The sequence below is a fragment of the Candidatus Eisenbacteria bacterium genome (genome assembly GCA_035577985.1).
Lineage (GTDB): Bacteria > Desulfobacterota > Binatia > DP-6 > DP-6 > DATJZY01.
In genome coordinates this window covers 1-48500 of the sequence record DATJZY010000189.1, presented here as the reverse complement: position 1 = coordinate 48500, position 48500 = coordinate 1, and the positions used below count along the sequence as shown (strand labels likewise).

The following is a 48500-nucleotide window of genomic DNA, read 5'->3' as shown; positions in this document are numbered from 1 at the left end:
GCCGTGAGGCGGGGCCGTCTCGGACAGGCGGCCAGCGGAGAAGGGGCTGGCGGGCCGGCCGTGGTGGTGCTAGCCGCCACCCATGACGGTGAACGACCTCTGCAGGCGGGACGTGGATACCGTGACCTACGACCAGAGCGCGCTCGACGCGGCGCGCTGCATGCGCGACCGGCAGGTGGGCAGCGTCGTCGTCGTGGACGCCCACCGGCCGGTCGGCATCCTGACCGATCGCGATCTCACCGTGCGCGTCCTCGCCGCCGGCCTCGATCCCGGCACGACGCGCGTGAGCGAGGTCATGACGCCGTCGCCGACGACGGTGCGCGAGGATGTGACGATCGTCGACGCCGTCGGCGCCATGCGGGCGGGGCGGTTCCGGCGCTTGCCCGTCATCCGGTCCAACGGTCACCTCGTCGGCATCCTCGCGCTCGATGACGTGCTCGCGATGGCTGCGGACGAGCTCGCGCAGGTCGGTCCGCTGCTCCGGCGCGAGTCGCCGCACCGTTGGATCGGCCGGCAGACCTGAGCCACCGGTCAGGCGCTTCGCGGCGATTCCGAGAGCCCCGAAGCCCGTGTGTCGACATCGACGCGTCGACGCGCCCGCCTGACGACCCGAGCGGTGGCCGGGTCTTGCAACGATCATGGCATGGACACGCGCCGCCACCGGAGTCGACTCGGGCGCGCCATGGCGCCGATCTCGGGCACGCGTGCGCGCTCGCGTTCCCCGGCTGCACGATCGGCCGTCCGTCGGATCGAAGCAATGGGCGATCTGGCCGCGGGATCACGCGACGTCTCGGGACGCTTGACGAGCGGCGCTGTCGCGTCGTTAGTGCCGTTCGATGGTGACGGCTTCGAAACGAGCGCGCACCGCCCTCGTGCTCTCGGGCGGCGGAGCGCGTGGCGCGTATCAGGTGGGAGTCCTGCGCGGGCTCTTCGAACAGGGATTTCTCGGCCGCGAGCGTTCCGGCATCGATGTGTTCGTCGGATCGAGCGCGGGCTCCATCAACAGCGCGGCGCTCGCCGCCCATGCCGACGACTTCGAGGCCGGTATCACTCGGCTCGAGCGAGTCTGGCGTGGGATGCATCCGTCGCACGTCTATCGGACCGATGCGGCGTCACTGGGACGCATCGGATTGCGATGGGCGTGGGATCTGTCGTTCGGCGGCGCGACGCGCGACGTTCAGCCGAAAGCGCTTCTCGACACGTCGCCGCTGCGCGCGCTCCTCACGCAACACCTCCCGCTCTCGCGCATCGGTGAGCACGTCGCCGCCGGCCGCCTGGACGCGCTCGCAATCGTCGCGACGGATCTCCATACCTCGAGTGGGGTGATCTTCCTCGACGGGTCGGCGGATCTGCCCTCATGGACCCGTCGTCGGTGGCGCATCGAGCGAACGGCCATCGCCGTCGACCACCTGCTCGCGTCGAGCGCGATCCCGATCTTCTTTCCGTCCGTGGCGATCGACGGCCGCCACTACGGCGATGGCTCGATCCGGAACACGGCGCCGCTCAGCCCGGCGATCAATCTCGGCGCCCAGCGGATCATTGCGATCGGTGTCAGCGGTCCGCCGCCGCCGAGTCTGGCGCCCGGCCCCGTCGAGGTGCCGACCGTGGCGCAGATCGCGGGCGTCCTGCTCGATGCGGTCATGCTCGACGCGATCGAGGTCGACGTCGAGCACAGCGAGCGCGTGAACGCGAGCGTCGTCACGTACCCCGTGATCGGGACTGGCGACGGGTTTCGTCGCATCGATGTGCTCTGGCTTCGTCCCTCCGTGCTGGTCCGCGAGCTCGCCTCCGAGCTGGCCGATCGCATCCCTCCCGCCGTGCGCTACCTGCTGCGAGGGCTCGGGTCCGAAGCCCAAATCACCGAGCTCGCGAGCTACCTCCTGTTCGACGAGGCCTTCTGCGGCCGCTTGCTCGACCTCGGTCGCGAGGACGTGGCCGCGGATCGTGATCGGATCGCGCGCTTCTTCGCGCCCTGACCGGTTTGCCGGTGGATGTCGCGAGGTGGAGGTCCGCCGCCGGCCGGCGTATGTGGATGGCATGGCCGACGCCGGCACCGCACGCGCTCTGACCTCGCTTCGAGCCCACACGGACATTCCGCGGGCCGGCCGGTGGGCGACCCTGCGCGCGCTGCTCGGCGGGAAGCGGGAGCGCATCGACATGCTCTCGCGCCTGCAGTGGATGTACGCCGAGCGCGGCCCGGTGGTGGCGCTGAACGCCGGGCCGTTCAAGATGGTCAATCTCTTCGGCCCCGACGCCAACCGCCTGGTGCTCCTCGACCGCGATCACATCTTCTCGGCGCGGCAGCCGTGGACGATGATCATGGGCAGGATCTTCCCCAACGGCTTGCTCCTGCGCGACGGCGACGAGCACAGGGAGCATCGCAAGATCATGCACGAGGCGTTCACGCGCCCGGCGCTCCGCCAGTACCTCGAGCGCATGAACCCCATGGTCGAGCGTGGCCAGGCCGCATGGCGCGGGCAGGCGGCGCCGTTCCATGCGTTCCGGGCGTTCAAGGTGCTGACGCTCGACATCGCGGCGTCGATCTTCGTCGGCGTCGAGCTCGGGCCGGAAACGACGAAGATGAATCACGTCTTCGAGGATCTGGTGGCGGCATCGATGTCGCGCATCCGCCTGCGCATCCCCGGGCTCGAGTTCTACCGCGGCCTCGTCGGCCGTGAGTTCATGGTCGACTACTTCTCGCGCCGGATTCCGGAACGACGCGCCGGTGAGGGCGGCGACATGTTCAGTCGGCTCTGCCGTGCCGTCAGCGACGAGGGCGCCCGCTTCACCGACGCCGACGTCGTCGATCACATGATCTTCCTGATGATGGCGGCGCACGACACCACCACCAGCACGCTCACCTCGATGACGTACGAGCTCGCGCGCCATCCCGAGTGGCAGCAGCGGGTGCGCGAGGAGAGCATCACACTCGGCACGGACCGGCTCGAGTTCGACGATCTCGACAAGCTCGAAGCGCTCGGCTGGGTGATGAAGGAGACCATCCGCCGCTATCCGCCGCTACCGGTCATCCCACGCGTGGCCACCGAGAGCTTCGAGTGGTGCGGCTATGAGATTCCCAAGGGCGTGATGGTCGTGGTGTCGCCGATCCACACCCATCACATGGAAGAGTGGTGGCCCGATCCCTTCCGCTGGGATCCCGAGCGCTTCACCCCGGCGCGCGCCGAAGACGAGCGCCACACGCACTCATGGGTGCCCTTCGGTGGCGGTCCGCACCTCTGCATCGGGCTCCGCTTCGCCGAGGTGCAGGTGAAGGCGATCATGCACCAGATGTTGCGTCGCTACCGGTGGAGCGTCCCGGCCGACTATCGGATGCCGGTGCAGCAGGCGCCGATCTCGAAGCCGCTCGATGGTCTGCCGATCGAGCTCCGGGCTCTCTAGTCGTTGCAGCGGTCGCGTTCGCCGGACTTCGCCCCGGCATTTTGAGATTGCTCCTCCGCTCGCATTGCTGCGCGATGGCTCGCGCGGCTTTCGACCGGCCGCTGGAGTGCCTGGTTGGGGAGGCATCGACTTTGCGTGCGTCTTGTGCGCAACTCTGCCCGTCCCGCACTCACGGCTGTAACTCGGGCTGGGCGACCTCGCTGGCCGAGCCTGAACAGACTGCACCGGAACGCAGGACGAGAAGGCGGTTTTCTTACCGTCGGCCCGATGAAGGTATTCTGTGCGCGCGTCGAAAGGAGACTGCCATGAGGGCGAAGCTGGCTGCGGAATTCATCGGAACGTTCTGGCTTGTTCTCGGAGGCTGCGGTAGCGCTGTGCTTGCGGCGGCGTTTCCCGACGTGGGCATCGGGTTACTCGGGGTGTCCCTCGCGTTCGGTCTCACGGTGGTGAGCGGTGCGTACGCCTTCGGGCCGGTCTCCGGCGGGCACTTCAACCCGGCGGTTTCGGCGGGCCTGTGGGCGGGAGGCCGCTTCTCGACCAGCGAGCTGGTCCCGTACGTCGTCGCGCAGGTGCTCGGTGCCGTCGCCGGCGCGGCCACGCTCGCGCTCATAGCCACCGGGAAGCCCGGGTTCGATCTGGTGGCATCGGGTTTCGCTGCGAACGGCTTCGGCGAGCACTCGCCTGGCAAGTACGGGTTCGTCGCCGGCTTGGTCACGGAAGTGGTCATGACGTTCATGTTCCTCCTCGTCATCCTCGGGGCGACGCACCGCAAGGCGCCCACGGGCTTCGCGGGCCTCGCCATTGGTCTCGTCCTCACGCTCATCCACCTGATTAGCATTCCGGTCACCAACACCTCGGTGAACCCGGCGCGTAGCACGAGTCAGGCGCTGTTCGTGGGTGGCTGGGCACTCCAGCAGCTGTGGCTGTTCTGGGTGGCGCCCATCGCCGGCGCCGTGCTGGGCGGCGTGGTCCATCGGACGCTCCTTCAGCTGGAGGAAGAGCCGGACGTGGGTGGACGCTGAATCCCGTGACCACGGTATGCACGAGCCAGACGGCGTCCGCCGCCAACGTCCCTCCACCCACCGACGCAAATCGGGGCCGGCTCCGCATACCGACCCGGCTGGCATTCCCATCCCGCGATCGCTCGCGCGATGTGCCCGCTCCGGCGGCATTTCATCGTCCGTCACACCGAATCATCGCGCGCGACTCACATTCGGCGGCGGCACGCCGCCCGCGATCGGTGGGCAGACCGTCGTCGCGCCAGGCATCTGGCGCTCGGGGCGACTTCGAGAACGGCGACGGATGAGATCGCCGCCCGTCAAAGCCCGCCCGACTGCTCGAGCCGGCGCACGATCTCGAGCGTGCGCAGGTCGATCGCGCGGAGGCCGGCGAGCAGCTTCTCGATCTCCTCCTCGGCGCGGCGGTTGACGTCGTAGTCTGCATCGGCGCGTGCGTCGGCGTGCGTCGTCTGGAGGTTCTGACCGACCATGATGAGGGGCATGAGGAGCAGCTGCACGATGTTGCCGAGGAAGAGCAGGAAGGCGAAGGGATAGGGATCGAAGGGCTTTTGCGACTCCGTCTGCCAGAACATCCACGCTGCCATGAAGAACGCGAAGAAGTAGAAGGCGCCCATGGTACCGACGGCCGCCGTGACCGCTTGGCCGATCCGCGCGTTGACCCCGGTGCCCTGGACGTCCTGGCTCCGCACCCGACGTGCTCGCCGCGGGAGGGGGATGTGCCACCCCGATTCCGTCTTCGTCGTCGGGTGGCTCGGTTCCGTGGCGGTTGGTGTCATGTGACCTCCATTCGTGGCTAGAATCACGGGGACCGAGCGGGATGGGCCACGTCACGAGAAGCTGTGCCAGGTCCTGCGGCCCCACGCCCGCGGCAGCTCCCACGTTCGGCTGCTCGGAGAGGGTGATCTGACGGATTCCGCTGAGCGGATTCGCTCGTTGCGTCGCGAGGTCGTGCAGCGCATCGGGCTCCTGCGCGTGGGCCGTTCCCAGCGCGAGCAGGCAGACGGCCGTCACGATCCGCGCACGGTGCCTTGCGGGGCCCGACGCTACTGGTACTGGACGCAGAGTCGTACGGTGCGTGTCGGTCCGCCGGTGGCGTTCTTCACCTGGAAGCCGATCAGCTGCATGCCGTCGCCGGGATCGAAGATCGTAACGTTGGTCGCCGTCGCGATCCCGGCATGCGCGGCAGGAGTGCAGGCGCCGAAGGGGGCCGTGGTCGGACACGGACCCCACGGGTCGACGGGCTTCGACTCGCGCGTGTCGCGGGCAGTGAGCTGGGGCTGAACCTTCTGAGCAGTGTCGGGAAGCAGCACCGAAACCGTCGCCGTGCTGCCGGCGGCGACGTCGATCTGGTTGCAGCTCTGGGCGGCGTACACCGATCGCGCGCACGACAGGATGGCGAACACCGCAGGAAGAATCAGGAAGCGCAGTCGCGTCCGCTGCATCGATGACCTCCTTGGGTCCGTAGTCGTGCTGCGGCATACAACGCAGAGACGGGTGTCGTCCAGGTCTTCCAGGCTCGCCGGGAAGGCTTCGACGGCGTGGACCCTGGCGGTCGCGCAGATCCGGACCGCCCGCGGTGCCGCATGGGCGATTCCCACGTCCGGGAACGAAGCGGCCGGCCGATTCCGTTCGGCGCCGATTCCGAGCGGTGACGCCTGCGTCCAATCGCGACCGGGCGACTGCCGGAAGCGGGCAGGCGAATTGCATGGTGGATCCTCAGGGGGACCTTCAGATGGCGGGACCTGCGATTGCGCTGGTCGTACAGCCCGACACGTCGATCCGGCGGGAGATCGCGACGTGTCTACGCGACCTCGGCTTCTCGGTGTCCGAGTTCGACGACGAGTGCCGCTTCTACGCGCAGGCGATCCGTCTCATGTCCAATCCCGGCTGCGATCGCGAATCGATGGTCATCCTGGCCGAGCCGACCGAGTGTGCCATGCGGGACTTGAAGACCCTCCGCAGTTGCTCGCTACACACGGGTATCGTGCTCGTGGACGGCCCGGAACACGTGACGGGCGAAGGTAAGCTCAGGGCCGCGCGTCTGCGGGGCGATCGGCCCAGCCGCGACGACGTCGAACGTGCCGTCGAGGCCGCCTTCGCGGCGTCGAGGGCGGCGACACAGTAGCCTCCCTGGAGCACCGGTGCATGGCGTACCTTGACGCCGTGCCGGCAGAGGCCTACGAGCCGCACACACAGGGACGCACGTCGTGCTCGCCAGCCTACCCGGGGCCGAAGATCTGCGTCGGGCCGCGGACCAGCTCGCGGCTCGCCTACCCTACAGGCTCGCGCCGCTCGCGCGTCTCGCCTACAACTACCGGTGGTCGTGGCTCGCAGATGGCGAGGCGCATTTCTCGGGTATCGACCCCCATCGCTGGGAGGTGTGCGGCCACAATCCCGTCCGCCTGCTCCAGGAAGCATCGATGGGCGCACTCGAGCGCGCTGCGAGCGATGCCGACTTCTGCCGGCGCGCCTACGCGGCCGAAGAATGCGTGCTCGCCGAGACGCGCTTGGCGCCCGTGTGCCAGGCGGTCCCGGGCGACCGGCCGATCGCGTTCTTCTGCGCGGAGTACGGCGTGCACGGCTCGCTCCCCATCTACGCGGGCGGGCTCGGCGTGTTGGCGGGCGACCTGCTGAAGGCGGCTTCCGATGCGGGCGTCCCGCTGGTGGCCGTGGGGCTCCTGTACCGGCACGGCTACTTTCGCCAGCGGATCGACACGAGCGGCTGGCAGCAAGAGTACTGGGTGGACGTCGATCCCGAGCGGCTACCGGCGGCGCTCGTCACGGTCGACGGACGAACGCCGCGCACGGTGCGCGTCGCCATCCGCGGCCGCGACGTCGTGGCACAGATCTGGCGGGTCGACGTCGGACGCGTACCCCTCTATCTGCTCGACACGGCTCGCCCGGAGAACGGTCCCGTCGACCGCTGGATCACCAGCCGCCTCTACGCGGGCGATCGGGACACGCGCCTGGCGCAGTACGCGCTGCTGGGTGTCGGCGGCATGCGGGCGCTCCGGGCCCTCGGTATCGAGCCGGCCGTGGTCCACTTGAACGAGGGCCATGCGAGCATGGCCACGGTCGAACTCGCAGCCGAGGACGTGGCAGTGGGCCGGCCGTTCGCGGAGGCCCTCGAATCCGCACGGCGACGAACGGTCTTCACCACCCACACCCCGGTGCCGGCGGGAAACGAGACGTATTCATCCGACGAGGTGCTGCGCACGTACACGGGTCTCGCAGAGCGGCTCCGGATCGATTGGGACGAGCTCCTGCGACTCGGGCGTGTCGACCCGCGCAATCCCGCAGAGCCGTTCGGCATCACCCCGTTCGGCCTGCGGATCAGCCGCGCCGCGAACGGCGTCAGCGCTCGGCACGGTGAGGTCGCGCGCGTCATGTGGCGCGCGATCTATCCGGACCGGGCGGCGACGGAGATCCCGATCGGCCACGTCACCAACGGCGTCCACGTCGCGAGCTGGATGGCGGGGCCGATGCGCGAGCTGCTCGATCAGCATCTCGGCCCCGGATGGACTGAGCGGATGCGCGATCCGAAGACGTGGGCGGCCGTCGACGCGATTCCCGACTACGCCCTGTGGGCGACGCGACGCGCCCTGCGCGCCCGGCTCGTCGAGTACGTCCGCGAGCGGGCGACGACCGATCGGCTCGCCCGAGGCGAGAGCGCGGACTACGTGCAGCTCGCGGCACACGCCTTCGATCCCGATCGGCTGACCGTCGGCTTCGCGCGCCGGCTCGCCACCTACAAGCGCATGTACCTGCTCACCGGCAACCTTCCGCGCGCGCTGCGCCTGCTCGACGGCGATCGCGCGATACAGATCCTGCTCGCCGGCAAAGCCCATCCGCAGGACGACGGCGCCAAGCGGGTCGTGCAGCAGCTGTTCCAGGCGAAGGGCGCTCCGCGCGTGGGGGAGCGGATCGCCTATCTGCACGACTACGACATCGAGATGGCGCGCCATCTCGTGGCAGGCTGCGACGTCTGGTTGAACCTCCCGCGCCCGCCGCTCGAGGCGAGCGGGACGAGCGGCATGAAAGCCGCCATGAACGGCGGACTCAACCTGAGCGTCCTCGACGGGTGGTGGGTCGAAGGTCACGACGGGGAGAACGGGTGGGCGATCGGCGGCGATCCGGCGACCGACACCGAGCTGCAGGACAAGCAGGACGCCGACGCGACGCTCGACCTGATCGAGCGCGAGGTCGTGCCCCGCTTCTACGAGCGCGACGGCGAGGACGTGCCGCGAGCGTGGATGAAGATGGTGAAGGCCGCCATCAAGACCGCGGGCCTGCGTTTCGGGGCGCAGCGGATGCTCGCGGACTACGTCGAGCGGGTCTACCAGCCGACCCTCGCCGAGCGCCGGTAGACGTCCCACGGCCGGGCCCGAGGGACGCGCGCTACTGTCCGGGGCGCTGGGCCCTGATGCCTGCTTCCTCGTCGAGCGCCTTCCCGAGCTTCAGGAGGTCGCGACTGTCGTGCAGCACCTTGTCCATCGCGAAGGTGTGCCACTCGATTTCGATCGCGCCGTACGTGCGCTCGAGATCGTGGAAGCGCTCGAGGCCGCGCGGGTACCATTCGGCATTGGCGCTCTTCATCCCGTCGAGCGTGCGCAACGTGCGGCGGAGCTGCGTCTTCGCCGCTGCGAGGTAGCTGAGCGCCGCCTGCGCCGGCACGGGGCGCTTGTGGCACACGGCGCAGCGCGCGCCGAGCTCGCTCGGCGACGGCAGGCTCGTCGCCATCGCACCGTGACACGTGTAGCAGGTGGCGCCGGTACCTTCGCTGGCGAGCTTGCGCGCGTGGATCGTCTTGCCGAAGGCCGTGAACTCCTTCTGGTGGCACGCGCCGCAGGTGGCGGGGAGCCGGGTCGGATGGACGAGGCTCTTTGCGTCCGAGACGGGAAGGACGTCCTTGTGGGCGAGCGTCTGATCGGTCGCATTCGGGTCGCCGCCGTGGCACTTCTCGCAGGTCACCCCGCCGCGTCCGTGCGCGGAGCCTCGCCAGTCCTCGAAGCTGTGGCCGAGCGAGATGCCGAGTCGCTCGGTCTCGTGGCAGGACACGCACTGGCTGGTTTCGGCGGCCGCGGCCGCAGCCGCGAGACCGAGGATCGCGGAAAACACCATCGCGGCGACGGGGCCATGAGATCGCCGACCCCGAGCCGCGCCACTACCCCACTGGTGTCGTTTCATGCGACCTCCCTTCGACGGACGGTCCCTACTGCCGCTTGCAGGCGGCGAGAGCAAATCGCGCGCGCCATCCAGTGCACGCATTCGTCGAGCGTCCACGGCTGCGTTGACAGTCCCGGGGGTCGGGTCGTACCTCTGTCGCCACGTTCGTGGGCGGCATGCGACCGATGCGGGTGGGGCGGGCCGCCGCTCGTGCACACGGGTGTCGCCTGGGCGCGTTCGCGACGTTGCTCGGCGTCGTCGTCCTCGGTGCCGGCGTTGCGGCCGGTGCCGACGAACCCTCGGCGGAGGACTGTCTCGCCTGTCACGGCGACGAGGGAGTGACTACCGAGGCCGGGCGCCCGGTCGCGGTGATCGATCCCAAGGACTTCTCGGCGTCCGCGCACGGCGACATGTCGTGCGCCACCTGCCACGACGATGCGACCGACCTGCCGCACGAGAAGCCGCCTGCTCGGGTCGGCCTCGGTCCGTGTAGCACGTGTCACGCGGACGAGGTGGACGAGTTCCACGCCAGCGTGCACGGGATGCCAAAGGGCGCGAACCTTCCCGATCGTGCCACGTGCCGGGACTGTCACGGCGATGTGCACACGGTGCGGCCGCACGATGACCCGAAGTCGCTCGCACACCGGAGCCGGATCGCGCAACAGTGCGCACGATGCCACGCCGATCGGGCACTGGTGGAGCGGTTCGGCATTCCGGTCGTACGGCCGGTCGAGGCGTATTCCCAGAGCGCCCACGCACGCGCCGTCGCTGCCGGCAAGCACGGGGCGGTCTGCTCGGACTGCCATGGCGCGCATGCGATCCGGCGCAGCGACGATCCGCTGTCGTCGATCTCGCGCGCGAAGGTGTCGACGACGTGTGGCACGTGCCACGCGGACGTGTTCGCGGCGTATCGTGACAGCGTCCACGGCATCGCGGCGGCACGCGGCGTCGGGGAAGCACCCATCTGCACGGACTGCCACGGGGAGCACCGGATTCTCGGCCCGTCCGAGCCGACCTCGCCGGTATTCACGGCCAACGTCGCCGGCGAGACCTGCGGCCGATGTCACCGGGACGCGCGCCTCGGCGAGAAGTACGGCATACCGGTGGCGAACGTCGAAGCGTTCGAGGACAGCTTCCACGGGCTGGCCCTGCGCGGCGGCAAGCTGACGGTCGCGAACTGTGCGAGCTGTCACGGCGTTCACGACATCCGCCCGTCGAGCGACCCGCGTTCGCACGTCCATCCGACGAACCTGGCGGAGACGTGCGGCAAGTGCCATCCCGGCGCCGGCACGAACCTGCAGCTCGGTCCCGTGCATGCGGCGACGACCTCCGTCGGCGGCGGCGTCGCGTGGGTGCGGTTTCTCTACCTGTGGCTGATCGGCGTCACGATCGGCGGCATGGTGGCCCACAACGTCGTCGATCTCGCGCGCAAGGCGACGACGCCCCTCGCGCCGCCGGCACCGCTCCCCGTCGTGCCCGAGCGTCTCCCGCGCGCACTGCGCTGGCAGCACGGCCTCGTCATGCTGAGCTTCCCGGTGCTCGTCTACACGGGCTTCGCCCTCACGTATCCCGCGTCGTGGTGGGCGGTGCCGCTCGTTCACTGGGAGACGAAGCTCGGTCTGCGCGGCCTTCTCCATCGGACGGCCGCCGTCGTGCTCGTCGTCGCGCTCGCGTGGCATGCGGTCCACATCGCCGTGAGCGCCCGGCTGCGCGCGTGCCTGCGCGGAGCGCTGCCCTCACGCCGGGACGTACGGCTGTTCGGCGAGATGCTCGCCTATTGGAGCGGTCGCCGCCCGAACCCACCGCACGTCGGGACGTGGCACTACGCGGAGAAGGCCGAGTACTGGGCGTTCCTGTGGGGCTCCGTGCTCATGGTCGTCACGGGATGCCTCCTCTGGTTCGAGAACCTGACGCTGCGCTGGCTTCCGAGCTGGGTGGCGGACGTCGCAACCGCCATCCACTTCTACGAGGCCGTCCTCGCGACGCTCGCGATCCTCGTCTGGCATCTCTACTGGGTGGTGTTCGATCCCGCCGTGTACCCGATGGACTGGGCCTGGTGGAGCGGGCAGTCGCCACCGCACCGCGTGCACGAGCGTCTTCCCGGCACGGGTGAGCCGACCGACGGCAACGAAACCGACGGCGAGGACCGATGAGCGAGTGGGGACGCCCGTCCCCTACGACTTCCATCGTTTGATGGAACGTGCGAAGGGTCGTGCGCTGCTCCGAGCTCGGACAGGCCATCGTCACCCACCTGTAGGGTCCATAGAGGGAGGTCGAATGACTCGCTATCTGCGTTACGTCGTCATCGGGGTGGTGCTCGCCACCGGGCTCGCTGGATCCGCCGCTGCCAAGCCCTGCACGCGGGAGGCCTGCAGCAAGGTCATCAAGTCGTGCCGGAAAACGACCTGCGCCGGCTACAAGGGGGCGATGCGGGCAAACTGCCGGAGGGCCTGCAGCAGGACCATCCTCCACAACGTCTGCCCCAACCACCCGGAGATCTGCGCATAGGTAGCAACGCTCGTGTGACGATGGCGTCGATGATCAGCCCTTGATGAACGCGAGCAGGTCGGCGTTGATCGTCTCCGCATGCGTCGTGGGCATGCCGTGCGGGAAGCCCTTGTAGCCCCCCCACTCTCCCGGCCGGACGAGCGTGTGGCGGCTAGCGCCGATCGCGGACCTGCCTACGCACCGCCGACGGCCGCGACGTCGGGAACGCTCCCGTGAGCCACGTGCCGGCGAGCGGGTCCTCGCCGGCGAGGAACATCTCCAACTGGGGAAAGTCGTCGTAGCCCCAGAAGAGCTCCTCGCCGACCTCCATCGACGGTACGCCGAACACGCCGCGCGCGATCGCCTCGTCGGTCTGGCGGCGGAGGCGGTCCTTGACCTCGGGCTCGGCGGCCTTGGAGACGAGCGCGGCGCCGTCGAGCCCGATCTCGTCGACGACCTGCCTCACGACCGCCGGCTCGCTCACGTGGAGGCTTCGCACCCAGACCGCCTGGAAGAGGGCGTCGACGAGCGCGTGCCGCGACGTCGAGTCGAGCGCGAGCGAGGACACGCGCAGCGCGAGCAGCGGATTGAACGGATGGAAGGCCGGCGCGTTCATGGGTACGCCGAGCCGCATCGCCTTGCGGACGATGTTCTTCACCATCCAACGGCTCTTGGCGGGGATCTCGGCGGGACCGAGCTGGCCGTGGGCCCCGAGGAGCCCCGCGAACAGCACGGGAACGGGCTCGATCGTGCATCCGAACTTGGCCGCCAGGGCGGGAAGCTGCGTCCAGGCGAGGTACGCGTTGTTGGAGATGTAATCGAACGAGAACCGGATGACGCGGCCCGACATGCGTGCGATTCCCCGCTACCACACGGACCGAGCCCATCGAAGCCCTCGCCCCTCTTGGGAGGCGATGCGAAGGAGGCCGACGCGCGCGTGGCGGGTGCCGTGGAAGCGATCGATCCGCCCGGATCGTCACGTTATCCTCGTGGAGCACGCTCGCCCACGCGTGGTCCCGGAGCTGCTCGACGATCCGCCGCTGGCCACACGTTGACGGGCCGATCGCCGGGTGTCGCTCGTCAGTTCGCAGGCATCGGGCACGCCGACTTGGCGGAGTGCTCGAGGAGGATGCGCCGCACTTCCTCGATGGTCTGTGGCGCATCCTGCATGCCCGAGTGGGGGCTTCGCACGATCAGCTCGGAGGCGACGCCGTCGACGTGCGCGCTCTCGTACTTCACGACTCCATCGCCGGCCCGGTCGAGAGGCGAATCGTCGTCGACGGAGATGATCGAGTGCGCGGTGACCGTCGGCGTCACCGGAATGCTCGCGAGCTTCTTGATGAACGGGTGTCCGGGCGACATGTTGTCGATGCTGGTCGGGATCTGGATCCCGCTCGCGCCCGCCGCTGCGAGCGTCGTGAGAGTCGTACCGACGCGAGCGACGTCGCTGGGGAGGCGGATCAGATACGCCGCGAGCCGCCGCACGATTTGAGGACCGGCGAGGTAGCTCCCGCGGTGCGGTGTGGCCATGAAGACGACCTCCGTCACGAAGGGGAGGGGCGTTACGAACATCACGTCGTGGACGAGCTCCTTGTCATCGGGCTTGAAGGCGACCTGGTCGAAGGGTGTGTCGGTGACGTTCCTCCAGAAGGCGTCGCCCGAATCGACCACGGTGAGCTTGGTGAGGAGCCCGCCCTGACTGTGGCCCATCACGACCATGTCGCGCGCGCACGGATCCACGCCGCTCGGATCGGCACGATCGACCGCTTTGGTGAGGGCATCGCGAAGCTGGTAGCCGGAGAACACGATGGGATTCCCCGAGTCGTACGTGAAGAACCAGAAGGTGTACCGCGTGCGGAGCCGGGGATCGGCGAGCAGATCATTGACCATGTTGGCCCAGCGCGCGGAGCTCGAGGCCGTGCCGTGCACGAACACCACCGGGATGCGGCCCTTCTTGTAGGGGCGTAGCGCGACGAGCGCGCTCTGGCCCTGGAGGCCGAGCGCGTGGCCCAGGAAGACCTGCACCTCCTGCTTCCAGAACTGTGACTCCGCCAGCGAGGCCGCGAGCGCGGCGGTCGGTTCCGCTTCGAGGGGCACCGCGCGGCCGTCGACCTCGACTGTCCTGGTGTCCAGGCCCGCGAGCAGCTCCATCCGGCCGCTGAGATCTCCCGTGCGGAGGCCCGCGAGCGGGGAATCGATGATCAGCACCCCGGTCAACGGTATGCGCACCAGGGGGCCGACCGGGACCACCGGCACCACACCCGGCAGCGGACGGGTCTTCGCCGCGAGCGGGGCGCCGATGCCCGGACGCCGGTATCGGTTCCGGAGCCCCCTCACCTCGATCTCGGTGACCGGCTGAAGGTCGTAGAGCTGGGCGCCGTCCATCTCCAGGATGTCGGGCGGAACGGACACGCTGATGCGCCCGAACGGCAGCTCGACCACGCGATCCCCACCACTCACGGGGATCGTGCCCTTCTTCGTCCGTACGAAGGACAAGGTGAGCGCGCGGTTGTACAGATCGGCGGCGATGCGCTCGCGCGGGTCGAGGGGGTCGGGCCGAGCCCGCCCGCCCTCCGGGAAGAGGAATGCGTAGGCGTAGACGACCGTCGCCGCGTACTGCCCCTGCTGTTTGGTCTCCTCGGCTCGCAGGAACGAGAGCTCGGCCAACGCGAAGAGCGCGTTCGGGGGCAATCCTTCTGCGAGCGCATATGCGTGCAGGTTCGCGAGGGCGGCGTCCGGATGGTACCTGTACGCCTGCAGCAGGTCGTAGCGGCGGAGCTCGATCAGCGAGGCGTCGCTCGGCTCGTCGTCGGTGAGGGCGCTGCGGGTCAGGTAGAGCTGGACCTCGCGAGGATCGGCGATCCGGATGCCGATCGGGGCCGTACAGCCGCCCAGGAGGATCATCAGCGCGACGACCCGGATTGCATTTCGGTGTCGGAGCGTGCGTTCCATGGTCGAGCAGGCTGGCGTCAATCGCCTTCCCTCGTCCAACGCCTGCGGCGGTCGCGCGGTATGGCGGTAGTGGGTCTCACCTTTCTGGTACCGCGTGCAAGTTGCTTGCCGATCCCCCGGTCCCGTCGCGCATTCCGACGACGTTCGCCTTGTCGCCCATGCGAAGAACGGCGCGCGGCTCTTCGCGAGGCTCGGAATGGGCGCCGGTTGACTCGTGCCGCTGACTGGTCTCTGTCGGAGAGGCGCATGCTCTTTTCACCCCACGAGCACTTCGACAACGCGGCGGCGGCCAACCGCCACATCGACGTGCGCCCGCTCGCTGCCGCCATGGGGGCGGAGATCGCGGGGGTCGATTGCGCGAACGTCGGTGACGCCGCCTTTGCCGAGATCGAGGCGGCGCTGTTCCGGCACAAGATGATCTACTTTCGCGGCCAGCAACACATGGCGCATGCCGATCAGTCCGCGTTCAGCCGCCGCTTCGGCGCGTTTGCAGAGGATGCGTACACCCGAGGCGTCCCCGGGTTTCCCGAGGTGCAGCCGCTGATCAAGGAGGCCGATGAACGCACCGGCCTTCTGTTCGGGTCGGGCTGGCATACCGATTCGGCCTTCTTGCCCGAGCCGCCGGCGATCAGCTTGCTGCGCTCGATCGAGGTCCCGCCCTTCGGCGGCGACACCATGTGGGCGAACTGCGCGCTCGCGTATCGGTCGTTGAGCCCGACGATGCAGGGCCTCGTGAAGGGTCTCAAGGTGCACATGTCGATGGGCAACGTCCTCGAGTCCGCGCGTGTCCATGCGGCGCCGGCCGACAACGCCATCGGGAGGCTCGCGCAGACGAAGGGGATGGCGACGCTTCCCGACGATGTCACGCGCAAGGTGCGGGGCTCCTTCCATCCGCTCGTGCGCACCCACCCACGCACCGGCGAGCAGGCACTCTATTGCGACCAGACCTATGCCGCGGGGATCGAGGGGCTGGCACCGCAAGAGGCGGGGCCGATTCTCAAGTTCCTCGTCGAGCACATCACCCAGCCCGCCTTCACCTGCCGCCTGCGCTGGGAGGCCGGCATGTTCGTCATGTGGGACAACCGGCTGTGCCTGCATCAAGCGTTCAACGACTACGACGGCTACAGGCGAGAGCTCTACCGCAGCACGGTCGCGGGTGAGCGCCCGGTCTAGCGCCCTACGTCGCGCAGCGGATCGCCGAGCCGGAAGGCTTGCCGCGAGCAGTGGACGTCGCGGGTTGCCGATGGGGCAGTGGCGGCGGGCCACCACTCTCGGGGTATTCTATCCCCATGACTGACCCCGACGTCCGCGGACCCGATACGATCCGCACCCGCAAGCGCGGCATCTGGCTGCTCAAGAATCCCGCCACGAACAAGGGCCTCGCGTTCACGCCTGACGAGCGCGATCGTTTCGGGCTGCACGGTCTGCTGCCTCCGGCGACGCTGTCGATCGAGCAGCAGGCGGAGCTCGAGGTCGAGCACGTGCGCGCGAAGTCCGAAAGCCTCGAGAAGTACATCGGTCTCGCAGCGCTCCTGCACCGCAATGAGGTGCTCTTCTACCGGGTCCTCGTCGAGAACCTCCAGGAGCTCATGCCCATCGTCTACACACCGACGGTCGGCGAGGCGTGCCAGCGCTATAGCCACATCGTGCGCGACATGCGCGGCATCTGGCTCACGCCCGAAGACGTCGGGCGGATCCCTGATCGCCTGCGCAACTACCCGTATCGGGACATCCGGCTGATCGTGGTCACGGACAACGAGCGCATCCTGGGCCTTGGCGATCAGGGCGCCGGGGGCATGGGGATTCCGGTCGGCAAGATCGCTCTGTACGTCGCGGGGGCGGGGATCCACCCCTCGAAGGTCCTGCCGGTCAGCCTGGACGTCGGTACGAACAACCCGGCGCTCCTCGACGATCCGCTCTACATCGGCCATCGCGAGCGACGGCTCGGCAGGGAGGCATACGACGACTTCATCGAGGCTTTCGTGGAGGGTGTGCGCACGGTCTTCCCGCGCGCGGTCGTGCAGTGGGAGGACTTCCACAAGCGCAATGCCTTCCGCATCCTCGACAAGTACCGCCGGCGCATCCCCTCGTTCAACGACGACATCCAGGGAACGGCGGCCGTCGCCGTCGCGGCCATGCTGGCGGCGCTACGCATCACGAAGCAGCCGATCGTCGAGCAGCGCGTGCTCTTCATGGGAGCAGGCGAGGCCTGCAGCGGCATCGCGCGCTTGGTCGAGGCGGCGATGCTGGAGGGCGGGGCTTCCCCCGGGACGGTTCGTGCCTCGCGGTTCGTCTTCGACAGGCGAGGGCTCCTGCGGGAAGGCGCCGAGATCGACGACCCCCACAAGCGCACGCTCGCCGTCCCGCGTGACGTGCTGGTGCACTTCGGGCTGGACGTGCTCGAGGCACCCACGCCCGAGGATGTGATCCGCCGGGTGAAGCCCACCATCCTGATCGGCGCCACGGCCGCGCCCGGAAGCTTCCGGAGAACGATGATCGAGGAGATGGCACGCCACGTGGCGCGGCCGATAGTGATGCCGCTGTCGAACCCCACCAGCAAGGCGGAGTGCTCGGCGCAAGAAGCGATCGCGTGGAGTGACGGGCGCGCCCTAGTCGCGACCGGGAGCCCCTTCGCCGACGTCGTGCACGACGGCGTCCGGCACGTGATCGGCCAGGCGAACAACGTCTTCGTCTTCCCGGGCGTTGGCTTGGGTACCGTGCTGTCGGAGATCCGCGAGGTCGACGAGTCGATCTTCCTGGTCGCGGCTCGCGAGCTGGCCGGCTGTGTGAGCGAGGCGCGCCTCGGCCAGGGTGCGCTCGTCCCCCAGACGTCCGAGCTCCGGGCCGTCAGCGCCCGGGTGGCGGCGGCGGTCGTGCGCCACGCGAGCGAGCGTGGGGTCGGCCGCCGTTTCGCGGACGACGAGGTGGAGCGCTGCGTGGCGGCGGCCTCCTGGTATCCGGACTACGTCCCGGTCGTGCCCGCGTGAGACCCTGGGGCGCTCGACTGCCGTAGCGCACCACCGTCGCCGGCGAGCGTCCGGTCTAGCGCTTCCCGAGCGCCTTCACGTCGCTCTTCAACAGCGCCACGCGATCGAGGAGCGCGCTCCGGACGGCGCGGTCGATCGCCTTCGCGGCGCGGGAGCGCAGGCGCTTTCCGCAGGCAGCGAAGGCCCGGATCGCCGGACGAAGGGCGCGGCGGCGGTCCTTTGGTGTGGCCGCCGTGCTGCCCGCCTGGACGGACGCGTCCGCGGTCGCGAGGGCGGCGAGGACCTTGTCGCGGAGCGTGCCCGCGGGAAGCTGCACGCCGACGTCGGCGGCGAGCTGCGCGATCCGGCACGTGACCGAAACGAAGGTCGCCTCGGACGCGCACGGGGGGAGCGTCGTCGTGGTCGTGCTCGTCGAGGTCGTCGTGGGCGGTCCGGAGCCGAACTCGAACGCGCCGAGGTCGACGACGCCGGATGCGATCCGCACGTTCCCGTCGGCGTCGGTCGCCGGCAGCCCCGCGGGTGGCGCATTCGTGCCGGCGTTCACGAGCGAGGAAGCCGGCTTCAGGTGATAGTCGGCGCCGGTCGCGTCGACGAAGAGGGGATCGACGGCGAAGAGGGGCGCGCCGAGGCTCGCGCCGTTCAGCTCGTCCGGGACCCCGTTGCCGAAGAGATCGTTGAACCCCGCGACGAAGCTGAGCTGCGCGGACGCCGGCAGGTCGACGCCCGCGCTCGTCGCCCTCGACAGGATGTTGTTGAACACGTTGAGGGTGAGCGTGCTCGCCGGCGATACCGACTTGACCGAGAGCGCATCGTCGCCCGCGTGGTCGACCGTGTTGTTGAGCACGTTCACCGTCGCGTGCACGGAGTCGAGCGTGTACGCGGTGATCCCGTCGACCGTGACGTCGTGCACGACGTTGCTGAGGACGTTCACCGTGATCTGCCCGCCGCCGCGCATGTCGAGGTTGATGCCGTCGTATCCCGACGTGGCCGCCGTGATGCGGTTGCCGAGGAGGGTCAGCGTCGTCGATCCGCTGGGTGCCGCCATGAGCGAGTCGACCACGTACCCACCCGAGGCGAGGATGGAGTTCTGGATCACGACGTCGACCGGCACGTCGGGATCGACGAGCACCGTCGACCCGCCGGACGTGCTGCTGATGGAGCAACGGTCGATCGTGACGCGGTCGCCGCCCGCCCCCAGGAACTGGTTCACCCGGATGCCCGCGTTGCTGAGGGTGAGTCCCTGGAGGAGAACCGTGCTCGGCCCGCTCGCGTTCGCGACGATCATGACGCCGTGGGGCGTGACGGTTCCGCCGATCACCGGCGTCACGCCGGTAGCGCCGGTGAGAGTCACGCTGCGGTCGATCATCAGGGTCTCGCCGATGGGCGCCGTCGTGACGATCTCGATGCGGTCGCCGTCGCCGGCGCCGTCGAGGCACGCCTGCAGCGTCGTCCCGCACGGAGGCGCGCCGGGATACGTGCGCGTCTCGGCGAGGGCCGCCGGCGCCGCTGCCAGCGCGAGGACGATGACGAGCGACGGGATTCGCCGGAGGTCGGACATGCGCGGGTGATAGCAAGGGGCGTCGCGCAGCAGCAAACCCGCCAGGAACGGTGCCGACGATTGCGCCACGCCACTGGCGATGGTGAGGGTGCGTGCGGCTTCCGGTGGCAAACGGGCGCGCCAGGTGGTAGCAGGGGGCCGCAGGAGGAGGCGGTGATGGGTGGAGGTTCCGTTCGACTGCTCGCCATCGTAGCGTCGGTCGCGGCAGCGCTGATACCGGGAGATGCTTCGGCACGAACGATTCGCCGATCGTGTCGCGACGGCCTCATCGCGCATCGCGCCGACGACGCCGGGCGAACGAACGTGGCGTGCGACGTCGACGGACAGTGCGACAACGTGTGCGCCTTCGAAGTGCCGCTATGCGGGGCGTCGGCGTGCGAGGCCACGACGCTCACCGTCCCGGTGGGGAGCACGCGGCGCGAGCGCGCCGCCTTGTCGCCCGGCGCGGCGCCGACGCAGCTCGTGCTGCGTTGCCGTCCGACGCCGCGCATCGTCCACTGCGTCACGGTCACGACGACGACCAGCGCGTCGAGCACCACGAGGCCCGCACACTTGCCCGGCCCCGGCGCAACGACGACCACGAGCCTGCCCCTGGGGGTGCCTGCTGCGCCGACCTCGACGAGCACGACGCGCACCATCCCGACCATCACTACCACGACCACGTTGGCGGTCCCGTGCCGGAAGGACGCCGACTGCAACGGACTGGACACCACGTGTGTCGTCGGCTCCTGCAGTCGCGACTTCACCTGCGTGCAGACGTGCGTGTGCGTCTCACCGAGGGGCGACCGAACGTGCGTGCTGGACTTCGCCACGCCGTGCCTCGTGCCCGACGACTGCCCGGACCTGGGCGGTTCGGCCTGTCGCCTGTGCTACCTGAACAGCTGCGTGACGGCGCCGGCTCCAGCCTGCTTCTGACGGGTCACGCTCCTAGCAGGCTGCTGAAAAACCCCGCCTACTGCGGCGAGCGATCGCTGCGCGAGACGGGCGGCCTCGTCGCTTCGCTGCTCAACGTAGCGCAGAGGCTACGTTTCCGCTGCTCGCTCCTCGGGCGCCCGTCTCGCTTTGCGCTCGCTCGCCTCGCTACGGCGCGGTTTTTCAGCAGCCTGCTAGGGACCGACACCTCAGCTTCGCGCCGCGACTTCGAGGAACGCGGTCTTGAAGCGCGCCATGTCGCCGGAGCTGCCGATGGAGATGCGGACGTGCGTCGGCCACACCGGCCAGGGCCGGCCGACGTAGACGCTGCGCTGCTTCAGTCCCTCGATCACCTGCGCCGTCGGCATGCGCGCGTCGACCATGAGGTGGTTCGCCACCGACGGGGTGTAGCGGAAGCCGTGGTCGTCGAAGAAGCGCATCACGTCGCTCCGGCGCTCGGCGTTGGCGCGTTTGCGCGCGGCGATGAGGTCGGTCTCGCCGAGCGCGGCACGGGCCGCGGCCGTCGCGGTGGCGGGCATCGCGCCCGCGTTCCAGGCCGTCATGCGCGCGAGGAGGTCCTTGCGCGCGATCGCGAAGCCGGCGCGCAGGCCCGCCATGCCGAAGATCTTCGAGAACGTGCGCAGCAGGACGACGTTCTTCCCGGCGCGGATCAGGTCGGTGCCGCGCGGCTCGTCGCAGAGATGGACGTACGCCTCGTCGAGCAGGATCACCGCATCCGGCGGCGCGGACGCCACCAGCGCGTCGATCTCCGCGCGGGGCGTCACCGTTCCGGTCGGGTTGTTCGGATTGCAGACGTAGAACAGGCCGACGGGCTGCGCCCTCGACACCGCCAGCATCGCCGGCAGGTCGTGCGAGGCGTCCGGACGCAGTGGCACGCGCACGACCGGCGCGCCGATGAACGTCGCGGCGGCGGCCGCGGCCTCGTAGCCCGGCTCGGCGACGACCAACGCGCGCGCCGGCGACGTGAACGCGATCACCGCGTGATGGAGGGCGAGGCTCGACCCCGGGTACACGGCGAAGTGCTCCGGCTCGAGCTGGTCGAGCGCCGCGGCGGTCCGCACCAGGGCGTCGGTCTCCGGATACTGGTAGCGGTTCCCTCGTCGGGCGGCCTCGGCCAGGGCGGCGAGCGCGAGCTCCGACGGCCCGTCGGGAAACTCGTTGGCGTTGATCTTGACGGCATCGTCCGGGATGGCGCCGGCGTTCGAGAGCTGCGCGAGCGCGCGCTCGCCGCCGAGGGACGCCCCCGCCACGCCGGCGCCCGCGAGCGCCGCGACACGGAGCATCTGGCGGCGCGTGAAGCCGCGCGCCCCGAGCGCCTCGACCGACTCGCGTCCCAGCCGGGACGCCACGATGTCGACGACCTTCATCATCACCTCCGGATGCGCGCGTGCCCTATCGCGGATGGCAGCCCACGCAAGTGTCTGAGCCGAGGCGCTCGTGAACGACGCCGCGGCTCCTCCTGTCCCAAGGGGCAGCTTGTAGCCCGCGCGCGTGCGTGGTCGAGTGCGGCGATGGCGAAGGAGCCTGGCCGGAAGAGCGCGGCGGCCGGGGAGACGCGGCCCGAAGCGGCGCGCTTCGCTCCTGCGGACACCGCCGTCGTATTCGTCGATCCCCAGGTTTCATTGCACATGGGGTGCCGGCCACCGACGAAGTCGTCTCGGCGATGCCTGTGGCGTCATCCTCACGTTAGCGTCCAACGCGAAGAAGCAAATTGGCTAACCGGCGGAGCGTGAAGGAGAGCTGCGATGCTGGCGAACCCCAAGCCGTACCTCGCCCGTGCCCGGCACGAGGGCTGGGCCCTCGGTGGCTTCAACGTCTTCAATCTGGAGTCCGCGCGCGCCGTGATCCAGGCGGGCGCCGAGTCGAAGGCGCCGCTGCTGGTGCAGACCTCCGAGGGTGCCGTCAAGCATCTGGGCCTACGCAACGCGGTGGCGATCGTCCGCCAGCTCGCGGATGCGACGGATGCCCCGGTCGCGCTGCACCTCGATCACGGCAAGAGCGAGGAGCTCGCCCGCGCCGCAGTCGACGCCGGCTATACCTCGGTGATGATCGACGCCTCGCGCGAGACGTTTGAGGAGAACATGCGCGAGACCGAGCACATCGTCGAGTACGCGCACTCGCGCAACGTACATGTCGAAGCCGAGCTCGGTACGCTCGGCGGGGTCGAGGATCTCGGCGAGACGGCGGCCCGCTCGATGCTCACCGACCCGGACCAGGCGGTACGGTTCGCGAATGAGACCCGCGTCGACGCCCTGGCCATCGCGATCGGCACTTCGCACGGCGCATACAAGTTCAAAGGCACACCGCATCTCGACCTGGAGCGCCTCAAGGCCATTGCCGCGCGAATCCCGCAGCCGATCGTCCTGCACGGGGCGTCCTCGCTGTCACCGGACGCGGTGGCGCTTGCCGAACGCTACGGTGCGACGCTGCCGCATGCACGAGGCATCCCACCCGAGCTCATCCGACAGGCGGTTGCGCTGGGGATCGCCAAGGTGAACACGGACTCCGACCTACGCCTCGCCGCCATCGGGCGGCTTCGTCAGGTGCTGGCGCTGCGCCCGGACATCTTCAACCTCTACGAGCTCATGGGCGAGGTCGAGGTCGCGATCCGCAACGAGACCGCGGCGCGCATCCGCATGCTCGGCAGCAACGACAAGGCGTGACGGCTGGTCGAGTCCCCGCGCGCCGTGCGAACAACGGAGGATCACATGGCTTTGCGGCCTCGCCGTTCCATTCACTGGCTCGCAGTCGTTCTGTCGATCGTGTTCGGATCCGCTGCCGCCGCGTTGTCCCAGGACGTGTCACGACCCGGTCCGCGCACCGACCGATCGCGTGCCCCGTCGCGGGCCGACGTCGCCGACGAGGCCCCCTACCTGGCCGAGAACGCCGCCGCCATGAGGAAGATGATGCACGACATGGCGGTGAGCCCGACGGGCGACGTCGACCGGGACTTCGTGGCGATGATGGTGCCGCATCATCAGGGCGCGATCGACATGGCGATCGCGGTGCTCCGATACGGACACAACGAGCAGCTCAAGCGCTTGGCTCAGGAGATCATCGTGACCCAGCAGCAGGAGATCGCCGCGATGCGGCTCGGAGTCGGTGAGTCACTGCCGCCGTCCGTTCCGTCGCCCACCCAGCCGTCGCCCGATCGTTGGAGCCGACCATGACGCGTGCTCTTCTCACCATGGCCCTGCTCGCGAGCGCCCTGCTCGGAACTCCGGCCTGCGCCGGACAGGCCCCCGGCGCGGCATCCGATCCGGACGTGCCGGTGAGCCATCACGACCGCGTCTATGTCGCAGAGCAGTTCTCGAACACGGTCTCGGTGACCGATCCCGTCGACAACAAGCTCCTCGGCGTCATCCGCCTTGGCGATCCGCAGCCCGCGAACCTGAGTCCCCTCTACAGGGGACAGGTACTCGTGCACGGCATGGGCTTCTCCCCCGATCATCGGACCATTGCCGTCGTTTCGATCGGCACCAACTCGGTCACCTTCATCGACACGACGACCAACGGCGTGAAGCACACGACCTACGTCGGGCGCGCTCCACATGAAGCCTTCTTCACGCCCGACGGCGCCGAAGTGTGGGTCACCGTGCGTGGCGAGGACTACGTCGCCGTGCTCGACGGGCGCACGTTCGACGAAAAGACGCGCGTCAAGGTTCCGGCAGGGCCGGGCATGCAGATCTTCTCGCCGGATGGGAAGTACGGCTATGTTTGTTCATCCTTCAATCCCGAGACGGTCGTGGTCTCCGTCGCCGACCATCGGATCGTCGGGCGCGTGACGCAGGCGAGCGCGTTCTGCCCGAACATCGCCGCCACACCCGACGGGAACCAGGTCTGGTTCACGCTGAAGGACGTCGGAAAGACGCAGGTGTTCGACGCCCATCCGTCGTTCGCCCTGCTGAAGACGCTCGACACGGGCCCCATCACCAATCACGTCAACTTCGCGCACAATCGCGCCGGCACGTTCGCGTACGTTACCGTGGGCGGTCTGGATGAGGTCAAGGCGTTCCGCACCGACGACTTCGAGCAGGTCGCCACGATCCCCGTGGGGCACCTGCCGCACGGCGTGTGGCCATCCGGCGATGGGACGCGGGTCTATGTCGGACTCGAGAACGCCGATGCGCTTGCCGCGATCGACACGCTCACCAACTCGGTGATCGCGACCGTTCCGATCGGCCAGGCGGCGCAGGCCCTCGCCTACGTGCCCAACGCAGTGCCGGAGGGTGACGGCACGCGGAACCTGCAGCCGCTCGGCGTCGCCGGTGAGGCCGCCCATCTCGAGCTTGGGTCCGTCGGCAGGAGAGACGGCAAGGCCCCGACGAGCGTGTCGCTGTTCGATCAGGGGCTATCGCAGGTCCTCGAGGCGTCGGTCACGGGCCTGGCGCCGAAACAGCCGTACGTGCTCGCCCTCGCCGCCCGACAGGACGGCAGCGGATCGCTCGAGCCCTTGTCGGTCTTCACGACCAATCCCGCGGGGTCGGCCATCGTCAACGCCGTCGGCCCGATCCGGCAGATCGTGCAGAGCGATACGCCGGCAGAGCGCCGCTATCTGGTGATCGTCTCCGGCACGGCAGCCGAGCTCGGCTCGCCGGTTCAGGTGCAGGTCCAATGAATCCCTCGAGCGTCGGGGTTCGACGACCCGTTGCGCCTCATCGGAGGCGAGGTTAGCGGCGATGAATCCCGCAGCGGAGCTCACGCCGACCATTCTGCTCCTCTTCGTCGGTATCCTGGCGATCCTCTGCGCGCGGCCGCTTCGGCTGAGTCCGATCGTGGGCTACATCGTCGCAGGTGCGGCGCTGGGGCCGCATGGCCTGAGCGTCGTCCCCGAGGGCGAGACGACGCATCTCCTCGCGGACCTCGGCGTCGCCTTCCTGCTGTTCGACATCGGGCTCACCTTCTCGCTGCGGCACGTGTGGGATGCGCGCCGGGAGATCCTCGGCCTCGGGCCGCTGCAGGGGACGTTTTGCGCAATCGCGTTCTCGGCGATCGCCGCGGCCACGGGACTCCCGCTTCGGTACGCCGTGGTCCTCGGCGCCACGCTCGCGCTGTCCTCGTCCGCCGCCGTCATGCAGACCATCGCGGAGCGCCGACAGCAGAGCTGCCCCGTCGGCCTGACGGCGACGGCGATCCTCGTCTTCCAGGACGTCAGCTCGATCTTTCTCCTGATCCTGCTCGTCTCGCTGGGCGGCGCAGGCGACGCGCCGTTGGGTACGGCGCTGGCGATCGCGGCGGGAAAGGCGGCGCTCGCGTTCGCAGCCGCGGTCCTGATCGGACGCTACGCCGTCGGGCGGGTCTTCGACCTGTTGTCGCGCTCGCGTAATGAGGAGATCTTCACGGCGACCGCGTTGCTCACCGTCCTCGCAACCACGGCGGCCACGTCGTGGCTCGGCATTTCGTCGACCCTCGGTCCCTTCCTCGGCGGGATGATCATCGCCGAGACGCCCTATCGGCACGTGATCCAGACCGAGGTGAGGCCGTTTCGCGGCCTCTTGCTCGGCTTCTTCTTCATCACGGTCGGCATGTCCCTCACGCCGCACGTTCTCGTCGCGGACGGCGGATGGGTGCTCCTGTTTCTCGGCGGCTTCGTCGCGCTGAAGGGACTCCTGAACGCGGCCGCGTCGCTCGCGTTCCGATGGTCGGTGCCGGGGTCGATTCAGCTCGGCCTTCTCCTTGCGCAGGGCGACGAGTTCGCCTTCGTCATCCTGGGCGATGCCGCGCTCCGCGGTGCGCTCGGCGAGCGCGCCGTCGCGATCCTGATCACCGGAATCGCAGCCAGCCTCGCCCTCACGCCTGCGATGGCGACCGTGGGACGCCGGCTCGCTGGCCGTCTGCGCCGGCGCGCGGCGCCGAACGTCGTGGAGACGACGCCGCGGGAAGTGCTCGAGCCGGTCGTGATCGTCGGCATGAGCGAAGCGGGCCGAACCGTCGCCGACGGCCTCGAGGCCAACGGCATCGGCTACACGGCCGTCGAGTTCGATCCCGATCGCTTCGCCGCCGCCCGCGCCGACGGGTACCCGGTGGTCTTCGGCGACCCCGGCGACGTCCGGCTCATGGCGACGCTGCACCTGGAGGGGCGCTCCGCAATCGCAATCGCCATCGTGCGCTACGAAGTTTCCGCCGCCCTCACGCCGGTGATGCGCGACCGCTATCCGCACCTCGTCCGCTTCGTCGCCGTCGAAGACTCGGAAGCGGCGCAGTTCGACGCGCTCGGCATGCGCGCCATCGTCAGCCGGAGCGTCCCCAAGGGTCTCGAGCTCGCTGCGGCCGTGCTCGCGCAACAGGGGGTCGAGAGAAGCGCAATCGCCGCGTGGATGCGGCGTCAGCAGGATCGCGCGCTCGACGCGATTCCCGAGCTCCGCGGTCCGACGCCTTCGATGGCGCGCTCCGAGGGCGACTCCCTGGTGGCCTGACGCGAGTCGCGAGCCCTCCTTGCTCCGCTCGCCCGCGCGACACGGACAGCCGGCGCGGCGCTACGGCGCGCGCGCGACCACCCGGCCGACCAGGGTCGCGATCACGATCGCCAGGTAGAGCTGGCCCGAGATCGCCTCCAGCCCCGTCGCGATGCGTGCGCCCGGCGTGACGGGAACGATGTCGCCGAAGCCGACGGTCGTGATCGTGATGGTGCTGAAGTACTGGAAGGTGGCGAGCAAGGCCGCATCCGAACGCTGGGACAACGGCGGGTCGTCGGCGTGATACGAGCCCGGGGACCACGCCTCGAAGAGGCCGTGCAGACGCGTGAAGGCCGCGAGGATGAGCATGAAGCCGCACAGGGCTCCGACGACCGCGTCCCGTTCCGAGGTGGTCGGTCGAAACACGTCGCGCAGCACCGCGATCAGGACCCAGGCGACGAAGGCCACGGTGATCGAATCCAGCAGCACCCGGCCGACGCGCGGATCGACGGGCCACAACCCGACTTGGAACGTGAAGGCGAGCACTGCGATCGGCAGCCCGAGCCTCAGGGCGAGGCGGTTCGCGCTCAGCACGTAGAGGCCCGCCAACGTCACCGCGAGTCGACCGAGCTGCACGAGCGCCGATCCCGTCGCGGAGTCGATCGCGAGCCCATTTATGACGTACACGATGCCGGTCGAGAGGAGCAGCAACGCGAACGAGCCGGGCCGAACGTGCGAGCGCACGGCCTGCAACGCGCTCCGCGATCGACTTGGCGCCTTGCTCTCGGGGTGATCCTGGCTCACGATCGTTGGTGCTCCGGCGCCGCGCTCGGGGTGGCCCGCTACCGGCGGTTCGGATCCTCCGCGACCGTGAGGATGAGCAGTTGCCCGGCGAGACCCGCTTCGCGATGGACGCCGATCGCCTGGACCTCGGGCGAGGTCGCGATGCGGTGGAACACCGCGCGCGACGGATATTCGGCGATGCCGACGGCGTCCCACGGCTCGCCGACCTCGCCGATGACGACGCGCTCGACCGAGCCCGCGAACACGAACCGGCCGCCAGCCGACTCGACGATGTGTCGCATCGCCGCGGCGTAGCGCATGTAGGCGTCGCGTCCGGAGACGTCGTCGCCCCGACCGTCGGCGTACTCGGCCCGGTCGCGGAACTTGAGGAGATTCACCATCGCGATCGGGCCGTCGGACGTCGGGTTCGCGAGCGCCGCGATCTGCTCGGAGCTGGGGTAGACGTGGTTCACGACGTTCATGATCGGAGCGAGGGACTAGCAGGCCGGGGCACGAGACCACAAGGTCGGGCGGCGCCCGGCGTCGCGAGCGACTCGCGGGAGCACGCTCGCGCAGTGTGCCCGGGCTCTACGGAGCGGCCGCCCGCCGGCCCGGCCCGAGGGCCGCGGCCGCTGCCGCGAGGTCGGGCGCGTCGTCGCCGTCGGCGAGAAGGGCGTACGCACGTCGCAGCTCGTCGCACGATCCCGAGTGGCGGGCGAGGCTCAGCGCGGCCCGCAGCTCGAACGACCTCGCGCCCTGCCGGCGGGCGACGTCGAGCGCCGTGCGGAACGATCGCTCGGCTTCCTGATCGTCTCGTCCCACGAGCAGCTCGCCCCTCAGCCGATGGAGCTCCGCCTCGACGTTGCGCTCGCCGTGACGCTCCAGGGCTTCGAAGGCCGCGACGAGGTCGTCGTGCGCCTCGTCCTTGCGGCCCAAACGAAGGTGGGATTCGGCCGCGAGCATCCGGTGCGCGCCCTCGTTCGTTCCCGCCCCGGTGGCGCCGTAGCCTCGAACGCCCGCCTGCAGGAGCCCCGCGGCCTCGGGATCACGACCGAGCGCCGCCAAGGCCCACCCGCGATGGACCGACGCGATGGCGGCGTAGAAGACGAGGCCGTATTCGGTCGCTATCGCGAGCGCGCGGGCCGTGAGCTCCTCGACCGCGCGCGGCTCGCGCCGGAGCACGCGAACCCATGCGACGAGCGAGAGGGCGAGCGCCAGCGTCGGTGGATGTGCGAGTCGTTCGGCCCAGGCGAGCGCGGCTTCGGCCGACGTGCGGGCCTGCGTCGGGTGCCCGCTGAACCACTGCGCGCAGGCGAGGAATCCGAGACAGCACACCTTCGGATCGTGGCCGGTCAGCCGGTGGGCGTCGGGCCGGGGCTCGAGGTCGTAGAGCGCGATCGCCTCTTCCAGGTGTGACCGCGCGTCCGCGAGCGCGGCCGCCCGCAGGCGGTTGCAGCCCATCGCGTGGTGGGCCTCCATGAGGCGCGTGGGGTCGTTCGACGACTGCCCCAGGGTGAGTAGCCGACGGCCGAGCGTGCTCGCGACCGGCAGATCGCCGCGAATGCTGTAGTAGGCCTCGAGCCCCGCGACCGCCACGAACCGCTCCGGCACGTCGCCGGCGTCGTTGCTGAGCGCGAGGGCGCGTTCGTAGGCACGTCCGACCTCCGGCGCCGCGAAGCCCTGGATCTGGGAGAGCGCCCCGCCGAGCGCCACCTGGAGCTGCAGCTCGTCGAGCGCGCGCTTCTCCTCGTCGGGCAGGCGATCGAACGCGTGAAGCGCGGCGCGGAAGTGCGCCGTCGCTTCGGCGAAGGCGTTGCGCTGGATCGCGCGCTCGCCGGCTTCCCGGTTGTGGCGGAGCGCGCGCGCGTGATCGTCCGCGCGCGCGAAATGCACGGCGAGGGTGGCGGCGATCTCCGATGCCGCCCCGCCCCATGCCGACTCGAGGCGCTCGCCGATCCGCTGGTGGAGCAGCCGGCGAGCCCGCTCGGCGACGCCGCCCTGGATGGCTTCGAGGTAGAGAGCGTGCGCAAAGGCGTATCGGCTCGCGACCGTGCCGTCGCGCCACTCGCTCCTCCCGGCCGCCCGCACGAACGCCTGGCGCTGGGCCAGGGCACGGCAGCACGCGTCCACGACGTCGGCGTCTTCGGCGAGGCCGGCCGCCACTTCCGCCGTCGTGAACTCGAAGCCCGCGATGCTGGCCGCCTCGAGGATCCGGCGCTCGTCCGCCCCCAGTCGGCCGAGCTGCTTCTCGATCGCGTGGCGCAGGCTGTCCGGAAGGTCGCCGAGGAACGTCTCCAGGTCCGCGACCGCCGGCGGGCCGCCTGCGCTCGCCGCGCGATCCGCGAGGTGGACGATGAAGAGGGGGTTTCCGCCGGTGCGGCGGTGCACCGCGCGCGCGAATCCGGCAGGAAGCGTGCGCTCGCCGAACCGCGCGTGCAGGTAGGCCTCGGTCGCCGACTCGCTGAGCGGCTCCAGCGCCAGCTCGGCGCACGGATGGCGACCGTCCAGAAGGAATCGAACGCTGTCGAAGAAGCGATCGTTGGCACCCACCTCGACCGGCCGGTAGGTTCCGATGACCAGGAAGCGCGCGGCGCCACGTCGTTGCGCCAGCGCCGCGAGCAGATCGAACGTGGAGGGGTCGCTCCAGTGCAGGTCCTCGAGCAGCACCACCATGGGCGTTCGCGTGGTGAGCGCCTCGATCCCGACGACCATCTCGCGCAGCATGCGCCCCCGCGTGACACCGGCGTGCTGTCGGCCGAGCGCCTCGCGGTCGGCGGCGGAGACGAGCCCGGGGAGCTGCAGGAGCCAGGAGGGCGCATGCTCGCGGAGCAGGGGCACCAGCTCTTCGCCCGCGGGTTCGCGACAGAGCCGGCCGAGGCCCTCGAGCACCGGCATGAAGGCCTCGCCGGATCCGTGCAGCTCGACGCACTGCCCTCGCGCGATCCAGAAGGCGCCCTCTCCGGCGAGGCCCTCCAGGAACGTCTCGACGACCGTCGTCTTGCCGATTCCCGCGTCGCCGGTGACGAAGACCATCTGGCGCTGGCCGGCGAGTGCGAGCTCCAGACGCTCGCCGAGCCGCGCCAGCTCCGCGTCGCGACCGACGATCGGCGCCCTCGCCGCGGACGGTCGCTCCGGCCCGACGTCGGCGATGAAGCGATAGCCGCGCCCGTGAGCGGTCTCGATGAACCGCGGCGTCTTCGCGCTGTCGCCCAGGACCTTGCGCAGCTCGCTGATGCAGACGGCCAGGACGGTCTCGCTCACGGTCACGTCGGGCCAGACGGCGGCGAACAGCTCGGACTTGGTCACGAGCTTGTCGGGCCGTTGGGCGAGGTACTGCAGGACGGCGAAGGTCCTCCACCGCAAGGGTGTGGGCTCGCCGCCGCGCGTCAGCCGACCTTCCGCCGGGTCCAGGATGAAGGACGAGAAGCGGATGGGGCCGATACCCACGAGCCGCGTTCCTATGACGGAACGGGTTCGTGCCACAAGCCATCGGCCCGCGCACATTGAAGGACAATTGAAGGACTCGATGCCACCACGCAGGGTACAATCTCGGGCTGGAGTGGGAGCAGGGAGTGGTTCCGCGAACGAAACCGGGGTCGAGGGTCGACCCGAGATGGAGGAGATGATGGGCGGGGTGTCGGAGACCAAGCTCGATCTGCACGCCACCATCGACCGGCTGTTCCTGTTCAAGAGCGACCTCGAAGCCTACTTCTGGGACCGCACGGGCGAGGCGGCGCTCGACGAGCGGCAGCGTTACCAGATCGCGCTGTGGGTGCGGCAGGTGAGCGACCGCTCCGCGGAGCTCTCGGACGTGCTCCTGCACATGGGTTGCTCGACGGTGATCGTGACGGTGACGCCGGCGGAGCGGGAGAGCCTGCGCTGCGCGCTCGCCAACCTCGACCGCTGGATCGACGAGGGCACGGCGTTCGACGACGTCCTGCGCAGCGTCGCCGTCGTCCTGCACGCCGCCGACGTCATCTGCCTGCGTGCGGCGGGCGGGCGACGGGACGCGACGGCCGGGCCCGACGCCGCCCCGAGCGGACCCGTCGCCATTGCATGCGAGACCCGCGGCGCGGTCGTGCCGCTGCCCCGCCGCGCGGCACGCTAGGGCGCGGCGCTCGCCGTCGCCGCGTCCGACTGGATCGCCGTCGGCTGGTGGATGTAGAGCTCGTCCTTCACGGGTGCCCGGCCCAGGGCGGCCGGCGGCGGCGTCATCCGGTAGCGCAGCTCGCGCGCGTGGTCGGCGCACAGGCGGTCGGCGGAGTAGACGCTGTTGAAGCTCCACAGCATGCGGATGAAGTTCGTCTGCCCGCGGGCGAGCAGGCGCATCACGATGCCGAAGATGTCGTAGACGGCGCGCCACCCGAGGTGCTTGCGGCTCAGCACCTCCTGCGTCTTCACGAACTCCTCGTAGAAGCGGCGCAGCGGCAGCCGCGTCGGGAGCACGGCGTGCTGCACGTCGAACAGCCGGTAGTCGAGCGAGCTCAGACGGCGCGACTCGGTGAGCCAGGTCTCGGTGCCGGGGTAGGGCGTGTTGATCGTCATGTTGACGATCTCGGGCACCTCGAGCGCCCACTCGCGGATCACCTGGAAGCGCTGCTCGTCCCAGTCCGGATCGGCGATGATGTTGATCGCGACCACGAGGCCGAGCTCGCGCGCGTACTCGAGGGCGCGCTCGTTCTCCCCAAGGTCGACGCGCTTCCGATGCCGCTTCAGGCCCTCGGCGTCGATCGCTTCGATGCCGAGGAACATGTAGCGCAGGCCGAGCTTGGTCCAGCGCGCGAACACCTCACGGTTGCGCAGGAGCACGTCGGCCCGCGTCTCCAGGTAGTAGCGCTTGCGGATGCCGCGGCGCTCGACCTCGTCGGCGATCGCCATGCCGTCCTCGGCGCGGATGAACGCCACGTCGTCGACCAGGAAGACGTTCGGCTCCTCGACGCGCGCCAGGTCCTCGCCCGCGGCTTCGGCCGAGAGGCGGCGGTAGCTCCGGCCATAGAACGTCCACGCGCTGCAGAACGCGCAGTCCCACGGGCAGCCGCGCGTCAGCTCGACGGAGGCGCAGGGGTCGAGCTCGCCGATGAAGTACTTGCTGCGACGGCCGAGCAGATGGCGCGCCGGCGGAAACGCCGAGAGGTCCGGGATGAGCAGGGGAGCCGGTCCCGCTCCGTCCAGCGCGACGACGCCCGGAAGCGAGTCGAGCGCCGGGCCGCCCCGGAACGCGTCGAGGACCTTCGGAGCCACGCCCTCGCCCTCGCCGCGCACCACGCAGTCGATCGCGCCGCCCGCGTCGCGCAGGATGTCCTCGGCGATGAAGGACGCGCTGTGGCCGCCCACGAAGATGCGCACCGACGGCAGCGCCGCCTTGGCCGCGCGCGCGAGGTCGATCACCTCCGGCACGTTGGCGAGGTAGTTGAGCGAGAAGCCGATCGCGTCCGGACGGCTCGCCACGGCGGCGTGGAAGCGGGTCGCCGGGAAGACCTGCAGGTCGAGGAGCTCGACGTCGTGGCCGGCCGCGAGGATCGCGGACGCGACGCGCTCGAGGCCGAGCGGCTCGAGCCGCAGGTAGATCTCGGAGAACAGCAGCGGACTCGGGTGTACGAGCAGGACGCGCATCGATGGCCCTCCCTGGCGGTGGGGGAGCATATATGGCGCTCTCGCGGCCCCCACAAGAGCGACGGCGGCGATCCTCGACGACCCGCACGCAAAGTTGTAGTTCTGCGCGCGCACCGGATCCAGGATGAACACCCTCCCCGTCAGCGCCGTCGTTGCGACGTGTCTCGTCCTGGCCGTGCTGCTGGGTACCCGGCTGCGGCGGCTGCTGCCCGAGCATCACCTCGCGGCCGACTCGAAGGACGCCGTGAAGCTCGCGATTGGCCTCATCGCGACCATGACCGCGCTGCTCCTGGGGCTGCTGGTGAGCTCGGCCAAGGGGTCCTTCGATACCGAACGGACCGAAGTGGTGCAGATGGCCGCGAAGGTGGCGTTCCTCGACCGGCTGCTGACCCTCTACGGACCCGAGGCGGCGGACGCGCGCACTCGACTGCACGCTTTGGTGGAGGAAGCGGTCCGTCGCATGTGGCCGGAGGAGGCCGGCGCGGTGGCGCAGCTCCAGCCCGACGAGCAGGCGGGCGACGCGACGTACGCCGCCCTCCAGAGCCTCTCGCCGCGCGACGACACCCAGCGTGCGGTGAAGGCGCAGGCGATGGCCCTCGCCGTCGAGTTCGGCCAGCTTCGCATGCTGCTCGTCGCACAGGCGATCCCCTCGATCTCGCCGCCGCTGCTGGTCGTCGTGGTGTCCTGGCTCGTGATCATTTTTCTCGTTTTCAGCCTCCTCGCTCCGCCCAATGCCACGACGGCGCTCTGCCTGGTCGCCGCGGCGCTGTCGGTGAGCGGTGCCATCTTCCTCGTACTGGAGCTGGACCATCCGTTCGGCGGCATGATTCGAATCCCCAGCGCGCCGATGCTCGCCGTCGTCGGCCGTCTCGCGAAATGAGCGCGGAGGACGACTCCACTCCATCCGGCATCACGTTCTGGCTCGCCGTGCTCGCGACCGGCCTCGCCGTGGGCGCGATCTCGGTCGGCTTCCATGCGGGATTGGACTACGCCCTCGCCGCGCGGGAGCGCTTCACGGCGTGGGCACGACCCGTGGGCCCGGCGGGATTTCTCCTTCTCGTCGCGCTGTGCGCCGCCGCCGTCGCGACGGCGGTGTGGATGACGGCTCGCTTCGCGCCGCAGGCGGCCGGAAGCGGCATCCAGCACGTGGAGGGCCTGGTGCGCGGCCTGCTGCCGCCGTGGCCGGCGGCGATCTGCTGGGTGAAGTTCGTAGGCGGCATCCTCGGCATCGGAGGCGGGCTCGTCCTCGGCCGCGAAGGTCCCACCGTGCAGATGGGCGCGTGGCTGGCCGAGCGGATCTCGAGCCGCTTCGGGCTCACGGCGGACGAGCAGCGGACGCTGTTGGTCGTCGGCGCGGGAGCGGGCCTCACCGGCGCCTTCAATGCCCCGCTCGCCGGCACGCTGTTCGTCGTCGAGGAGCTGAAGTGCCCGCTTCGGCCGCCGATCTACGTCGGCACGCTCGTGGCATCGATCCTGACCGACTTCTGCTGCCGTCGCCTGCTCGGCATCGCGCCGGAGCTGATGCTGCCCAATCGGATTCCGCTCGCGTGGGGGATGCTGTGGCCGGTGCTCGTGGTGGGGGTCCTGGGCGGCGTCCTCGGCGCGTTCTTCAACCGCGCGCTGCTCGCGACGTTCGGCGTCGTCGATGGCCTGAAGAGGCGGGTACCCTCGTGGACCCTCGGCCTCGCGATGGGCGCGGTCGTGGGTGCGGTCGCATGGTTCGTGCCGGCGTTGCCCGGAGGTGGCATCGGGTTCGCGGCGCGCCTGCTCGACGGGACGGTCTCCGCGACCGCGGTCGCCTGGCTGCTCCCGCTGAGCATCGTGCTGACGATCGGGAGCTACGTCCTGGGCGCCCCGGGGGGGATCTTCGCGCCGCTGCTGGTGATCGGGGCCGCCCTCGGAATGGGCGTGGGTGGAATCTGGTCGGCCACGATCGCCGACGTCCCCGGCCTCGTCCCGATCGCCGTGGCGGTGGGCATGGCGGGCCTCTTCGCGGGCGTCGTGCGCTCTCCGCTCACCGGCGCGGTGCTGCTGCTCGAGATGACGGGCTCGGCGATCAGCGTGCTCCCGCTCCTCGTCGCGAGCCTCGCCGCCTACGGTGTCGCCGAGGTCCTCGGCAGCCGACCGATCTACGAGTCGCTCCTGGAGCGTGAGGTGGCGCGCGTCCGGGCGAGCTGAGCCGGCCGTCGCGGCCGCCGCGGAGCATCGCTATCATCGCGGCGCCCATGCGCATCCTGGTGGTCGAGGACGAGCCCAAGGTCGCGAGCTTCGTGCGGCGTGGCCTCGAGGCCGAGCACTACGCCGTCGACGTCGCGGCCGACGGCGAGGCGGGGCTCGCGCAGGCGCTCGCGACGGCCTACGACCTCGTCGTCCTCGACGTGAACCTGCCGAAGCGCGACGGGTTCGGCGTGGTCCGCGAGCTTCGTGCCCGTGGCCAGACGGTACCGGTCCTGCTGCTGACGGCGCGCGGCGGGGTGTCGGACAAGGTGACCGGCCTCGACGTCGGGGCGGACGACTACCTGACCAAGCCCTTCGCGGTCGAGGAGCTGCTGGCCCGCGTGCGGGCGCTGCTCCGGCGCGGAGCGCCTTCGGCCACGCCGGCGCTCTCGCTGGCCGACCTGACGCTCGATCCCGTCACGCGCGAGGTCACGCGCGCGGGCAAGCGGATCGAGCTCACGGCCCGCGAGCACGCGCTGCTCGAGTTCTTCCTGCGCAACCGCGGCCGTGTCCTCTCCCGCGCGCTCATCGCCCAGCGCGTCTGGGGCGTCGAGTTCGACACGTTCACCAACGTGATCGACGTCTACGTGAACTACCTGCGGCGCAAGATCGACGCCGACTTCGAGCCGAAGCTCCTGCACACGGTGCGCGGAGTCGGCTACGTGCTGAAGACGTCCGAGCCCTGATGGTGCTCCCCCGGCCCCGAAGCCTGCGCGCCCGCCTGACGCTCTGGTACACGGCCGTGCTGGCTGCGCTCCTCGTGCTCTTCGGTGCGGCGGCGCTCGTGCTCCTCGACCGGGCGCTGCGGGCGAACGTCGATGCGTCGCTCACGACCATCGCGCGCACGATCGCCGAGTCGAGCGCGACGCGCGAGACGCCCGGCGGCGATCTCGACGATGCGCTCGACGCGCTCCTCGGGCCGGGGCTCGCGCGCCGCTTCTTCGAGCTGCTCGATCCGCGCGGGCGCCCCGACCCGCGGCTCGGCTCGCGCGGGCGCGCGCGGCTCCCGCTCACCGCCGAGGCGCTCCGCAACGCCGAGGCGGGGCGGGAGACCTTCGAGACGCTCGGCATGCCGGGCGTGCTCGCGTCTGCGGTCCGGGTGCTGACGTTTCCGATCACCGAGGACGGCCGCTTCGCGCGCGTCGTGCAGGTCGGCCTGCCGCTCGACGAGGTCGAGAGCGCGCGCTCGCGCTTCCTCTTGATCCTGCTCTCGCTCGCGCCGTTCGCCCTGGCGGCCGCGGCGGCCGGGGGCCGCCTGCTGGCCACGCGCGCGCTCGCACCGGTCGACGCGATGGTCGACGCCGCGCGGCGGATCGAAGCCGAGGACCTGTCGCGACGGCTCCGGGCGGACGGCGCGCCCGAGGAGATCGGTCGCCTGGCCGGCGTGCTGAACGACATGCTGGGCCGTCTCGAGGCGTCGTTCTCGACGGCGCGGCGGTTCAGCGCCGACGCCGCACACGAGCTGCGGACGCCGCTCACGATCCTCAAGGGCGAGATCGAAGTCTCGTTGCGATCCCCGGGCGCCGCGGACGATCGCCGCCGCGTGCTCGAGAGCTGCCTCGAAGAGGTGGACCGCCTGATCGCCCTGGTCGAGGACCTCCTCTTCCTCGCGCGGGCCGACGCGGGCGCGGTGGAGGTACCGCGCACCACGGTCGATCTCTCGCACGTGGTCGGCGACGCCCTGCCGGCGCTGCGCGCGCTCGCCGAGCAGGCGGGCGTCGGGCTCGCCCCGGCGGAAGGCACGGGACCACTCTGCGTGCGCGGCAGCGAACCGCTCCTCTTTCGCGTCGTGTTCAACCTCGTCGACAACGCGATCAAGTATTCCGGCGCGGGCCACGGTGTCACGATCGCGTTGCAGGCGGACGGCGGGCGGGCCGTCCTGGACGTGACCGACGACGGCCCGGGCGTGCCGCCCGCCGATCGCGAGCGGATCTTCGATCGCTTCTATCGCGGCGATCCGGCCCGCGGCCGCGGCGGCACCGGGCTCGGGCTCGCGGTCACGCGCTCGATCGTGGTCGTGCACGGCGGCGACGTCCGCGTGGTCGACGGCCCGGGCGGGCGCGGCACGTCGTTCCGCGTGACGCTCCCGCTGGCGGATTAGAGACATCTAATCCTCGTCTCATCCTCCCCTCACATCGGCGCCGTACCTCCCGCGTCGAACGATCGACGCACCCCCCGAAGGAGGAGGACGAAGACGATGCATTCGACGATCCGAACCATGCTCGTGGGAGCATTCGCGGTGTCCCTCGCGGCCGGAGGCTTCGCGCTCGGCCGCACGACCTGGCCGGAGCGCGTGACCGCACCGCTCGTGGCGGCCCGCACGGCGGAGCCCCCGCAGGCCGCCGCCGCACCCGCGCCCGCCCAGCCCGAGGCGAAGCCGGTCCGCGAGGGCAAGCGCTCGTTCGCGTCCCTGGTGACGCAGGCCGAGCCCGCCGTGGTCCACATCAAGGTGACGCAGATGGTGAAGGCCGGCGCGACCGGCGACAACCCGTTCGAAGACGACGACGATTCGCCGTTCCCCGGGCTTCCCGGGCTGCGCGGATTTCGCTTCCCGAACCCGCGCCAGCACGGCTTCGCGCAGAAGGGCGCCGGCTCCGGGTTCGTGATCCGCAAGGACGGGCTCATCGTCACCAACAACCACGTGGTCGAGGACGCGAAGGACATCACCGTGATCCTCGGCGACGGTCGCGAGCTCTCGGCCACGGTCGTGGGACGCGACCCCAAGACCGATCTCGCCGTCCTCAAGGTCGACGCCAAGGCCGATCTCCCGACGGCGCGCCTCGGCGATTCGGACGGGCTCGACGTCGGCGACTGGGTGGTCGCGATCGGCAACCCGTTCGGCCTCAGCAACACGGTCACCGCCGGCATCGTGAGCGCCAAGGGGCGCGCGGTCGGCGCGGGACCGTACGACGACTTCATCCAGACCGACGCGCCGATCAATCCGGGCAACTCCGGCGGGCCGCTCTTCGACGAGGCGGGCGAGGTGGTCGGCATCAACACCATGATCTTCAGCCAGGGCGGCGGGAACATCGGCATCGGCTTCGCGATCCCGATCAACCAGGCGAAGCGCCTCCTCCCCGAGCTCGAGGAGCACGGCCACGTGACGCGCGGCTGGCTCGGCGTCTCGATCCAGAAGCTCACGCCCGAGCTCGGCGACTCGCTCGGCATTCACGACGGCCACGGCGCCCTCGTGGCGCAGGTGAACGATGGCAGCCCGGCCGCGACGGCGGGCATCGAGCCGGGCGACGTCATCACCACCTTCGACGGCAAGCCGGTGAAGGACTCCGCGGCGCTGCCGACGCTCGTCGCCGGCACCGAGATCGGGCGTCAGGTACCGGTCGAGATCGTCCGCGACGGCGCGACCAGGACGGTCGAGGTGAAGGTGGCGAAGCTCGCCGACGACTCGGCGCGCGACCAGAAGGCGCCGGCGTCGGGCAAGTGGGGCATGCGGCTCCGTGACCTCACGCCCGAGGAGCGCTCGCAGCGCGAGATGGCGGCGCACGAAGGCGTCATGGTGGCCGAAGTCGTGCCGGGCAGCCCGGCCGACGAGGCGGGCATCCACGCCGGCGACGTGCTCGTCGAGGTGAACCGCAAGAAGGTGACGTCGGTCGACCAGGTCCGCGACGAGGCGGCCAAGGTCGCCGACGGCAAGCCGCTCCTGCTGCTCGTGCGTCCCGCCGAGGGCGGCGATCGCTTCGCCGCGCTGGCGGCGCGATAGAACCGACGATCCCCGCGCGATCGATCAGGACGCCCGCCCGGCTCCGCGCCGGGCGGGCGTTCGTCGTTCAGGGTGCGATCCCGTCTTCCATCACGTCCGGCTCGACCTTCACGACCTTCGTCTTGTCGGTCGGGTTCTTCGTGCCGGCGAACACGATCCGGCCCTGGCCCTTGTAGTAGTAGGTGTTGCCCTTCATGTCGCGGGGCGGGCCCATCTCACGCAGCGCCTCGAGCAGGGTCATGCCCGGCTGGACCTTGTAGATTCTGCCGAAGTCGGCTGGCCCGAGCTGGGCGGCGGGCGCCGCCTCCTGGGCCGCCGGCTTCACCGCGGACTTCGGCGAGCTGCAGCCGGCGCCGAGCCCGACCAGGATTCCAGCGCAGACGACCCCGATCCCCCACAGATCCGAACGTGCTCGCATGCGACTCCTCCTTGAGGTGGATGCTGCGCGCTCTCTAGTGCAGAGCGCCGGCCCCTGACAACCGCTCGCGAGGCGGGGCCCTCTACGGCGCGGCGGCGGGGGCGGGAGGCGCTCCCGGCTCGTTCGCCCCGCTCGCCGGCTCGGCATCGGGCGCCACCGGTGGCGGCACCCATTGCGGCACCTCGAGGTTCCAGCCGCCGCCGAGCGCACGGTAGAGCAGCACGATCACCGCGAGCTGATCGCGGATCGTGCGGGCGAGATCCAGCTGCGCGGGGAAGAGCTGCTGCTGCGCCTCGAGCACCTCGTAGTAGGTCGCGATGCCGTTGTTGTAGCGATCGAGCGAGAGGTCGACCGACTTCTGGAGCGCGCGCACCTGGCGCTCCTTCTCGCTCCGGACGCCCTTCAGCTTCTCCTGCGTCACGAGCGCGTTCGACACCTCGGCGAACGCGTTGAGCGTCGTCTGCTCGTATTGCTGCACCGCCTGGTCGAAGGCGGCGTTCGTCGCGCGGTAGCTCGCGAGCAGACGTCCGCCCTGGAAGATGGGTCCGGCGAGCGACCCGGCGATCGCCCAGACGTTGCCCGTGCCCTTCACGATGTTCTCGATCTCCGAGCTCTGACCGCCGTAGAGGCTGGTGAGGCCGAGGCGCGGGAAAAAGTTCGCCGTCGCGACGCCGACGTCCGCGTTCGCCGCCACGACCGCCTCCTCGGCCTGGCGCACGTCGGGCCGGCGCTCGAGGAGCTGCGAGGGGAGGCCCGCGGGAATGGTCGGGGGCGACGTCTGTGCGTCGAGGTCGGCGCCGCGCGGGATGTCGCCCGGGTTGTGCCCGAGCAGAATGCTCAGCTCGTTCTCCCGGATGACGATCAGCCGGTCGAGCTCGGGAATCGTGGCCGCCGCCTGCGCGAGCGCGGCCTCACCACGTGACACCTCGAGAAGCGTCCCCACGCCGCCCTCGTAGCGGCGCGTGAAGAGGTCGAGGGTGTCCTGGAACGTCCTGGTGGTGAGCTTGGCGATCACGAGCTCCCGGTCGAGCTCGAGGAGGTTGAAGTACGCGTCGGCGACGGTGCTGACCAGCGATAGGAGGACGCCCCGGCGGAAGTCCTCCGCGCCGAAGTAGGCCGCGCGGGCCGACTCGGTCGCGCGCCGGATCCGGCCCCAGATGTCGATCTCCCAGGCGAGGTTGAACGTGCCGAGGAACGCGTTGAAGGTCGTGTTCGGGCTGCCCACCAGGAACGACCGCTGCCGCGACGCCTCGCCCTGGTAGCCGATCTGCGGGAAGAGGTCCGAGCGCGCGACGCTGACCAGCTGCCGCGCCTCTTCGACGCGCGCCGCAGCGCTCGCGAGGTCGTGGTTGCTGTGGATGGCCTCGATGACGAGGCCCTGCAGGACCGGGTCGTCGAAGACCTCCCACCACGGGAGGTCGGCGAGCGACTCGGCTTCCGCTGGCCCCACCTGTCCGCGCGTCACTTCGGGTGCGTCGATGGGCGGCCGGTGGTAGTTCGGCCCGACGGCGCATCCGCCGAGGAGCGCCATCGCCACGAGCCCCACGAGAGCGCGCGCGATCACGCGGCGTGCCCACCCTTCTCCGCCGCCGCCGGCTGGGTTGCCGGGGGCGTCGTCGCCGGCCGATCGCCGCCGCCGAGCTTCTCGACGACGTAGAACGAGACCGGAATGAGGAAGATCGCGATCAGCGACGCCATCAGCATGCCGCCGATGACGGCGGTGCCGATGACCTGCCGTCCGATCGCCCCGGCGCCCGTCGCGCGCGCCAGCGGCACCACGCCCAGGATGAATGCGAAGGCCGTCATGAGGATCGGCCGCAGGCGGAGCTTCGCGCCTGCGAGCGCGGCGTCGATCAGCGTCTTGCCCTTCTCGTACTCGTCCTTCGCGAACTCGACGATGAGGATCGCGTTCTTCGCCGCGAGGCCGATGAGGGTGATGAGCCCGATCTGCGCGAAGACGTTGTTCTCGAGCCCGCGCAGCCACAGGGCGAGGAAGGCGCCGAAGACGGCGATCGGCGTGCCGAGCAGGACGCTGAAGGGCAGGGTCCAGCTCTCGTACTGGGCCGCGAGGATCAGGAAGACGAACAGCAGCGAGAGGCCGAAGATGGCGGTCGCGGGCACGCCCTGCGCCGCCACCTGCTCCTGGAACGACATGCCCGAGTAGTCGAAGCCCATCTCGACCGGCATGGTCTCGCGGAAGACCTGCTCGAGCGCGGCCATCACCTGTGCCGAGCTGAAGCCCGGGGCCGCGCTCACGTTCAGCTGTGCGGCGCGAAAGCTGTTGAAGCGGATCGTGAACTCCGGTCCGAAGGTCGGCTTGATGTCGACGAGGGCGCTCATCGGCACGGGCTCGTCCGACTTGTTGCGCACGTAGAACTGCCCGACGTTCTCGGCGCGCGTGCGGTAGTCGCCCTCGGCCTGCACGTAGACCTGCCAGACGCGCCCGAAGCGGTTGAAGTAGTTCACGAACACGCCGCCCATGAACGCCTGGAGCGTCTGGTAGACGGACTTCAGGTCCACGCCCTGCTTCATCACCTTGTCGCGATTGACGTCGGCGAAGAGCTGCGGCGTGGCGGGAATGAAGGTGGTCATCACCCGTGCCACCTCGGGGCGCTTCTGCATGGCGGCGATGAACGTCTGCGTCTGCTCGGCGAGGAAGTCGACGGTCTTCCCGGCGCGGTCCTCGAGCATGAACGTCACGCCGCCCGACGTGCCGACGCCCGGGATCGACGGCGGGGAGAAGGCGAACGCGATGGCCGAGGGCAGCTCCGCAAGCTCCCGGTTGATGTTCTCGATGATGACGTCGGCGGTGAGGCCGTGCTTGTCGCGCTCGTGCCAGGGCTCGAGCGTGACGAAGTAGAAGGCGCTGTAGGTGGTGGACACGAGGCTCAAGAGGCTGTACCCGAGGACGGTGTTGTAGCTCTGCACGCCGGGGGTCTTGGCGAGGACCTCCTCGATCTGGCGCGCCGCCGCGTCGGTGCGCTGGAGCGACGAGGCCGGTGGGAGCTGCACGTTCATGTAGATGTAGCCCTGATCCTCGTTCGGAACGAAGCCCGAGGGAAGCCGGGAGCCGAAGAAACCCGCGAACACGGCCAGCAGGGCGAGGAGCAGCATCGCGCGCCCGGACTTGCGGATCAGGTGGTGGGACCAGTCCACGTAGCCGTCGGTCGCACGCCCGAACCAGTGGTTGAACCAGCGGAAGAAGGCGCCGAGGGGGCCGCGCGCCTCGGTCTTCGGTCGCAGCATGAGGGACGCCAGGGCCGGGCTCAGCGTGAGCGCGTTGAAGGCCGAGAGCACCACCGAGAGGGCGATCGTGACGGCGAACTGCTGGTAGAGGCGCCCGGTGATCCCGGGGATCGCGGCGGTCGGCACGAAGACGGCGGCGAGGATGAGCGCGATCGCGACCACCGGGCCCGACACCTCTTCCATGGCCTTCAAGGTCGCGTCGTGCGGAGAGAGCCCGTGCTCGATGTGGTGCTCGACGGCCTCGACGACGACGATCGCGTCGTCGACGACGATGCCGATCGCGAGCACGAGGCCCAGCAGCGAGAGCGTGTTGATCGAGAACCCGAAGAGGGGGAACAGCGCGAAGGTGCCGACCAGCGACACGGGCACGGCGAGGAGCGGAATGAGGGTCGCCCGCCAGCCCTGCAGGAACACGAACACGACGAGGATGACGAGCACGATGGCCTCGCCGAGCGTGTGGATGATCTCGTTGATGCCCTCGCGCACCGCGAGCGTGGTGTCGAGCGAAATCGAGTAGTCGAGGTCCGTGGGAAAGCGCAGCTTCGCTTCCTCCATCAGCGCCGTCGCCTTGTTCATGGTGTCGATCGCGTTCGAGCCGGGGAGCTGGTAGATCGCGACGATCGCGGCGGGCTTGCCGTTGAGCCGCCCCACCATGTTGTACATCTGCGCGCCGAGCTCGACACGCGCGACGTCCTTCATCTTCACGACCGAGCCGTCGGGGTTGGCGCGGATGATGATGTCGGCGAACTGCTCCTCGGTGACCAGGCGCCCCTGCGCACGCACGCTGTACGTGAACTCCTGCCCCTTCGGGATGGGCTCGCCGCCCACCTGGCCGGCCGGGTTCACGACGTTCTGCTGTTGGAGCGCGTTGATGATCTCGGTCGTGGTGATGTTCAGCTTGGCGAGCTGGTCGGGGCGTACCCAGTAGCGCATCGCGTACTGGCCGGCGCCGAAGATCTGTACCTGCCCGACGCCCGGGACGCGCGTCATCGGGTCGTAGAGGTTGATGTAGCCGTAGTTGGCGAGGAACGGCGCGTCGTAGGTGCCGTTGGGCGAGTAGACCGAGAACAGCGCGAGCGGGCTCGTCGTGGATTTGAGGATCGTGACGCCGTAGTTGCGCACGTCGGCCGGCAGGTACGACTGCGCCTGCGAGAAGCGCATGTTGGTCAGAACCTGGTCGATGTTGGGCGAGGTCGAGATGTCGAAATCGACGCGGAGCTGCATCTGGCCGTTGCTCGCGTTCGTCGAGTACATGTAGATCATCTGGTCGACGCCGCTCATCTGCTGCTCGATGGGCGTCGCGACGGACTGCTCCACGGTGAGCGCGTCGGCGCCGACGTAGTTGGCCGTGACCTGGATCTCCGGCGGCGCGATGTCGGGATAGAGCGCGACCGGGAGCTGCACGAGCGACACCACGCCGAGGATCACCATGATGATCGAGATCACCATGGCGACGATGGGGCGATTGACGAAGAACCGGGCCATCGGGCGTCGCTAGTCGCTCTTCGCGTCGCCGCCGGCGACGGGGGCCGCCGGCGGTGTAAAGGGCTTTGCGACCACCTTCACGCCGTCCCGGACCTTCTGGATCCCTTCGGCGACGACGCGCTCTCCGGGCTTCACGCCCTCGTCGATCACCCAGTCGCTGCCGACCTTGGGGCCCACCTTCACCGGGCGCAGCGTCGCCTTGTCGTCGGCGTCGATCACGGCGAGCTGGTAGCTCCCCTGGATCTCCCGAACGGCGCGCTGCGGGACGACGGCCGCGTCCTTGCGCATGTCGGTGACGGCACGCACCTTGGCATAGCCGCCCGGCCGCAGCACGTTGTCGGGGTTCGGGAACAGCGACTGGATCTGCAGGCTCCCGGTCTGGACCTCCACCTGCCGGTTGATCGCCGAGACCCTCCCTGGATGCTTGTAGACGGTCTCGTCGGCGAGGATGAGCTCGAGGGGATTCTTGTTGGCCTCGGCGTTCGCCGCCGCGTCGGGGGTCGGATTGCGCGCCGCGAAGCGCAGATACTCCTGTTCGCTGATCGGGAAATAGACCTTGATCGGGTCGAGCTGCGAGACCGTCGTCATGAGGGTCGTGGGCGCGATCAAGTCGCCGACCTGCGCCTGCGCGATGCCGGCGACACCCTCGATGGGCGAGCGCACCGTCGTCCATTCCAGGTTCAGCCTCGCGTTCTCGAGCGCCGCGCGCGCGGTCTCGACCGACGCCTGGTCGGCACGGGCTTGCTGGACGGTGTCGTCGAGCTCCTTACGGCTGACCGCGCCTTTCTCGACCAGCGGGCGATAGCGGGCGACGTTCTGCTCGCTGCGCACCAGGTTCGCCTGCGCGCGTGCGAGGTCGCCCTTCGCCTCGTCCAGCGCAGCCTGGTACTGGCGCGGATCGAGCTGGAAGAGCACGTCGCCCGCCTTGACGAGCGAGCCCTCCTGATAGGCTTTGGTCAGGAGGTAGCCTTGCACCTTGGCGCGAATCTGGGCGTTGATGTAGCCGTCGGTCGTGCCGACCCACTCGCCGTACACCGGAACGTCGCGCTGCGCGACGTCGATGACGAGGACCTCGGGCGGCGGCGGTGCGGCGGGTTCCTTGCTGCCGCACCCGGCTGCGGCAAGCGGTACCAGGAGGCAGATCCACCACCGGGACCGCAGTCGTCGTGTGGCTCGTTGTGAGATGGTCGGCCTGGGATTGGTCAGACGGGCTCCCCTTTCCGGGTTCCGGCTCATACATCGGATGACTCCCCGGTCGCTAGGGCTACGTTCGTCCCGTTGTCACGCCGCTCGCGGGGGCGCTATGACGGCCGAGCGCTCATGCAGACCCAGCGACGGACAGCGGCCACGTGACTCGTCGTCGCTCGCCCAGAGGGGCGGCGGGTGGCCCCGCGTCCGCGGCGCCCGGCCCGACCGCCGAGCACCGGCGTCTCGCGGGCGCATCGCTCGAGGCGCCCGGCCCCTGGGCGCTCATCGGTCCCTATCTCGCGGAGCGGGCGTGGGGCACCGTACGCGAGGACTACAGCCCGAACGGCACCGCGTGGGAGTATTTTCCCCACGATCACGCGCGCTCGCGCGCCTACCGCTGGAACGAGGACGGCCTCGCGGGCATCTGCGATCTGGGCCAGCGCCTGTGCCTCGCGCTCGCGTTCTGGAACGGCCGCGATCCCATCTTGAAGGAGCGCCTCTTCGGCCTCACCGGCAACCAGGGGAACCACGGCGAGGACGTGAAGGAGTACTGGTGGTACGTCGACGCCACGCCGACGTCGTCGTGGCTGCGCTGGCGCTACCACTATCCGCAGGCCGAGTTCCCGTACGACCGCCTCGTCGACGAGAACAAGCGCCGCGGACGCGCCGATCGCGAGTACGAGCTGGTCGACACGCAGGTGTTCGACGGCGACGCCTACTGGCAGATCGCCGCCGACTACGCCAAAGCCACGCCCGACGACGTGTGCCTGCGCGTCCGCATCCGGAACGCCGCACCCGAGATGGGCAGGCTGCACGTGCTGCCGACGCTGTGGTTCCGCAACGTCTGGTCCTGGGAGCGCGGGACGACGCGGCCGGCGCTGAAGGCGGCGCGCCAGCGCGATCCGGACCTGCCCGCGATCGTGGTGGCCGAGGACGTGGCGATCGGCCGCTGGATCCTCGGCGCCGGCCATGACCCCGGCGGCCATCCGCCGGAGCTGCTCTTCTGCGAGAACGAGACCAACGCGCCGCGCCTGTTCGGCTCGGCGCCCGAGACGCCCTATCCGAAGGACGGCATCAACGACCACGTGGTCCACGGCGCCGCCACCGTGAACCCGGACCTGCGAGGTACGAAAGCGAGCTGCTGGTATCACGTCGCCGTCGCGCCGGGCGACACCGTCGAGCTCCGGCTGCGCCTGCATCGCGCGCCCGACGGTGGCACGGACGGCGTCGATCTCGGCGCCGGCTTCGAGCAGGTGATGGCCAAGCGCGAGCGCGAAGCCGACGAGTTCCACGCGTCGCTGTGTCCGGAGGACGCGACCGGAGACGAGCGCGCCGTCATGCGCGCCGCCTTCGCGGGTCTCGTGTGGAGCCAGCAGTTCTATCACTACGACGTCGCGCGCTGGCTGGACGGCGATCCGGCGCAGCCGCCGCCGCCGCCGGCGCGCAAGAGCGGGCGCAACGCCGCGTGGCGACACCTCGACAACTGCGACATCATCCTCATGCCCGACAAGTGGGAGTACCCGTGGTACGCGGCGTGGGACCTCGGCTTCCACTGCGTGACGCTGGCGCACGTGAACCCCGCCGCCGCCAAGCACCAGCTCCGCCTCGTCTGCCGCGAGTGGTACATGCACCCGAACGGCCAGCTCCCGGCCTACGAGTGGGCCTTCAGCGACGTGAACCCGCCCGTGCACGCGTGGGCGGCGCTGTCGGTGTTCCTCATCGACGGCGGTACCGACTTCGATTTCCTGTCGCGCGTCTTCCAGAAGCTGCTCATGAACTTCACCTGGTGGGTCAACCGCAAGGACGCGCTCGACAACAACATCTTCGAGGGCGGCTTCCTCGGGCTCGACAACATCGGGCCGATCGACCGCTCGACGATGCTGCCCGCGGGCTTCGTGCTCGAGCAGTCCGACGGCACGGCGTGGATGGCGATGTACTGCCTCAACATGCTCGAGATGGCGCTCTACCTCGCGAACCACGATCGCGCGTACGAGGACGTCGCCGTCAAGTTCTTCGAGCACTTCGCCTACATCGCGGCGGCGATGGCGCAGGGGGGGCTGTGGGACGAGCAGGAGGGCTTCTTCTACGATCTCCTGCGCGTGCCCGGGGGCGGGGTGGTTCCCATGCGGGGACGCTCGATGGTCGGCCTCGTGCCCATCTTCGCGTCGGTCACGCTGCCGACCTCGCTCTGGGAACGGCTCACCGACTTCCGCACGCGCGTGCGATGGTTCACCGAGCACAAGCCCGCGCTCGCGGGCGGCTGGCACGCCGTGGTGAAGGAAGGGCAGGGGGTGGTGACCTTGGTCGATCAGCCACGCCTGCGTCGCATCATCGCGGCGATGCTCGACGAGCAGGAGTTCCTCTCGCCGTACGGGCTCCGCTCACTCTCGCGCTACCATCGCGAGCATCCGCTCGTGTTGAAGCTGCCGGGCGCCGACGCGCGCCTCGACTACGAGCCCGCAGAATCGTCGAGCGGTCTCTTCGGCGGCAACTCCAACTGGCGCGGGCCGGTCTGGTTCCCGCTGAACTTCCTCGCGATCGAGGCGCTGCGGCAGCTCCACGCTGGCTTCGGCGACCAGTTCACGGTCGAGCTGCCGACGCGCTCGGGACGCCTTGCGCACCTGGGCGAGGTGGCCGACGAGATCGAGCGGCGCCTCCTGCGGCTCTTCCTGCCGGATCAGAACGGACGCCGGCCATTCTGGGGCTCGAACCCGAGATTCCAGGACGCGGCGTGGCGCGATCACCTGCTCTTCCACGAGTACTTCCACGGCGAGACGGGCGAGGGGCTCGGGGCGTCGCACCAGACCGGCTGGACGGCGCTCGCGGCGGCGCTCATCGCGGCGCGTGCGCGGCCTCGCCAGCGGGTGTGCGGTGTTCGCTAGGCCGTCGCGTGGGTGCGGCGGACGGGAGCGGGGTGCCGGCTCACGGTCCTCGCG

37 protein-coding genes and 1 pseudogene are annotated in these 48500 nt (G+C 69.9%); 22 read left to right on the top strand and 16 right to left on the bottom strand.

The genetic code is table 11. The features are described from left to right. Positions 1-82 precede the first annotated feature (82 nt). The 4 genes from VMS22_26470 to aqpZ all read left to right on the top strand — a co-directional run bounded on the left by VMS22_26470 (position 83) and on the right by aqpZ (position 4421). On the top strand, positions 83-523 hold the full coding sequence (locus VMS22_26470) for a CBS domain-containing protein (protein HXJ37588.1): 441 nt from the start codon (positions 83-85) through the stop codon (positions 521-523). A 313-nt stretch (positions 524-836) separates the two neighbouring features. Continuing rightward, complete coding sequence (locus VMS22_26465) at positions 837-1976, top strand: patatin-like phospholipase family protein (protein HXJ37587.1); 1140 nt, start codon at positions 837-839, stop codon at positions 1974-1976. A 61-nt stretch (positions 1977-2037) separates the two neighbouring features. Further along, on the top strand, positions 2038-3399 hold the full coding sequence (locus VMS22_26460) for a cytochrome P450 (GenBank protein HXJ37586.1): 1362 nt from the start codon (positions 2038-2040) through the stop codon (positions 3397-3399). 305 nt (positions 3400-3704) lie between these two features. Further along, positions 3705-4421, top strand: coding sequence for an aquaporin Z (gene aqpZ, locus VMS22_26455; protein HXJ37585.1), 717 nt, complete (start codon positions 3705-3707; stop codon positions 4419-4421). 296 nt (positions 4422-4717) lie between these two features. Here aqpZ and VMS22_26450 read toward each other — a convergent pair whose 3' ends face one another. Beyond that, positions 4718-5107 carry a DUF1003 domain-containing protein gene (locus VMS22_26450; protein ID HXJ37584.1) on the bottom strand — a complete coding sequence of 130 codons (390 nt, stop codon included), beginning with the start codon at positions 5105-5107 and terminating at the stop codon, positions 4718-4720. Between the two features lie 354 nt (positions 5108-5461). Next, the gene (locus VMS22_26445) at positions 5462-5860 is read right to left on the bottom strand and encodes a hypothetical protein (GenBank protein ID HXJ37583.1); all 399 of its coding nucleotides are present in this window, start codon (positions 5858-5860) and stop codon (positions 5462-5464) included. A 290-nt stretch (positions 5861-6150) separates the two neighbouring features. Here VMS22_26445 and VMS22_26440 point away from each other — a divergent pair, with 290 nt between their 5' ends. Together VMS22_26440 and glgP are read left to right on the top strand one after the other, a co-directional pair. Further along, on the top strand, positions 6151-6543 hold the full coding sequence (locus VMS22_26440; protein HXJ37582.1) for a hypothetical protein: 393 nt from the start codon (positions 6151-6153) through the stop codon (positions 6541-6543). Between the two features lie 82 nt (positions 6544-6625). Next, on the top strand, positions 6626-8785 hold the full coding sequence (glgP, locus tag VMS22_26435) for an alpha-glucan family phosphorylase (protein HXJ37581.1): 2160 nt from the start codon (positions 6626-6628) through the stop codon (positions 8783-8785). 31 nt (positions 8786-8816) lie between these two features. On the opposite strand, the gene VMS22_26430 is transcribed toward glgP, so the two are convergent. After that, entirely contained in the window at positions 8817-9539 is a 723-nt protein-coding gene (locus tag VMS22_26430) for a cytochrome c3 family protein (GenBank protein ID HXJ37580.1), read from the bottom strand. 221 nt (positions 9540-9760) lie between these two features. Between VMS22_26430 and VMS22_26425 the strand changes: the two genes are divergently transcribed. Both VMS22_26425 and VMS22_26420 read left to right on the top strand, forming a co-directional pair. After that, positions 9761-11737 (top strand): cytochrome b/b6 domain-containing protein, encoded by a 1977-nt coding sequence (locus tag VMS22_26425; GenBank protein ID HXJ37579.1) that lies wholly within the window; start codon positions 9761-9763, stop codon positions 11735-11737. A gap of 124 nt (positions 11738-11861) precedes the next feature. Continuing rightward, positions 11862-12092: a hypothetical protein gene (locus VMS22_26420; protein ID HXJ37578.1), complete on the top strand. Its 231-nt coding sequence runs from the start codon at positions 11862-11864 to the stop codon at positions 12090-12092. Positions 12093-12125: 33 nt separating this feature from the next. Here the strand turns inward: VMS22_26420 and VMS22_26415 are convergent. From VMS22_26415 to VMS22_26405, 3 genes and pseudogenes are all read right to left on the bottom strand, one after another. Continuing rightward, positions 12126-12206, bottom strand: a pseudogene (locus VMS22_26415) (alpha/beta hydrolase). 37 nt (positions 12207-12243) lie between these two features. After that, positions 12244-12921, bottom strand: coding sequence for a 2-hydroxychromene-2-carboxylate isomerase (locus VMS22_26410; protein HXJ37577.1), 678 nt, complete (start codon positions 12919-12921; stop codon positions 12244-12246). 230 nt (positions 12922-13151) lie between these two features. Continuing rightward, on the bottom strand, positions 13152-14975 hold the full coding sequence (locus tag VMS22_26405; protein ID HXJ37576.1) for a hypothetical protein: 1824 nt from the start codon (positions 14973-14975) through the stop codon (positions 13152-13154). A gap of 108 nt (positions 14976-15083) precedes the next feature. On the opposite strand from VMS22_26405, the gene VMS22_26400 reads away from it, so the two are divergent. Together VMS22_26400 and VMS22_26395 are read left to right on the top strand one after the other, a co-directional pair. Beyond that, on the top strand, positions 15084-16196 hold the full coding sequence (locus tag VMS22_26400) for a TauD/TfdA family dioxygenase (protein HXJ37575.1): 1113 nt from the start codon (positions 15084-15086) through the stop codon (positions 16194-16196). Positions 16197-16312: 116 nt separating this feature from the next. Further along, positions 16313-18010 carry an NAD-dependent malic enzyme gene (locus VMS22_26395; GenBank protein ID HXJ37574.1) on the top strand — a complete coding sequence of 566 codons (1698 nt, stop codon included), beginning with the start codon at positions 16313-16315 and terminating at the stop codon, positions 18008-18010. A gap of 55 nt (positions 18011-18065) precedes the next feature. On the opposite strand, the gene VMS22_26390 is transcribed toward VMS22_26395, so the two are convergent. Beyond that, complete coding sequence (locus VMS22_26390) at positions 18066-19568, bottom strand: choice-of-anchor Q domain-containing protein (GenBank protein ID HXJ37573.1); 1503 nt, start codon at positions 19566-19568, stop codon at positions 18066-18068. 156 nt (positions 19569-19724) lie between these two features. Between VMS22_26390 and VMS22_26385 the strand changes: the two genes are divergently transcribed. Beyond that, the gene (locus VMS22_26385; GenBank protein HXJ37572.1) at positions 19725-20483 is read left to right on the top strand and encodes a hypothetical protein; all 759 of its coding nucleotides are present in this window, start codon (positions 19725-19727) and stop codon (positions 20481-20483) included. Between the two features lie 206 nt (positions 20484-20689). On the opposite strand, the gene VMS22_26380 is transcribed toward VMS22_26385, so the two are convergent. After that, positions 20690-21868 carry an aminotransferase class I/II-fold pyridoxal phosphate-dependent enzyme gene (locus tag VMS22_26380; protein ID HXJ37571.1) on the bottom strand — a complete coding sequence of 393 codons (1179 nt, stop codon included), beginning with the start codon at positions 21866-21868 and terminating at the stop codon, positions 20690-20692. Between the two features lie 378 nt (positions 21869-22246). Between VMS22_26380 and VMS22_26375 the strand changes: the two genes are divergently transcribed. The 4 genes from VMS22_26375 to VMS22_26360 all read left to right on the top strand — a co-directional run bounded on the left by VMS22_26375 (position 22247) and on the right by VMS22_26360 (position 26917). Next, the gene (locus VMS22_26375; protein ID HXJ37570.1) at positions 22247-23164 is read left to right on the top strand and encodes a class II fructose-bisphosphate aldolase; all 918 of its coding nucleotides are present in this window, start codon (positions 22247-22249) and stop codon (positions 23162-23164) included. 45 nt (positions 23165-23209) lie between these two features. Further along, a complete protein-coding gene (locus tag VMS22_26370; GenBank protein ID HXJ37569.1) occupies positions 23210-23671 on the top strand; it encodes a DUF305 domain-containing protein in 462 nt (153 codons plus the stop codon). Beyond that, positions 23668-25119, top strand: a complete 1452-nt coding sequence (locus VMS22_26365; protein HXJ37568.1) for a YncE family protein — start codon at positions 23668-23670, stop codon at positions 25117-25119. Before VMS22_26370 ends, VMS22_26365 begins: the two co-directional genes overlap by 4 nt. A gap of 61 nt (positions 25120-25180) precedes the next feature. Next, positions 25181-26917, top strand: coding sequence for a cation:proton antiporter (locus VMS22_26360; GenBank protein HXJ37567.1), 1737 nt, complete (start codon positions 25181-25183; stop codon positions 26915-26917). A gap of 60 nt (positions 26918-26977) precedes the next feature. On the opposite strand, the gene VMS22_26355 is transcribed toward VMS22_26360, so the two are convergent. The 3 genes from VMS22_26355 to VMS22_26345 all read right to left on the bottom strand — a co-directional run bounded on the left by VMS22_26355 (position 26978) and on the right by VMS22_26345 (position 31126). Further along, positions 26978-27640, bottom strand: coding sequence for a potassium channel family protein (locus VMS22_26355; protein HXJ37566.1), 663 nt, complete (start codon positions 27638-27640; stop codon positions 26978-26980). Between the two features lie 98 nt (positions 27641-27738). Continuing rightward, positions 27739-28161 carry a DUF1330 domain-containing protein gene (locus VMS22_26350; GenBank protein HXJ37565.1) on the bottom strand — a complete coding sequence of 141 codons (423 nt, stop codon included), beginning with the start codon at positions 28159-28161 and terminating at the stop codon, positions 27739-27741. Positions 28162-28267: 106 nt separating this feature from the next. Next, the gene (locus VMS22_26345; protein ID HXJ37564.1) at positions 28268-31126 is read right to left on the bottom strand and encodes an AAA family ATPase; all 2859 of its coding nucleotides are present in this window, start codon (positions 31124-31126) and stop codon (positions 28268-28270) included. Between the two features lie 178 nt (positions 31127-31304). Here VMS22_26345 and VMS22_26340 point away from each other — a divergent pair, with 178 nt between their 5' ends. Next, positions 31305-31787 carry a hypothetical protein gene (locus VMS22_26340; GenBank protein HXJ37563.1) on the top strand — a complete coding sequence of 161 codons (483 nt, stop codon included), beginning with the start codon at positions 31305-31307 and terminating at the stop codon, positions 31785-31787. Here VMS22_26340 and hpnR read toward each other — a convergent pair. Beyond that, positions 31784-33292: a hopanoid C-3 methylase HpnR gene (hpnR, locus tag VMS22_26335; protein HXJ37562.1), complete on the bottom strand. Its 1509-nt coding sequence runs from the start codon at positions 33290-33292 to the stop codon at positions 31784-31786. The two genes, VMS22_26340 and hpnR, sit on opposite strands and share 4 nt — an antisense overlap. A gap of 124 nt (positions 33293-33416) precedes the next feature. Between hpnR and VMS22_26330 the strand changes: the two genes are divergently transcribed. The 5 genes from VMS22_26330 to VMS22_26310 all read left to right on the top strand — a co-directional run bounded on the left by VMS22_26330 (position 33417) and on the right by VMS22_26310 (position 39227). Beyond that, positions 33417-34172, top strand: coding sequence for a hypothetical protein (locus tag VMS22_26330; GenBank protein HXJ37561.1), 756 nt, complete (start codon positions 33417-33419; stop codon positions 34170-34172). Continuing rightward, on the top strand, positions 34169-35470 hold the full coding sequence (locus VMS22_26325; GenBank protein HXJ37560.1) for a ClC family H(+)/Cl(-) exchange transporter: 1302 nt from the start codon (positions 34169-34171) through the stop codon (positions 35468-35470). The genes VMS22_26330 and VMS22_26325 overlap by 4 nt, the downstream gene beginning before the upstream one ends. Positions 35471-35517: 47 nt before the next feature. Continuing rightward, positions 35518-36195, top strand: coding sequence for a response regulator transcription factor (locus VMS22_26320; protein ID HXJ37559.1), 678 nt, complete (start codon positions 35518-35520; stop codon positions 36193-36195). Next, positions 36195-37610 carry an ATP-binding protein gene (locus VMS22_26315; protein ID HXJ37558.1) on the top strand — a complete coding sequence of 472 codons (1416 nt, stop codon included), beginning with the start codon at positions 36195-36197 and terminating at the stop codon, positions 37608-37610. Before VMS22_26320 ends, VMS22_26315 begins: the two co-directional genes overlap by 1 nt. Before the next feature lie 96 nt (positions 37611-37706). Further along, positions 37707-39227: a DegQ family serine endoprotease gene (locus VMS22_26310; GenBank protein HXJ37557.1), complete on the top strand. Its 1521-nt coding sequence runs from the start codon at positions 37707-37709 to the stop codon at positions 39225-39227. A gap of 67 nt (positions 39228-39294) precedes the next feature. Here VMS22_26310 and VMS22_26305 read toward each other — a convergent pair whose 3' ends face one another. The 4 genes from VMS22_26305 to VMS22_26290 all read right to left on the bottom strand — a co-directional run bounded on the left by VMS22_26305 (position 39295) and on the right by VMS22_26290 (position 45612). Beyond that, complete coding sequence (locus VMS22_26305; GenBank protein ID HXJ37556.1) at positions 39295-39645, bottom strand: hypothetical protein; 351 nt, start codon at positions 39643-39645, stop codon at positions 39295-39297. Between the two features lie 82 nt (positions 39646-39727). Then, complete coding sequence (locus VMS22_26300; protein HXJ37555.1) at positions 39728-41209, bottom strand: efflux transporter outer membrane subunit; 1482 nt, start codon at positions 41207-41209, stop codon at positions 39728-39730. Beyond that, a complete protein-coding gene (locus VMS22_26295; protein ID HXJ37554.1) occupies positions 41206-44376 on the bottom strand; it encodes a multidrug efflux RND transporter permease subunit in 3171 nt (1056 codons plus the stop codon). The genes VMS22_26300 and VMS22_26295 overlap by 4 nt, the downstream gene beginning before the upstream one ends. A 9-nt stretch (positions 44377-44385) precedes the next feature. Beyond that, on the bottom strand, positions 44386-45612 hold the full coding sequence (locus tag VMS22_26290) for an efflux RND transporter periplasmic adaptor subunit (protein HXJ37553.1): 1227 nt from the start codon (positions 45610-45612) through the stop codon (positions 44386-44388). Between the two features lie 113 nt (positions 45613-45725). On the opposite strand from VMS22_26290, the gene VMS22_26285 reads away from it, so the two are divergent. Continuing rightward, complete coding sequence (locus VMS22_26285; GenBank protein HXJ37552.1) at positions 45726-48446, top strand: glucosidase; 2721 nt, start codon at positions 45726-45728, stop codon at positions 48444-48446. Positions 48447-48500 lie beyond the last annotated feature (54 nt).

Bases quoted from the DNA above. Each gene is read 5' to 3' on its own strand.
- VMS22_26430 (HXJ37580.1), bottom strand. From the start codon at position 9,539: ATGGTGTTTTCCGCGATCCTCGGTCTCGCGGCTGCGGCCGCGGCCGCC.
- VMS22_26360 (HXJ37567.1), top strand. From the start codon at position 25,181: ATGAATCCCGCAGCGGAGCTCACGCCGACCATTCTGCTCCTCTTCGTC.
- VMS22_26365 (HXJ37568.1), top strand. From the start codon at position 23,668: ATGACGCGTGCTCTTCTCACCATGGCCCTGCTCGCGAGCGCCCTGCTC.
- VMS22_26370 (HXJ37569.1), top strand. From the start codon at position 23,210: ATGGCTTTGCGGCCTCGCCGTTCCATTCACTGGCTCGCAGTCGTTCTG.
- VMS22_26395 (HXJ37574.1), top strand. From the start codon at position 16,313: ATGACTGACCCCGACGTCCGCGGACCCGATACGATCCGCACCCGCAAG.
- VMS22_26390 (HXJ37573.1), bottom strand. From the start codon at position 19,568: ATGTCCGACCTCCGGCGAATCCCGTCGCTCGTCATCGTCCTCGCGCTG.
- VMS22_26295 (HXJ37554.1), bottom strand. From the start codon at position 44,376: ATGGCCCGGTTCTTCGTCAATCGCCCCATCGTCGCCATGGTGATCTCG.
- VMS22_26375 (HXJ37570.1), top strand. From the start codon at position 22,247: ATGCTGGCGAACCCCAAGCCGTACCTCGCCCGTGCCCGGCACGAGGGC.
- VMS22_26405 (HXJ37576.1), bottom strand. From the start codon at position 14,975: ATGATCCTCCTGGGCGGCTGTACGGCCCCGATCGGCATCCGGATCGCC.
- VMS22_26380 (HXJ37571.1), bottom strand. From the start codon at position 21,868: ATGAAGGTCGTCGACATCGTGGCGTCCCGGCTGGGACGCGAGTCGGTC.
- VMS22_26420 (HXJ37578.1), top strand. From the start codon at position 11,862: ATGACTCGCTATCTGCGTTACGTCGTCATCGGGGTGGTGCTCGCCACC.
- VMS22_26425 (HXJ37579.1), top strand. From the start codon at position 9,761: ATGCGACCGATGCGGGTGGGGCGGGCCGCCGCTCGTGCACACGGGTGT.
- VMS22_26460 (HXJ37586.1), top strand. From the start codon at position 2,038: ATGGCCGACGCCGGCACCGCACGCGCTCTGACCTCGCTTCGAGCCCAC.
- hpnR (HXJ37562.1), bottom strand. From the start codon at position 33,292: ATGCGCGTCCTGCTCGTACACCCGAGTCCGCTGCTGTTCTCCGAGATC.
- VMS22_26340 (HXJ37563.1), top strand. From the start codon at position 31,305: ATGGGCGGGGTGTCGGAGACCAAGCTCGATCTGCACGCCACCATCGAC.
- VMS22_26330 (HXJ37561.1), top strand. From the start codon at position 33,417: ATGAACACCCTCCCCGTCAGCGCCGTCGTTGCGACGTGTCTCGTCCTG.
- VMS22_26445 (HXJ37583.1), bottom strand. From the start codon at position 5,860: ATGCAGCGGACGCGACTGCGCTTCCTGATTCTTCCTGCGGTGTTCGCC.
- VMS22_26315 (HXJ37558.1), top strand. From the start codon at position 36,195: ATGGTGCTCCCCCGGCCCCGAAGCCTGCGCGCCCGCCTGACGCTCTGG.
- VMS22_26350 (HXJ37565.1), bottom strand. From the start codon at position 28,161: ATGAACGTCGTGAACCACGTCTACCCCAGCTCCGAGCAGATCGCGGCG.
- VMS22_26290 (HXJ37553.1), bottom strand. From the start codon at position 45,612: ATGAGCCGGAACCCGGAAAGGGGAGCCCGTCTGACCAATCCCAGGCCG.
- VMS22_26465 (HXJ37587.1), top strand. From the start codon at position 837: ATGGTGACGGCTTCGAAACGAGCGCGCACCGCCCTCGTGCTCTCGGGC.
- VMS22_26440 (HXJ37582.1), top strand. From the start codon at position 6,151: ATGGCGGGACCTGCGATTGCGCTGGTCGTACAGCCCGACACGTCGATC.
- VMS22_26470 (HXJ37588.1), top strand. From the start codon at position 83: ATGACGGTGAACGACCTCTGCAGGCGGGACGTGGATACCGTGACCTAC.
- VMS22_26385 (HXJ37572.1), top strand. From the start codon at position 19,725: ATGGGTGGAGGTTCCGTTCGACTGCTCGCCATCGTAGCGTCGGTCGCG.
- aqpZ (HXJ37585.1), top strand. From the start codon at position 3,705: ATGAGGGCGAAGCTGGCTGCGGAATTCATCGGAACGTTCTGGCTTGTT.
- VMS22_26400 (HXJ37575.1), top strand. From the start codon at position 15,084: ATGGCGGTAGTGGGTCTCACCTTTCTGGTACCGCGTGCAAGTTGCTTG.
- VMS22_26310 (HXJ37557.1), top strand. From the start codon at position 37,707: ATGCATTCGACGATCCGAACCATGCTCGTGGGAGCATTCGCGGTGTCC.
- VMS22_26410 (HXJ37577.1), bottom strand. From the start codon at position 12,921: ATGTCGGGCCGCGTCATCCGGTTCTCGTTCGATTACATCTCCAACAAC.
- VMS22_26325 (HXJ37560.1), top strand. From the start codon at position 34,169: ATGAGCGCGGAGGACGACTCCACTCCATCCGGCATCACGTTCTGGCTC.
- VMS22_26305 (HXJ37556.1), bottom strand. From the start codon at position 39,645: ATGCGAGCACGTTCGGATCTGTGGGGGATCGGGGTCGTCTGCGCTGGA.
- VMS22_26320 (HXJ37559.1), top strand. From the start codon at position 35,518: ATGCGCATCCTGGTGGTCGAGGACGAGCCCAAGGTCGCGAGCTTCGTG.